Source organism: Vreelandella arctica, from assembly GCF_037070215.1.
GTDB classification, from domain to species: domain Bacteria; phylum Pseudomonadota; class Gammaproteobacteria; order Pseudomonadales; family Halomonadaceae; genus Vreelandella; species Vreelandella arctica.
Window position 1 is genome coordinate 1 of record NZ_JBANSN010000022.1, and the last position, 57671, is coordinate 57671.

Here is a 57671-nt window from a genome sequence, read left to right on the forward strand (position 1 = left end):
AAAACGGAATCGGTTGACCCATCGTGACCGCTCAGCGTACAAAACTCTCTCCAGCGTGAAGGCCGTGTGCAAATCGGTCACGATCACCGGAATGACCGGTCACGTTCGCCGGAATACGCATATCTTCGCGATCAAATCAAAGACTTAGATAGGAATACTAAATTTCAAGAAATCAGAGTTGGTGAATATTCATCAAGCTTAAGAAAGCTCGATGAAGAAATTGTCTCGCTCGAATCGAGTTTGACGAAAGAAGAAGGGGGTTCCCAAACAACATCTTTGATATCTGCAATAAGTGCCTTAACGCGATCAATTGTTGATCGACAAGGCAAAAAAGAAGTAATGGAAAGGATCGAGTCTGAGAAACAGGATTACGTTCAGCTCTTGAATAGGCGCAGGGGCCTTCAAGGCGATATCTCCTCTTTTGAAGGAGGTGCGGGTTCGAATGATATCAGAATTCTCGAATTCAGAAATTCCTATCGTAAAAAGATTATTGAATGGCTTGATGTTCTCAGTACGAAGAACGTTTCAAGAGACATTACTGTCGACGCTGATTTTAATGTTCTGTTTGGAAAGGAAAAATTATCTCAATTCAGTGGTAGTACGCTTTTGCGGTCAGTTCTTGCTCTCAGAGCTGCCTTCTTTGAACTGTTTATTTCCATGGGATGCACCTCCGTAGAATTCCTAATATTTGATACGCCACGGCAGCATGATATTGAAACTAAGGATTTTGCAGCATTTATCGCTAGGTTAAAAAATATCTGCAAAAAAAATCGTGCTCAGGTCGTTTTCTCGACCACAGAGTATCACTATAACGCAGCAGAGGATGACATAGAGTGGCAGCCGGAATTCTCTGGCTTTGAACAGCCAATGTACTTGGGGATAATTAATAATCAAGTGTCTAGCCAGGCACAATGAAAGCAAAGTATGAAATTTTAAATATAGGAATACCATAAAGAATCGAATAATTTGTATTTTCGCTTTTCCCGAATATGGAAATGGTGGTGATTGCGTATAAAAAACGCAATCACTCGGAAAAATTTTCTCTTCACTTAAAGTTTTCCGGTGTTGCGAGCATTAGCTCCAAAAAGTATCGAGAAAAGTTTTTATGTATAGAATGATTGATGGTTCTGACCATGATGGCCTTTTTGGCCAAATGACAATAGGTTGTCCGAGTAAAGAACTTTTAAATCAGGTTTTTATTAATCAAAATGTTTATGGAAAAAGGCTAGAGCTAATCCACGCAGTGTATGACAAGCACATAAAAGAAGATCATCATCAAAATGACTTAATTAATAAGCATCGCCTTTCGCCTGCAGGATGTACGTTAGACTATCAACCGATGAGTCAGGGTAACTTTTAAGCTCATGCAAGTAATACCACTTCACGGTTCAAAGCATGATCAGACAGCAGGTGGCCTGAAGGGTGCAATGACAACTATAGCGAAAGTGTTTGAAAGAAGCCATACGATCGAATGGACGTTGTCAATATTTCAGGATATCACCGATATTCATCGCCTCAAGCTCGAGCGTTACTTGAACCAAACTTAGTTGGAGGGATTAATCTCCAGCAATGTAATTGGTCAATATTCAGTCACTAGCGATGGGTACGAATATTTAGTCAATCATGCATAACAAATGCTGGCGCGCCCCCCCTTTCTATTGCGCCTTCGGCTCTACTCCAAGGAGTTGTGCTACAAGCGGTATGAGCTAGGAGCGCTAATGCTTTAACCTCAAGTGCGTCAGCCAAGCTTGGAAGAGATAGGTAGTCCTCAACTACATAAACTTACCCCTAATCATTATCGCAAATAAACTACTGCTTAAATTTAGCCGGTTTGTAATCCACCATCCTTTTCCCCAAGTCAGTACATAAAAGAGAGCAGGCACGCTATGAATCTACTCTTCCTCGGCACCTCCGCCGGTGTGCCCACCAAAAGCAGAAACGTCTCCGGGATCGCTTTACGAGAGAGCAAAGGTAAGGGCTGGTACCTGATCGATTGCGGTGAGGGCACTCAGCATCAGGTCTTACATACCAAGCTGTCGTTCCATTCATTGAAAGCCATCTTTATTACCCACGTGCACGGCGATCACTGCTATGGGCTGCCGGGCATACTGGCGAGTGCAGGAATGGGTGGCCGGAAAGCGCCGCTTACCATTGTGGCACCTGCAGGCATAAAGGAATGGCTGGAAGCTACCTGCGAGGCCACACAGTTAGGCTTGCCCTTCGCCTTGGAATTTATCGACTCGAACGAGCTGCCAAGCGTTGAGTTTGAGAGCATCGCGGTTACCACATTCAGGCTTTCACACAGGGCGCCGTCCTATGCTTATGGGTTTACGGAGACAAAAGTCGACGCCGCCTTGGACGTGGATAAATTAGCGCAGAAGGGCATTCCGAGAGGGCCGTTGTGGGGGCAGTTGAAGCAAGGGTTGGATGTTGAGTTTGCGGGTGAGCTTTTAAAAAGCCATGACTACTTGATCTTCAAACATAAGCCGAGAAAAGTGGTGATCGCTGGGGACAATGACCGGCCTGATTTGTTGTTTGATGCGTGTTCGGGCGCACAAGTACTGGTGCATGAAGCCACTTACACCGAAGAGATGGCCCAGAAGGCCGGTGATGTGGGGCATAGCTACGCCAAGCTTGTCGCCGCGTTTGCCGAATCGGTTCAACTGCCCAACCTGGTGCTGACGCACTTTAGCCCGCGTTACCAGTTCAACCCCAATGCGACGCCCTCCATCGAAGATATCCGCAAAGAGGCCGAGAACGCCTATTCAGGCTCGCTTTATTTGGCGCAGGATTTTAGCGAATACACCCTGGATAAAGCGGGCCACTTTGCTGAAGTGGCGAGTGAATAACTGCTTTCATCCCGCCGCTCCTTGAGTGCTTTCCACGTAGGTCATTCGCGCAGGTCAGTCGCGGCAATAGCCTTCACCTGTTGCGACTACCAAGCAGTCTTCCTTTTCCAATAGCCACTTCATGCCAGTGGCTTCGCCGTCGCCCGCACTAAGCAGCTGTGGGCCGTCCCCTCGGTTGAAGCGAATGCCCTCGGCGGTGGCCTGCCCTTCGAAGGTGCCGATTTGGTCGGCATCCAGGCCGTACTGCATTTCAAGCAGATAGTGGCCCGGTCCTGCAGACTCGTCCTTGCTGATTTCCAGGAATAATCCTTCAACGCCAATCCATCGGCCGACCCATTGGTCGGTCATGTGGTGGTGGGGCTGGTTTTGCTCGGTTGATGTACCTGGGTCCGGCGTGCCTGATGCGGCGGTGTTGCTGTTTTGGGCGCACCCGCTGATAAGTAATAGGGTGCTTAGAGCTAACGCTGTTTTGATCATGAGTAGTGATACCTGCTGGGGGTGAATGGCCGTCTAAATCCAATCCTCTACTCGAAGCCCTGGGACGCGACTAAACTCCCCTAGATTATTGGTTACCAGAATCAGGCCTCTTGAACGAGCATGCCCGGCAATCATCTGATCGTATGGGCCGATGGGTGTGCCCGCTTTGGCCAGCTCGCTACGCAGCTGGCCACTGTGGTAAGCGGCACTGGGGTCGTAATCGAGAACTTCCAGCCGCGCCGCAAATCCTTCTATCACACCCAAGTTTTTCTCGGGAGAAGCGGACTTCTCAGCACCATACACCAACTCCATGAGTGTCACTGTGCTGATGCAGAGCTGGTCGCTATGCTGGTTAAAGGTCTCACGAACATGGGGAGGTTTATGTTTGATGGTGAAAATGCAGATATTGGTGTCAAGCATGTACTTAAGCATCAAAGCGCCTCTCGTTCCTGTTCGTTTGGCTGCTCACGTTCACTCATAAAGTCTGCAGTGACACTTTGGCCATCAAACCAGCTGTCCCACGCCTCACCTACGGGGGTAATTAAGCGCGCGCGACCCAAGGCAATAACATCAACACGTGTAACGTTCTCAGGCAGCGCGAGGGATTTCGGCATGCGCACCGCTTGACTGCGGTTACTTTTAAACACCGCTGCTTTTTCCATGGCTGTCTCCTTTAAGTACTGCCGTTACTCAATCTATACGCGTAACATACTTTCTTTAGTTTGATCGAATTTTGGGATATGTCAAAGGGATATACAAATGCAAAAGGTAAAAATTGACCTAGTATCCGATGTAGCCTGCCCGTGGTGCGCGATTGGCTACCGGCGCTTAGAGCAGGCGTTAGAGACACTTGATGGCGAGATCGACGTCGAGCTGGTCTGGCAGCCTTTTGAGCTGAACCGCGATATGCCGCCCGAGGGCGAGCCGATCCTTGAGCACTTATGCCGCAAGTACGGTAAGGATGCTGCCAGCATGGAGCAGTCCCAGCGCGAGATCATGGCCGCCGCCGAAGAGCTTGGGCTGAATTTCCACGGTGCTCTTGAGCGTCGAGCGAACAATACTTTCGCTGCCCACCGCGTGTTGGCATGGGCCGGAACGCAAAATCAAGAGACGGCCCTGCAGTTGGCATTGTTCGAGGCTTATTTTGGTGAAGCGAAAAACCCGGCCGACCCAGAAGTACTTCGCGAGAAGGCCACTGAGGTGGGACTTGACGGCGACACCGCCGAGGCCATCGCCCGCTCTGATCAATATGCAGATGAAGTACGTGAGGCAGAACAGCGCTTTATGGACGCAGGGGTAATCGCCGTGCCAGCCATAATCCTAGATGGCCGCTACCTGATTTCTGGCGCCCAGCCCGCCAATGTGCTGGTCGATGCGCTTCGTCAGGTGGCTGAGGAAAGCGCGAACGGCTAACGTCAAGCCTTAGTGGTCACCGAGCCGACTCGTTTTTGCTGAGATCCAAAAATAGACTTTCTACACCGGATCATGTTCCGACCCATTGATCGGTAATCTTAAACAGAGATTAACCGTAAAATGAGGTAACCACTGAAACCAGAGACGCCGAGCCTACTGATTTCAATTCAACTGTGAAAAATGCCCATGACGACATCACTTCATCGCCTTTACTCTTTTCGTCGCTGTCCCTATGCCATGCGTGCCCGTCTCGGCACGTTGTTTGCTGAGTTAAAGGTGGAGCTGCGGGAGGTCATATTGAAAAACAAACCGGCCCAGATGCTAGCGATTAGCCCGAAAGGTACTGTGCCTGTTTTACAGCTTTTTGATGGTACCGTGATCGAAGAGAGCCGAGAAATAATGGTGTGGTCGCTTGAGCAACAAGATCCGCAGGGGCTGTTAGATGCGAAGGTTAGGGATCAGGCCAATGCCCTGATCGACCAAAACGATAATGAATTTAAACATTGGCTGGATCGTTATAAATATGCCGACCGACATCTCGAAATGACTCAGGCAGAATATCGGCAACGGGGTGAGACTTTTTTACAGGTTTTAGAGGAGCATCTGACTCAAAAGCCTTATCTTCTGGGGGATAACGCGACCATTGCTGATATTGGCATCATGCCTTTTATCCGCCAATTCGCCCATGTAGATCGCGATGTTTTTTATAGCCTACCTTACCCGCACCTGCAGCGGTGGTTAGAAGACTGGTTGGAGCACGCCTTCTTTCTGCAGGCCATGACCAAGTTTCAGCCATGGCAAGAGGGGGATGACGTGGTAGTTTTCCCTTCGTAAACATAGCGCTACCTATTAATTTCTAGTCGGGTTTCTTCCTTTCTGCATAAACGCCCGCAGCGTATCACTCGCTTGGTCGATGGGTAGCACGCCATCCCAGTGTCTGCGATTGCCTTACCTGTTTTGGGCATAAGCTGCATTAAGCTGTTTTATAATTCTCTTTGCGGGATGCCCGGCTTGTAGCCCTGTGGCCAAAATGCTTGACCCTTCGGCTTGAAAGTCCATGTAGCCGTTGTGGCGTGGCCGCACCCAGGCTCTTTCAAGAGTCGCTAATGTATTACGATAAAAGCCATATACCGGTTTATTAACCGCTTCATCTTCCCAGGCTGAGGCATGTCCCGGCTGCCCCCAGCTTTTACGAGAATCGTTTTCTGCACATCTTCGCCGGCCACCCAAAAGGCATAAAAGGTAAGAGTCGACCTAGTACCAATGTCGCCTGCCCGTGGTGAGCAATCGGCTACCGACGCTTGGAGCAAGCGTTAGAGACACTCAATGGCGAGATCGACGTTGAGCTGGTCTGGCAGCCTTTTGAGCTCAACCGGGATATGGCGCCCGAGGGAGAGCCAATCCTGGAGCACTTATGCCGCAAGTACGGCAAAGACGCGGCCAGCATGGAGCAGTCTCAGCGCGAGATTATGGAGGTGGCCGAAGAGCTTGGGCTGAATTTCCGTGGTGCTCTGGAGCGTCGGGCGAACAATACCTTTGCTGCTCACCGCGTGCTGGCGTGGGCCGGAACGCAACACCAAGAGACAGCCCTGCAGCTGGCACTATTCGAGGCCTACTTCGGTGAGGCGAAAAACCCCGCCGATCCAGCGGTTCTGGGGGAGAAGGCCATTGAGGTTGGGCTGGATGGCGACACCGCCGAAGCCATCGCCCGCTCCGATCAGTACGCGGACGAAGTGCGCGCGGCAGAGCAGCGATTCATGGAGGCAGGGGTAAACGCCGTTCCCGCATTTATTCTAGATGGACGCTACCTGATTTCAGGTGCCCAGCCCGCTGACGTGTTGGTCGATGCGCTTCGTCAGGTGGCCGAGGAAAACGCTAGCCGCTAACGTCCGTCGCTCTTTAGTGATCACCGAGCAGGTTAGTCGCGGCAATAGCCTTCACCTGATTTCACTACCAGGCAGTCTTGCTTGTCCATTAGCCACTAGAATAGCAAATTGCTGTGCTATAAGTATGCGCATATAGTAAGTGCATTGTTATGTGCGAGGAGTGAATCATGCAAGCCGCCGAAGTAACCAAATCCATGCGCAAGCCGACGAACCTATCGCTAGATAGTGCCCTTCTCAAAGAGGCTAAAGCGCTGGGAATCAATGTTTCACGATCAGCAGAGGCAGGGATTGTGGAGGCGGTGAAGCTGCATAAGCAGAAGCAGTGGTTGGAGGATAATGCCAACGCCCTTGCAAGCTCGAATGCATACGTTGAAGCGAATGGGTTGCCTCTTGCACGGCACCGTCAGTTCTAATGGCCCGTTTCGATATCTTTGAAAATAAGGGTGGGGATGGCTATCTGCTGGATGTTCAGACAGAGCTTCTCAGTGGCTTGAACACTCGAGTGGTCGTGCCACTGCTGCCCAAATCCTCGGCACCGTCTCCTGCACAGAGGCTAAACCCGGTGTTCAACGTTAAGGGCCAAGAGGTTGTCATGGCGACTCAGTACATGGCTGCTGTGCCTGAAAGCGAATTGCGTTTTATTGCGGGTAGTCTTGCTGAGCAGCAAGACGAAATTTCTGCGGCGTTGGATATGCTGTTTTTGGGATTTTAAGGTTGAGCTTGTCGGAAGGCTCTCGGGCGTACCCTGGAAAGCATCCAAAGCCTATTTGGGACGTTCAAAATGAGTCGATTAAATAAAGAAGAGCAGGATATTCTGGACGCATTTGATGCGGGAGAGCTGCGGCGAGCGACCGATATTGAGGACAGGAATGCAAGGCATCAGCAGTATGCTGAGGCGATGCTCAAGAAAGATGCCAGCGACCAGCGCGCTAAAGGCCCACACCCTTTAATCTGCTGCGACTGAGTGGGCTATCCGATATATTGCTAGTGTCAATGTATCGGAGGCAGACATGGTTGATTTCGCATCCCTGCTAATAGTGGCGGGCACATTCTTGATTGCGGGAAGCGTCAAGGGCGTCATTGGCCTTGGACTCCCGCCAGTTAGCTTAGCGCTGCTTACCGTCGCGCTGGATCTGCCAACGGCCATGGCGCTAATGCTTATTCCCTCATTTGTTACGAACATTTGGCAGTCAACGGTGGGCGGGAACGCAAGAGCCATCTTGGCTCGCATTTGGCCATTTCTGGCGATGGCGACTCTTACTGTCTGGATTGGTGCGGCCGCACTGACTCGCGTCAATCTCACGTATCTGACGGCGCTCCTGGGCAGTTTGCTGATTATTTACGCTGTCGTGAACCTGGCCGGGATCAAGATTGTTGTACCCAGCCGCCATGAGGTTTGGGCAGGGCCGTTAATCGGCTCGGCGAATGGTGTGCTTACCGGGATGACGGGGTCATTTGCGGTACCGGGCGTGATGTTTCTTCAGGCCATTGGCCTTCCGAAGAATATGCTGATTCAAGCGATGGGCATGCTATTTATGGTCTCCACGGTGGCTCTCGCGGCGGCGCTGCAACAGGCCAATTTTTTGACACTCCAAACGGGCGTAATGTCGGCAGTGGCGGTGTTGCCCGCGCTCGCTGGCATGGTGATTGGCCAGCGAATTAGAGAACGCTTATCCGAGCAGATGTTCCGCAAGGTATTCTTCATTTCACTTCTGATTCTGGGTGCTTACATTATTGTTAATACGCTTCAGAAGCTTTAAGTGCCTTTCAAAACCAATAGTGGGCGCACTAGGGTTTGTACGAAAAGTCGGCGAGCGATGGCTAGACAAGGCAAAAATCAACGAAAAACGGACCGGGCTCGCGTGCGAGTTTACAGGGTGTAAATGAGCATTTTGATCGGACTCGCGCACGAGATGATTTTTAACGCCGTATAGACGAGTGCAGGCAGTTTTCGTACAAAGCCTAAGTGGTTAAGACGACACCAGAATCAAGCGCTGGCTTTTACCTAAAGCCAGCGCTGAATATCACTTAACGCAAAAACGCCCGCAACGTATCACTCGCCTGGTCAATGGATAGCACGCCATCCAAGTGGCCTCGGTTGCCTTCCAGGGTTTCAATCGTCACGTCGGTGCCGTCTGCTTCAATCAGCTCGGCGGTACGGCGCACGCCTTGGGGCGCGAAGACGAGATCGTTTTCGCTATACAGCATCAGAGTCGGTGCTTCGATGGCGGCAAGTCCTGCCTCTAACGAGTCGCCGTGGCCTGCCATAAAGGTTTGGTTGGCACGCACCAGATAGAGCAGGTGATTGGCATCGGATGTGGCAGCACGGGCAGCGGCGACCTCATCCAGCGTTTGTTCAATCGCGTAGCGGGCGTTGATATCCTGCGCGGGGTCGCGCGCTTCGTCGGCCCAGTCGCGATTAAACGTCTCGTTGGCCCACTGCCAGTGGTTGGCGTTGAGGGTGACCAGTTTCAGCGCTTCTTTTAGACCGTCGGTGGGCGGCTCGCCATCGTAGTAGTCGCCTTTGTTCCAGTTGGCATCCAGTCTAATGGGCGCTGCCCAGGCGCTTAGGGTTGCCAGCAGCCATGGGTCGGCAACGCCGCCGCCAATCACAGAGATTAGTCGTTCGACTCGGTCAGGGTAGTCGCTGGCCCACTCGATGGCCTGTAGCGCGCCCATTGAGGCACCCATCACCGCATGCAGTGATTCAATCCCTTGGCTCTCTAACAGCTCGCGCTGAACCTCGACAAAGTCTCGAATGGTGACGACCGGGAAGTCCATCCCCCAGGGCTCGCCGGTATCGGGGTTGATAGAAGCGGGCCCGGTGGTGGTGACGTTGGGGTCATTGGCACCGAGGTTGACCAGGGTATCCGAGGAGATGATGTAGTACTCATCGGTATCCAGTGGTTTGCCAGGGCCAATGATGGCATCCCAGTAGCCGGTCGGCTGCCCATCTTCCTCATAGCGGCCAGCCGCATGGCTGGTGCCTGAGAAGAAGTGGGTGATTAGAATGACGTTATCGCGGGCGTCATTGAGCTCGCCGTAGGCTTCCCAGCCCACGGTGACCTCGGGAATGGTCATGCCCCCTTGGGTCGTGAAGTTTTCCATCTCGAAGGTCTGTTTTTCGACCACGCCATCCCAGGCCATTAGCGATGAAGAGGCCACTAGGCTGATACCGATCACGGCCGAGGCAGTGAGCAGAGGGTGCCGTTGTATAAGCGCCATAAGCGATCCTTAGATGAGAGGTTATTGTGGTTGTTATTGGCGACAGTGAGCCGCTGCCTTCTCAGCGTAGTCGGTTCTAGCGCATTTTAAACGGATTCGCTGCCCCCTCGTAAATGTGGTGCGATGTGATTGAGGCGCTTGCCTATAGGTATCACGTAGTGGCACCGGATTTACCCACCTTTGCCAATCTAACCAAGATGATCAATCAATTTGCGGAGCAGTTGCAGCTCGATCGCTACGCCAGTATCTAGGCAAGCGTTACCCCACCGGAGCGGTGCAAATAGACAATACTCAAGGGTTGAAGCTTTAGTGGCTAGAGGTTTTATAGTGAAGGGAATGAATAATCCGAATGAGGTTAACAGATGGGACATCATCATGATCATGCCCACATTGATCCGGCCTCTGGCGACCGGCGTGTCAGCATTTCAATTTGGGCCAATGGTCTGTTAACCATCGCCCAAATCGTCGGTGGCATTCTGTCGGGAAGCCTATCGCTTATCGCTGATGCGCTGCATAATTTTTCTGACATGGCAGCGCTCGTCATTGCCTTTGCCGCCCGCAAAATCGCAAGACGGCCCGCCGATGCGCACATGACCTTTGGCTATGGCCGCATCGAGATAGTGGCAGCACTCATTAACTACACCACGCTCATTATCGTCGGCGTCTATCTGATTTACGAAGGCGCTATGCGCATGATCCATCCCCCTGAGATACAGGGTTGGATCATCGTTATCATTGGTGGGGTCGCGCTTGTCATCGATGCACTTACCGCCATGCTCACTTGGTCGATGCAAAAAGAGAGTGTCAATATACGCGCTCTGTTTCTGCACAACTTATCGGATGCGTTTGCCTCCATCGCCGTGATTATCGGCGGTTCACTGATTTTGCTGTATGACATGCGTTGGGTAGATCCCGCCATTACGATAGGGATTGCGCTGTATATTCTTTACCTTGCCTTCTCAGAAATTGGTGGCCCTATCCGCACGCTGATGCTGGGATCTCCGCCTGACATTGACGGGCAAGGCGTCATTGAAACCGTACGAAGCATCGAGGGTGTCCAGGATATTCATCATGTGCACCTGTGGCAGATGCAGGAAAATGCGGCCGCCCTTGATTGCCACGTGGTCATGACGGAAGCAGGTTGGCAGCGGCTTGAATCAGTGAAAGCAGCGATCAAAGATCAGCTAAAAAAGCGCTTCAACATTGTCCATTCCAGCTTGGAGTTTGAGCATATTGATCACGCGCATCAGGATGCCAACCTTTATGGGCATGAGTAACAGGCCAAAGCACGCTCGTTTAGATGTCTATTTACCATTTGGCTAAATGCCGTAGCGTCCCGATCTGGCTTTTTAACTACACCTTTGAAACAGAGAGAGAAAAATGTTCAAAAAAACGTCTTTTATGCTTGCGGGTACGTTGATGCTAACGGCTGCCATCGTGATGGTATCAAAACCTGCACTCTTGGATATGCAAGCTGAGGCGGCCAGTGAGAATGGTGCCCAGGCCGAGAGTTCCTTGGTGCGTTCACACTCCCCAATCCTGGGGCAAGCAGACGCGCCAGTGACGATTGTTGAGTTTTTAGACCCGGCCTGCGAAGCCTGCCGCGCCTTCTACCCACTTACCAAACGTATTCTGGAAACCTATCCGGAAAAAGTGCGGCTAATCGTGCGCTACACGCCTTTCCACGGCGACGTATCTGATAAGGCCATTCGTGTGTTGGAAGTCGCGCGTCGTCAGGGAGTGTTCGAACCGGTACTGGAAGCACTGCTGGCTCGCCAGGAGCAGTGGGCATCTCATGGCAGTTTTGATGAATCCGCTATCCTGGAAATCGCCAGCGAAGCGGGTCTTGATCGAGCGGCTGCCGAGGAACAACTTACCTCTGCTGACGTACAGGCGGTGATCGACCAAGACATGGCGGATGTCAGGACAAACCAGATTCGCCAAACACCGACCTTTTTCATCAATGGCGAACCTTTAGACCCCTTTGGTATGCAAGCGCTGATTGATGCCGTAGAGAGACACGTACAGGCGACCTCTGAAGCAGAGGATGGCCAGTGATGCAGCGCCGGTGGCTTCGCCGTCACCCGGGCGGAGAAGCTGTGGGCCGTCCTCGCGGCTGAAGCTAATGCCATCGTCGGTTACTTGGCCTGCCGTTTTGGCAGTTTGCATGTAAAGCGGTGTCGGCCCAAACGAGACTCAGCGCATTTTAAACGGATTCAAGCCGTTGGCTTGTTGCATCATCATGCGTTTGGCGAACGGGAAGCGCTCGGCAATTTGCAGGCTTAGATCGCCTAGCTGGCGCAGCGGCTTGGCACCGGTAAACAGGTGGTGAAAGCTGTCGGTGGCAGCGATCATGGCCTGGTTGGCGACGCGGCGCTGGCACTCGAAGCGCAGTAGGTCAATCGGGTCACCTGGGTCGCGACCTTTGACGATGATCTCGGCCAGGGTGTCGGCGTCGTGAAGGCCGATATTCAACCCCTGGCCTGCCAACGGATGCACCACGTGGGCGGCATCGCCAATCAGCGCCAGGCGCTTGCCGATATAGCGCTGAGCGTGTTGGCGCTTGATGGGAAAACTAGCCCGCGCCACGATGCGAGTGATTTTGCCCAGGCGCTTGGGAAAGGCCATTTCGATGGCCGCTTTCAGTGCGTCATCGTCGAGCTGTTCGCGGGCTTTGGTGGTTTCGTCGCGGTCATACCACACCAGGGAGGCGCGCTGGCCGGGAAGCGGCAGCATGGCCAGCGGGCCGGTGGGGGTAAACACCTGCCAACTGACATCCTGCTGGGGCAGTTCGGTTTCCACGTTAATGATCATCGCCCGCTGATGGTAGTCATAGCGGGTCACGCTAATGCCGGCCAGCGAACGCAGCGTCGATGTTGCCCCGTCGGCGCCGACAATCAGGCGGGCGCTTAGGGTTTTGCCGTTATCCAGCTCCAGTAGTCGGCTGTTCGTCGCCGAGACGGTGCTTAACGGCGCGCACTGGGTGTAGCAGGTAACGCTGGGCAGCTGTTCCAGGCGTTGCCATAGCGCATACTGCAGGGTGCGATTTTCGATAAAGATGCCGAAGTCTTCCATTCCGCTATCTTCAGCGGAAAACAGAGAGTGGCCGGTGCCATCCTGGTTGGAAACATCGATATGGCGAAACGGGCAGCTACGCTCTTCCGGCAGAGTGGTGCCGCTTGCCTTGATAAATGCCAGCGAGCGCGCATTGAGCGATGAGATGCGCAGGTCATAATCGCCGCTGGGCGGAGTGGGGGCATCGCCCTGTTCCACCAGCCCTACAGAAAAGCCGGTTTGGCCCAAGCGCGCCGCCAGCGCGGCGCCGACCATGCCGCCGCCGACAATGATGACATCATGGTCGTGCTGCCCAGAACGTTGCTCAGACTGTTGCATCATATGCTCCTTAAAATAATGAGGTGCCGTTGTGCATTGCGCAGGCGTTGGTTGTCATACAGTATCGTTGAGTTTGAGCAAGATTGCCTAGAGGTGAACGATTGACGCAGGCCGTGGAAATAGTAAATAGCGTTGCCCAGGCGGGTGAGGAGCTGGCAGCGTTTATCCAGCAGCACCCCAAACTGTGGGTGATTACCGGTGCGGGCGTAAGTACCGACAGCGGCATTCCGGACTATCGGGGTGCGGATGGGCAGTGGAAGCGCCCGCCGCCGGTGCAGCATGGCGACTTTATGAGTTCTCATCATGTTCGTCAGCGCTACTGGGCGCGTGCGCTGATCGGCTTTAGCGCCTTGCGCGAAGCCCAGGCGAGTGGTGCGCACCGTGCGCTGGCCGCGCTGGAGTCGCGGGGCTACATCCAACAGCTGGTCACTCAAAACGTGGATCGCCTGCATCAACGCGCCGGTTCCCGACGGGTGATCGACCTACATGGCCGTGCGGACATGGTGAAGTGCATGGTGTGCGACTATCAAATGATGCGCCACGCCATGCATGCCGAAATGGCGCGCATGAATCCGAGCTTTACTGGTTTGCAGGCAGGCCATGCCCCGGATGGCGACGCCGACCTGGAAACCGACTTTAGCAGTTTCCGCATTTTCGACTGCCCGCGCTGTAGCGGTATCTTAAAGCCCGATGTGGTGTTCTACGGCGATGTAGTCCCTGCCGAACGGCGGCTGGCAGCCCAGGTAGCGCTAGCCGAGGCGGATGCTGTGCTGGCCGTGGGCACCTCGTTGATGGTGTTTTCCGGTTACCGCTTCTGCCGCGCCGCCCATGAACGGGGAATGCCGCTAGCGTCGCTGTCGCTTGGCGTCACAAGGGCGGACGCGCTGTTGACTCATCAGTGGCGCGCGCCGTTAACGCCGGTGCTTGAACAGGCCGTTCGCTGTTTGCAGCCCTCTTAAAGATCGCTATTAGCGTGCTTTCGATACCCATGCATTATCTTCCAACCAGAGCCGCCAGGGTGCATCACGGTGCTCGGGCTGGGCGTAATCGATGCCTACACGGGGCCCACTGACGATCGAGGCGTCGTGGGTTGCTGCGCTAATCCACAGCTTTTCACCCTGGGTCATATCATGGCCATACAGCGCTTTATCAATCGTTAAAGCGCGCGTGAGCTTGCCGGGGCCATTGCTGAGTTGTTTGCCCGTTGCCTGACGAATAGCTCGCATGGCGGCCTCGTTGGCCGTGGGCTCAACAGCACGAATCAATACCGCGCAGGGCGAGCCTTCCGGCTCGGTCACTACGTTCAGTAGCCAGTGCATGCCGTAAACCAGATACACGTAGGCGTGGCCAGCGGGGCCGAACATCGCTTCTGTGCGCGGTGAGCGGCGACGGTGAGCATGGCAGGCCGAGTCTTCCGCGCCGCAATAAGCCTCGGTTTCGACAATTCTTGCCGCCATCTGCTCGCCGTTATGCTCGCGCACCAGCCAGCAGCCGAGCATGGCTCGAGCCACTTCAAGCGTGTCGCGGTTATAAAAATCCCTTGGAAGTGGCGTCAGCTCGCTGTTTTTAACATTTGGCATGTTTGGCAACATCGTCTCGGCGTTTAGTTGAGTAGAATGCTAGGGTATTAGCTAAGGATAGACATTAGTCATTGCCACTAAAAGCGGAGCCTATCGTGCTGCCATTCGAACATCTCTACTCCACCTTACCTGAACCCCTCTGGGTCGCCACCCAAGCAACACCCGTCGCTAGCCCAGAGCTGATCGCATTCAATGCGCCGCTTGCCCATGAGCTGGGCGCTCAAGAGATACCTGATCCCGCCACGCTCGCCGAGTGGTTTAGCGGCAACCAGCCCATGCCGGATGCCAAGCCGGGCGCGTTAGGTTACGCAGGCCACCAGTTCGGCAACTTCGTGCCACAACTAGGCGATGGCCGTGCGTTGCTGCTGGGCGAAGTGATCGACCAGGTCGGCATTCGCCGCGATGTGCAGCTAAAGGGCAGCGGCCGCACGCCGTTTTCCCGCGGTGGCGATGGTCGTTCACCGCTAGGCCCGGTGCTGCGTGAGTATCTGGTGAGTGAGTTCATGGCGGCGATGGGCATTCCCACCACCCGAGCCCTTGCGGCCGTCACCAGCGGCGAGCGCGTAGTGCGGCAAATGGCCGAGCCCGGCGCCGTCTTTACCCGCGTGGCGAGCAGCCATATTCGCGTGGGCACCTTTCAGTTTGCCGCTGCACAGCGGGATGAAGCGTTGCTCAAAGCCCTGGCGGATCATGTGATTGCGCGCCACTATCCGGAAGCCGCCAATGCGGAAGACCCCTATATGGCGCTGCTGGAGGCGGTGGTCGCCCGCCAGGCCGTGCTGATTGCCCGCTGGATGAGCGTCGGCTTTATCCATGGTGTGATGAATACCGATAACTGCAGCATTGCCGGTGAAACCATCGATTACGGCCCCTGTGCCTTTATGGAGCAGTTCGACCCCCAGAAGGTGTACAGCTCCATCGATCAAGGCCGCCGCTACGCCTTTGCCAACCAGCCAGCGATTGCCCAGTGGAACCTGGCCCGCTTTGCCGAAACGTTGCTGCCGCTGATGCGTGAAGAGGGCGAGACGGTGGTAGAGCAGGCCACCAATGCCATTCGCCGCTTCGATACGCTGTTTAGTGCAGAACAACTCCGCCTGCACGCCGATAAACTCGGTTTAGCGGCGGAAAGCCCCCAAGCCGAAGCCCTAATGGAAGGCCTAGAAAGCCAGATGCACCAGGGGCGGATGGATATGACCGCCGCTTTTGATGCGCTCACGCAATACGCTTCCTCGCCGAATGATGAACACCGCGAGGCGCTACTGGCGCTAACGACTCAGCCTAATGAGCTAACCGCCTGGCTAGATACCTGGCAGCAAGCGCAGGTAGCCAGTCAGGATAGCGAGCGTTTTGCCGCCATGCGTCGGGCCAACCCGGTCATTATTCCCCGCAACCACCGGGTTCAAGAGGTCATCGATGCCGCTTACGACGGTGATTTTGTGCCTTTTCATACGCTGTTAGCGGTCGTCACCCAGCCATTCGATGACTCCGTTGAAGCGCGCCGTTTAGCAGCGCCCGCCACGGAAAATGAGCAGGTGCTAAGGACATTCTGCGGCACCTGATGCTGTGATAAACTGTGGTTTTTTACAGGTAGAAGGGTAGCCGGTGCGCAAAATCATTCACTGCGACTGTGACTGCTTTTATGCAGCAGTGGAAATGCGCGATAACCCCGCGCTGCGGGATATCCCGATTGCGATTGGTGGCAGCGTCGAGCAGCGCGGGGTGGTGGCCACCTGCAACTATCCCGCCCGCGAGTTTGGTATTCATTCGGCCATGCCCATGGGCCAGGCACTCAAGCGTTGCCCGCACCTCACCGTGATTCGCGGTGAGATGGCCAAATACAAAGAGGTCGCCCGCCAGGTCTTCGCCATTTATCGCGATGTGACTGAACTGATCGAACCCCTCTCCCTGGATGAGGCCTTTCTGGATGTCTCGGAGGTCACCCAGCACCGCGGCAGCGCGACACTTATGGCTGAAGCGATCCGGGAACGGGTTAGCCGAGAAGTGGGGATCACCGTTTCAGCGGGCGTCGCGCCCAACAAGTTTCTGGCCAAAATTGCCAGCGACTGGAACAAACCCGACGGCCTGTGTGTGATTACGCCGGATAAGGTCGATAGCTTCGTACAACAGCTGCCGGTCAAGAAAATCCATGGGGTGGGCCCGCGTACGGCTGAGAAGTTAGCGGGGCTGGATATTCATACCTGCGCTGACCTGCGCACCCGCACGCTGACCGACCTGGTCGAGCACTTTGGCCGCTTTGGGCGGCGGCTGCATGAGCTAAGCTGGGGGCGGGACGAGCGCCCGGTGAAAACCCACCGGGAGCGCAAATCGGTCAGCACCGAGCAGACCTACGCCCAGGATTTACCCAACCTCGATGCCTGTCACCGAGAACTACCCGCGCTGATCGAAGATCTGGAGCGCCGCTATGCGCGTCTAGACCCGCCACTGGCGGTGCGCGGCCTCATCGTCAAAGTAAAATTCAACGACTTTACTCAAACCACGGTCGAACACGCCGACCCAGCGCCCAATCTTGCTCAGTTTGAAACCTTACTCAATATCGGCTGGTCCCGTGGCGAGCGCCCCGTGCGCCTGCTGGGTGTGGGGTATCGGCTGGCGGAAAATACGCAGGAACACCAACTCCCGCTGTTTTAATTAGCCTGTTAACCCTTCGCCTGATTGACCCCGTGGCAGGGGCGCGCTAAAACAGACGTATGATAGTTTGAGTTGTTCATTTTTCCGTTTGGTCACCCACGAGCTCCGCCATGTCTGCTGATGCCGCTTCACGCCCCCGTTTAGTGTTTGCCCACGCCAATGGTTTTCCAGGGTTAAGCTACCGCAGCCTGCTGAACCCGCTGGCAGAGATGTTTGATCTCCACCCGCTGGATCGTCTGGGTCATCATCCGGATTATCCGGTGAATCATAACTGGGGCAATCTGGTGGATGAGCTGCTGAGCTACCTGCCGCAGAGTGATAAACCGCTGCTGGGCGTGGGACACTCGCTGGGCGGCACTTTGATGGCCATGGCCGCCGACAAGCAGCCCGAGCGCTTTTGTGGGGTGATCATGCTCGACCCACCGCTTATGCTGGGGTCGGATGCCTGGGCGATGAAAGCGGCCAAGCGGTTTGGCTTTATTGACCGAATTACACCTGCCGGTAAAACCCTGGGGCGTCGAAGTGTATGGCCCAGCCGTGAGGTAATGGCGAGTTCACTGGGACGTCGGGGACTGTTTAAGCGCTTTACCCCCCAAGCACTCAACGACTACATTGAAGCAGGGACGCGCTTGTTAGACGACGGCAGCGCTGAGCTGACCTTTGATCCTAGCATTGAGGTGGAGATTTTCCGCCATCTGCCGGATCACCTTTCGCGCTTGCCGCAGCGGCTTGGCGTGCCGCTAGAGCTGGTGGCGGGTAACGAATCCCACTTGCTGACGGCGTCGCGCATCAAACGCTTGCGGCGAAAGGGGTTATCGGTGAGCGAGGTTCCCGGTACGCACATGTTCCCGATGGAGCACCCGGATGAGACGCGTGCCGCCATTTTGACTGCCTGGCAACGTATCGCCAACGCCAGACAGACTTCTCATACAGCGTAAGGAGGCGTTATGTACCTTTCCGTACAACTTAGCTATTACCCGCTGGCCGATGACTTCAAGCCGGTAGTCAAAGAGGTGGTGAAACGCCTGGAGGCGACGGGACTGGAAGTGCACCCGAACCGCATGAGCACTCAGGTATTTGGCGAGTTCGATGAGGTAATGGCAGCATTAAGCGATGTGATGAAGTGGTCGTTTGAGACCCATGGTAAAGCGGTATTTACGGCTAACTTTTTGGAAGGTGACCGTCGGCCTCGGTAACTGAGCCGAGGTCGCTGCGACGGAAGCTCTGTGCGGGATCAGCCGTGCCCATCGCTTAAGCGCCCACAGTGGCGAAACTGTTGGGTTGCGGAAAAACCGGCCCTGGCGGAGCTTTCGCCAATGGTGGTCATAGTCGCCTGTTGCAGGTAGTCGCGCTGTCCTGCCTATCATCGCTTGAGATGACCCTTCGATTGCATACACCAACGAGACGCGTTTTTTAGGGCCTACTCGTTGGTAAGCGGGTTAGATAAGTTATCATTAAACTACATAAGTCATGGGGCGAGGATATCATCATGTTAACAGCGCTTGTTTTTTTGATGATTTTGGTGGGAGTGACGATTTCTTGGTATCAAATCTATCAAATGCATTTCAATATTAATACATATGATAGCGCCAAACTTTCGGGTAAGAAAAACAGGCAGTTCGAAAAGCTTAGCGTCCACGAAAAGAGAGCAGTTGAAAATCAAGATGCCTCCCTTCTTGATAAAGCGGCTGTTGATATATTCGGTAATGATTTTAATGTGGCAGCATTGCGGATTGCTTTTTCTAAAGAGGGGCGGGAGATTTATGGAGTGCCGCTTTTAAGGCGTAAAAATGGTTTGGTTTTAAATTCGTCGAGCAAAAAGGGGAGGGGTAGTACAAGCGCTCGCCATGCTCTTTGCTTCAAGACAGGGCTGCCTTCCATTAACCTGAGAAGCTTTTTTATAGTCGCCGTCATTGCTAACTGCGGGTTGATTCAATTATTGGCGGCCATGAGTATCTACACCATTCACTATGAAGTTAGTGTGTCGATTTTAGAGTGGATTAATCAACCTTCGATGATTATGTCTATGATATTTTTTATTGTGTTCTTGAACTACTTGATCTCTAAAGTGGATGCTTATATGCATGATCTTTATCAGGTTGGAAAGTTGAATCAGCTAGCGCCTTTATTCAAGTGATGTTGTCAGGTTTGACGTTTTTTTAAATGAGGCGATAGCCGCATAGATTAGACAAAAGCTGGCTAGACAAAAACGCCGCCCAATTGGGCGGCGTATGTTTGAATATTGATAATGCTTAGGTCAACGATTCCAGGCAGGACTCGATGATATCCAGCCCTTCGTTGAGTACGTCGTCTTGAATAGTGACGGGCATCAGGAAGCGGATGGTGTTGCCGTACATGCCGCATGACAGCAGGATCAAGCCCTCTTCACGGGCTTTCTTGCACAGCGCCGCCGCCAGCTCAGCATTAGGCGTGTGATCTGCTTTGTTCGATACCAACTCAAATGCGGCCATCGAGCCCATATTGCGCACATTATCGATGCAGTCAAACTTGCCCGCCCACTCGTTGAAGCGCTTCGCCAGCTTGTCGCCCAGCGCTTGGCTCTTCTCCAGAATATTCTCTTCTTCAAACACTTCCATCACGGCCAGCGCTGCGGCACAGGCGGTGGGGCTACCGGTGTAAGTGCCGCCCAGTGAGTTAGGGCCTGATGCGTCCATGACTTTGTCGGTACCGACAATCGCGGAGATCGGCATGCCGTCGGCCATACTCTTGGCCATGGTCATGATGTCCGGTTCAACGCCGCTGTGTTCGATGGCAAACATTTTGCCGGTACGGCCAAAGCCTGACTGCACTTCGTCGATGATCATCAGGATGCCGTGCTCATCGCAGATTTCACGGATCTTGGTCAGGAAGCTGGTAGAGGCTGGGTAGAAACCGCCTTCACCTAGTACCGGCTCAAGCACGATGGCTGCGGTATCTTTGGGGTTGGCATCGGTTTTTAGCGTCATCTTAAGGCCACGAATGGCTTCATCTTCGCTAACGCCGTGGTAGGGCACTGGGTAAGGGGCTCGGAAGACGGTGCCCGGCATCGGGCCGAAGTCGCTCTGGTAAGGCGCTACCTTGCCGTTCATGGCCATGGTGAAGAAGGTACGGCCGTGGTAGCCGCCGTCAAAGCAGATAACGTTGGAACGGCCGGTGGCTGCGCGGGCGATCTTGACGGCGTTTTCCAGCGCTTCAGCGCCCGAGTTAGCCAGCATGACCTTGGCGTGGCCACGAACAGGCACGATCTGGCTGAGTTTTTCAGCGACTTTGACATAGCCTTCATAAGGCATGACCGTCTGGCAGGTGTGCATCAGCTTATCAAGCTGGGCTTTTACCGCCGCGACTACTTTCGGGTGGCGGTGGCCCACGTTAAGTACGCCAATGCCGCCTGCAAAGTCGATGAAGCGGTTGCCGTCAACGTCCCAGATTTCAGAATTTTCAGCGCGGTCGGCGAATGCCGTTGCGGGGCTAGCAGCGCCAGCAGCGACATATTTGTGTTTCAACTCGTTCAGTTCGGCATTGCTGCTCATGGCTTACTTCCTAGATTGATGAGAGATGTTCTTTCAGCATAGTGCGTATCTGTAAGCATAGTGCCTAATAGCGTTACTTACATGGGTGACGATGCAATGACAACCTTGCTACATAGCGGTTGCGGGCTGTCCTAACGATAACGGAAGAATTAAGCCCTGTTTAGCGTTTTAACAGCTAGGCGCAACTCTTGAAGGTGCTCCGTCAAGTCGCCGCTAAGGGCGTTCACTGCGGGCCTGGCAAAATAAAAGCCCTGCTGACGGACAATACCGGCCCGGGCCAGCCACAATGCCTCGGCTCGGGTTTCTACGCCTTCGGCGATCAGTCCCATGTCGAGCTCTTGGGCGAGTAAAATGATGGCGTTCAACAGTGCTTGGCGGCGTGGGTCGCTATCGCAGTGCATCACTAATTCACGATCGATTTTGAGCGTGTCAGGGGTTAAGTCAGTGAGCAGATCCAGGTTGGCGTAACCGTTGCCAAAGTCATCGAGTGCCGTTTTGAAACCCATCGAGCGATAGGCATCAATGATATTGCATAGGTGCTGGCGGTCGCGGACACGCTCGGTTTCGGTGATTTCAAAAATGAGCCGGTTCGTTGGCCAGCCCACCCGCTTTGATACTTCTAGCGTTGCCTGTATACAGGCTTCGGGTTCGTAAACGGCGTTGGGCAAAAAGTTAATCGAAAGATTGGTTTGCATGCCCAGTGCACTGGCCATTTCGATTGCTTTCACTCGGCAGGCCTGGTCAAAGCGGTAGAGCAAATCACTCGTGACTTGCGAAATAACGCTCCCAGCAGACTCGCCTTGCATACCGCGAACCAGCGCCTCGTAAGTGACGATTTCAGCCAGTGATAAATCCACAATCGGTTGAAAAGCCATGGTGAATTCAAAAGGCAATTCGCCTTCACAGCGTTTACAGCTGCCATTAACGCGTGCGCACTGGCTCATTGCTGCTCCTGATGGTGTCAGTAACGGCGATTGCCGCTAAAGCGTTTATTAGAAAAAGCGCTTTCTTTACGCTATATGGAAGCGCTTTGCGATGCATATTTTTCTGATGCTCAGTTTTTGTAATGTCCAGTATTTGCAATGCTTAGTTTTGCAATGCTTATTTTAAATATTAATACAGTGTTGGTATAGGTTTTGTACAGAAATGTTGCCTGTATCGCGCTTTTGCTTACCGCTTTTCTTTCAGTAAAAAGGCATAAAAAAGCGCCTATTCAGGCGCTAAAGAAAGGAAGTGGTTTTGACGACAAAAAGCGGCTAAATAATGCCCGCTTCGCGAAGCGCCGTACGCTGCTCCGGAGTAATCCCAAGCTCTTCCAACACGCTTTCTGTGTGTTGGCCCAAGTGGGGCGGCGCCGTGGTGGCACTCAGTTGAGCACCATTAAAGCGGATAGGATTAGCCACTAGATCAACGTGGCCCGCTTGGTCGTGGGGCAGGGTCTGTTTGAGCCCGCGCGCTTTTACATGCGGGTCATCGAACACCCGATCGAGCGTATTGATCGGCCCGCAGGGCACGCCAACTGCTTCAAAAGCAGCCAACCATTCATCGGTGGTGCGTTGGGCCAGCGCCGCTTCCAATTGCGGTACCAGCAGTGCCCGGTGATTCACCCTGGCGCCGTTGGTGGCAAAGCGTGGGTCTTCAGCCAAGGTCGGAAGCGAAAGCACCGTGCAGAAACGTTTGAACTGCTCGTCATTGCCGACCGCCATAATCATATGGCCATCTTGGGTGGCGAACGCCTGGTAAGGCACGATGTTGGGGTGGGCGTTACCCAAGCGCTGGGGCACATTGCCGGAGGTCAGGTAATTCAACGCCTGATTGGCGAGCACACCCACCTGGACATCCATCAATGCCATATCAATATGGCAACCAACGCCGCTATCGCGGCGCTGATAAAGCGCGGCGAGTATCGCATTGGCCGCATACAGCCCGGTAAAAATATCGGTAAACGCGACGCCGCTCTTCACTGGCCCGCCGCCAGGTTCGTCATCGGGCTTGCCGGTTAGGCTCATAATCCCGCCCATGGCTTGAATCATAAAGTCGTAACCCGCCCGGTGGGCGTAAGGGCTTTCCTGGCCAAAACCGGTAATCGAGCAGTAGATCAGCTTAGGATTTAGCGCTTTCAGGCTGGCGTAATCCAAGCCGTAACGCTTGAGTCCGCCGACCTTGAAGTTCTCTATCAGCACATCCGATTGCGCGACTAACTGCTTAATGACCGCTTGGCCTTCGGGCTTGGCCATATCGACGGTCACCGAGCGTTTGCCGCGGTTAGCGCACAGGTAGTACGCCGACTCTTCAGTGCCCGCCAGCCAAGGAGGGCCCCAGTGGCGAGTGTCATCGCCGCTGCCGGGGCGTTCAACCTTAATGACATCCGCGCCCATATCCGCAAGCATTTGACCGCACCACGGCCCGGCCAGTACGCGGGAGATATCGAGTACTTTAATGCCGGCCAGTGGTTTGGTTGGCTCACTCATAGGGGGCTTGCTCATAAAGGCGGTTTCCTTGGCTGTTGGCGTTTAACGGGGCGTCATTCAGGGGTTCTTAAAAGAATGCCTGAATACCCGTTTGTGCGCGGCCCAGAATCAGCGCGTGCACATCGTGAGTGCCTTCGTAGGTATTCACCGACTCCAGATTGACCATATGGCGAATCACGCCGTACTCATCAGAAACGCCGTTGCCGCCGTGCATGTCGCGCGATTGACGGGCGATATCCAGTGCCTTGCCGCAGTTGTTGCGCTTGATCAGCGAGACCATTTCCGGCGCCCAGTTGCCGCTATCCATCAATCGGCCGACTTGCAGTGCTGCCTGCAAGCCCAGAGTGATCTCGGTTTGCATGTCGGCGAGTTTTTTCTGGATCAACTGATTGGCGGCCAGCGGGCGGCCGAACTGCTTGCGGTCGAGGGTGTACTGGCGTGCCGCGTGCCAGCAGAATTCAGAGGTACCCATGACGCCCCAGGCAATGCCGTAACGGGCTTTGTTCAGGCAGCCGAATGGGCCTTTCAAGCCGCTGACGTTGGGCAGCAGATTCTCTTCGGGAACGAAGGCGTTATCCAGCACGATCTCACCGGTAATCGATGCGCGTAGTGACACTTTGCCTTCGATTTTAGGGGTCGTGAAGCCTTCGGTGCCGCGCTCAACGATAAAGCCTTTAATCTGATTATCGTGGGCTGCTGATTTCGCCCAAACCACGGCGATATCGGCGATTGGGCTGTTGGTGATCCACATTTTGGCGCCGGTCAGGCGGTAGCCACCGTCAACTTTTTCCGCCCGGGTAATCATATTGCCGGGGTCGGAGCCGTGGTCGGGCTCGGTTAAACCAAAGCAACCCACCATCTCGCCACTGGCAAGCTTAGGCAGAAATTTTTGCTTCTGCTCTTCAGAGCCGTAAGTCTCAATGGGATACATCACCAGCGAGGACTGCACGCTCATGGCGGAACGGTAGCCGGAGTCAACGCGCTCGACTTCGCGAGCAATCAGGCCGTAGGCGACGTGATTAACGCCTGCACCGCCGTACTCGGGGGAAACGGTAGCGCCCAGCAGGCCAAGCTCGCCCATTTCGGTCATGATCTCGCGGTCAAAACGCTCTTCGCGGAAGGCGGTCAGCACGCGGGGCTGAAGGTTTTCCTGGCAGTAATCGTAGGCGGCATCGCGGATCTGGCGCTCTTCGTCGGTGAGCTGTTGTTCCAGTAGCAGCGGGTCGTCCCAGTTAAAATGTGTCATGGCGTGTTTCCTAAGTTCGTGGGCAGGAATAAATGCAAGATAGCTGACAATCAATGTATCGCCGTTTTTATAAAATATCTACATTTTTTTAAAACGCAGAATTTAACTTTTGAAAGGAAGCGATTAACGGATGCCGCGCGCCTCAAGCACCCGAGTAATAATCGGCACTGGGGTCATCAAGTGGTCCCGCATCAAGGTGTCGGCCTGGGCAGTGTCCCTGGCTAGAATGACCTCCACCAGCGCGGCGTGCTCCTGGCGCTTTAGCTCCAGCGCTTGGGGTGACATCACGGTTTCTTGAAGCCATAGATGACGGTAGCGCTCCACTTGATTAAACAGGGTGTCGCGCATCTGCAGCAGGTGAGGGGAGTTGCAGCCACTGGCGATGGCAGTATGGAATGCCTTGTGGCGTTGGTCCCAAATGTCGAGCAGCTCATCCGGGGTGCTGACATCGGTGACCTTGGCCAGCCGGTGAGCCGTGGCCAGCACCATGGCTTCCCAGTCGTCGTCGCCGCGCTCGATGGCTAGACGCAGGATTAACCCCTCAAGCTGTGCTCGGGCGTCGTAAATGTCGTTGAGTTCGGCCAGCGACATCGGGGCCACTCGGTAACCGCGCTGGCTGATCGCCACCACTAAGCGGTCTGCCACCAGCTGTGAGAGTGCTTCCCGCAGTGGCCCGGTGCTGGCGCCGTAATGCTCTTTCAGGTGGCTCATCAACAGCTTCTGTTCTGGAGCGTAGCGGCCTCGGATAATGTCATGCTTGAGTTGCTGATAAGCACTGATGGCCAGATTCTGGCGCGGTGCGCCTTTCTCAAAAACATTGAGCTCCATAGCGGTAAGGCTCCTGGGCAACTGACGAAAGGGAAAAATTATCGGCTATAATGACCAAATAATAACAATTTGGCATAGAGGAATATATTTATGCAGAATTTCATCATTTTTCTGCGTCGACCTCTGTCAAGGTCTGGTCTCAAGATCAAAGCCTAATTAAGGGTGGCGCTGAGCTGATAACCCTCATTAGCATCTAACGCATCAGCCGTGCTAACTTCTCCTCCACCGCTTCTGGTTACTTTTAGATAGTTAGCAGAAGCTGGGGCTTCAACACCTCCTTTTTCGTCAACCATACCTATAAGTCCAAGCAGGACGGAGGAAACGCTCATGCGAACTCTACGCTCTCTATACACCACAGCCGCTGCCGCTTCTATGCTCGCAGTGGCGCTTCCCGCAAGCGCTCAACAACTTTCAATCGCTACCGGCGGTACTGGCGGCGTTTATTACCCGATCGGTGGTGGTTTTGCCGAAATGATCAACAACCACATCGAAGGCGCCCAGGCGACCGCTGAAGTGACCGGTGCCTCGGTTGAGAACATGGGCCTGATCATGCGCGGCGATGCGGATCTTGCGCTGGCACTGGCTGATACTGTCTATCAGGCCTACACCGGTACCGGTGACTTCGAAGGTCGTCAGATCGAAAACACTCGTGCGCTGGCGTCGGTTTACCCTAACGCAGTACAGCTGGTCACCCTGGCCGAGTCGGATATCGAGTCGATTGCCGACCTAGAAGGCAAACGGGTTTCCGTTGGTGCGCCGGGTAGTGGCACCGAGCTGAACGCGCGTGCACTGCTCGAAGCCAACGGCGTCAGCTACGACGATTTCACTCCCCAGCGCCTCAACTTCAACGAAACGGCCGATGCGATTCGTGACGGTGATATCGATGCAGGCTTCTGGAGCGTTGGCCCGCCGACCAGCTCCATTCTTAACCTAGCCGCCACGCGTGATATTCGTCTGATCGGTCTTTCCGATGAAGAAGTGGCCAATGCCCAGGAAGAAGAGGCGGTATTTGCCCCTTACGAACTGGCAGCCGGTATGTATGACGGCATGGATGAAGCCGTACAGACCATTGGTATTCCCAATGTTCTCGTCGTCAATGCCGATATGGACGAAGAGCTGGCCTACCAGCTGACGCAACTGCTGTTCGAAAACACCGATGAGCTGATTGCCGTTCACCCGGCAGCGAACGACACCACCGTTGAGTTCACCATGGACTCTACCCCGGTGCCGCTACACCCAGGTGCACTGCGCTACTTCGAAGAAGTCGGTGCTGAAATTCCGGATCGTCTGCGTCCGTAACCGCTAAAGTGCATTGAAGGATAGTGCATTGAAGGATATTGCCATGCAGTGGCAGCAACGACTGTTGGCGCTACTGATTGCATGTTCTCCGTTCGCCGAAGTGGGGGCTTCCCCCGCTTCGGCGTCGGCGTTTATGCGCCTAGCCGTCGTGACTGAGCAAGGCGACACCCTGGTGGATGAAGCGGTGCCTGCTGGTGGTCGCTGGTGTATAAAGTGGCAACACTCCGTTGAGCATTTTACGGTGCTGGATTGCTATCGTAATGCAGCGGGCGTCATGCAATTGGAGCGTAGTCATCAACCTGATTTTGCCGCGGGGCTCGGGCATATTTTTGGCCGCGGCGAGCAGGTGTCAGACGGTGAAGGCGGTTACTGGATTAATGCGATTAACGAGCCTGTCACCAATAACCGGTATGTATTGAGAGTTGGCTCTCCTGCTGTCAACCATCGCGTAGTATGGCCTGGCGGTGAGCATGCGCCGGTGAGCCTAAGTGATCACGCTGCTGGGCAACGCGTGACCATTCAGCTAATAGCCCCTCACGCATCCCCGCGTGAATAAAAACGACATTAGTTAACGCTTCCGAGGACTTCATGAACGAATCCAAGCAACCGCCAAGCGTGATGCCGGGCGGTAATGCGATTCAACCCCGCATGGTGCTGTGGTCGATCACCATTGTGGCGGTGGGTCTTTCCCTGTTTCAGCTTTATTCAGCCGGTATTCAGCCCTTGGGGCTCTTTTATCAGCGCAGTATTCACCTGGCATTGATTATGATGCTGGCGTTTTTAATGTTTCCCGCCTTTGGCCCAACTCGCAAACGTGGAGTAGTGGGCTGGGGACTTGATCTACTGTTCTTTGCCGGTGCGGTGCTGACCGGTGGCTACCTGGTACTCAACCTGGATGAGATATTCAGCCGTGCCGGATTCTGGAACAGTACCGATATTCTGGTCGCCTGCATTGCCACGGTCACGGTACTGGAAGCCAGCCGCCGGGCGGTGGGTTTCGGGATGACCGTGATTGGCTTGCTGGCGATTGTCTATGCGTTTGCCGGGCCACGGGGCGAGCTACCATGGCTTGGTGAGTGGATGCCGGGCATTTTGGAGCACCGCGGCTATACCATTGACCGGGTCGCTGGTCAGCTCTATCTGGGGCAAGAGGGTATCTTTGGCCTGCCGTTAGGCGTTGCGGCGACCTATATCTTTATCTTTGTCCTGTTTGGTGCCTTTCTTGAGTGTACCGGGGCGGGCAAGTTCTTTATCGATATGGCCTATGCGGCCACCGGCCGCCAGCGCGGCGGGCCCGCCAAGGCAGCAGTGCTGGCCTCGGCGGGCATGGGCTCTATTTCCGGCAGTGCGATAGCCAACGTGGTCACCACCGGTGCCTTTACGATTCCGCTAATGAAGCGCCTGGGCTATAAGGCCAAGCAGGCGGGCGGTATCGAAGCGGCGGCCTCGACCGGCGGGCAGATTATGCCGCCATTGATGGGCGCCGGGGCGTTCTTGATTGCTGAGTACACCAATACGCCATACCTGGACATCGTCAAGGTCAGTATCCTGCCGGCGATTATGTATTTCGCGACGGTTTACCTGTTCGTCCATATCATCGCGCTTAAGCAGGGCATGCAGGGGCTACCCAAGGACCAACTGCCGCAGATGCGCCAGGTCATGAAGGATGGCTGGCACTTCCTGCTGCCGCTGGCAGTGCTGGTTTGGCTGCTGGCGATGAGCATGTCGCCGATGCGGGTAGGCTACTACGCCGTTGTCACCATGGTGGCCGTGGCGGTGATTCGTTATGCATTGTGGTTCTTGTTTGTCGCGCCTCGTCAGGGGCAGCCGGTAACCGCCACTGCGATTAAAGACGTCATACGTGCTGGCTTTGCCAAGCTGATCGAAGGCCTTGAGTTAGGCGCGCGCAACGCTGTAGCGGTTTCCATGGCCTGTGCGGTCGCCGGGATTATCGTGGGCGTTGTCGGGCTAACCGGCCTGGGGCTGAAGTTCTCGTCAATGATGCTGGCCTTCTCCGGCGGTAACATCCTGCTGGCGCTGTTAATGGTGCTGCTGGCCAGTCTGATTCTGGGCATGGGGCTGCCGGTTACCGCCAGTTATATCGTCTTGATCGTACTGGTGGGTCCCGCGCTTACCCAGGAGTTTGGCATTCCGCTACTGGTCGCGCACTTAGTGGTGTTCTGGTACTCCCAAGACTCCAACGTGACGCCGCCCATCGCCTTGGCAGGCTTTGCCGGGGCGGCGATTGCGGGTAGTAAGCCGATGGAGACCAGCTTCCAGGCGTGGAAGTTTGCTAAGGGGCTCTACCTGATTCCGCTGTTTATGGTCTTCAATCCAGAGATCATTATGGGCGGGCCGGTACCCGTGGTGATCTGGAATGCAGTGATCGCTATTTTGGCATTGGGTGCTTTTGCTGCCGCCTTGGAAGGGTACTTGTTTACCCGCATGTCTTGGCTGCCGCGCATCGCGATTACTGCAGCGATTATTGCCGTGTTTTACCCCAATCTGCTCAGTGAGATTGCCGGTGTCGCAGTGATGATCGTCGCCATTGGCGCCAACTGGCTGGCTAGCAAGCGCGAACCGGAGGTGACGCCCGTTAGCGGTTAACTCTTGGTGCTGGACGCTGTTTAATCACAGCGATTAGAACGCTATTCAAAGGCCCTGGGTTTATCGCCCTGGGCCTTTTGCTATTGCTACCGTTATATCTTGCTATCCATACAACCACTCTGTTTAAATATATTGCTATATTTCTATATATAAAAGGACGAAAGTGATGTTGTCTAAACAGAACCTATCGGCACCTCTCTTTGAAACGTTTACTCTGGGCAACATGACCCTAAGTAACCGTATCGTGATGGCACCCATGACACGTAACCAGTCGCCTGGCGGGGTGCCCACTGAGGACGTGGCGGCTTACTACAAAAGCCGTGCCGTAGGTGGGGTGGGATTAATTATCACCGAAGGTACCTATATTGATCACCTAGGTGCTAACGGCTACCCCGGCGTACCCGCTTTTTACGGTGAGCAGGCATTAGCAGGCTGGAAGCGCGTCGTAGAAGAGGTTCATGCCGCGGGCGGTAAGATTGCACCGCAGCTTTGGCACGTAGGCCGTGAGCGGCGCCCAGGCGTTGAGCCAGATACCAGCGTGCCCGGCTTTGGCCCGATGAGCATCGTGGAAGACGGCGTTGAAGTAGTTCGGGCCATGAGCGAAGACGACATGCACGAAGTCGCCGCCTCGTTTGCCCGCGCGGCCAGTGACGCTAAACGCATTGGCTTTGACGGCATCGAACTACACGGCGCCCATGGCTATTTGATTGACCAGTTCTTATGGGCCGAGAGTAACCAGCGCACCGATACCTTTGGCGGCAGCGCGGAAAATCGCTTGCGCTTCCCACGTATGATTGTAAGTGCAGTGCGTGAAGCAGTGGGCCCTGAGTTTCCGATTATGTTCCGTTTTTCACAGTGGAAGCTCTCCGACTACGACGCCATGATCGCTGAAACCCCTGACGCGCTTGGTGAAATACTCAAGCCGCTGGCCGATGATGGTGTGGATATTTTTCACGCCAGTACACGCCGCGTCTGGGAACCTGGTTTTGAGGGCAGTGATAAAACCTTGGCAACGTGGACTCGCGAATTAACCGGCAAGCCGGTTATCGCCGTGGGCAGCGTTGGTCTCGATAAAACGTTCCGTACCGGGCACTTTACCCGCACTGAAGACCCGACTTCCAAAAGCCGTGTCAATGTGGAAGAGCTGGCCATGTGGCGCGCACGTGATGACTTTGACTTGATTGCCATTGGTCGCGCGCTGCTTTCTGACCCGCAGTGGGCTAACAAAGTACGTGATGGTCGCCTTGACGAGCTTTCTGACTTTGACAGCAGCGCGCTCGACACCCTAGTACGTTAAGTTCAATCCTTTGATGCGAAAGGGTCAGGCTGCCTCGGCAGTCTGGCCCTTAACGCGTATAATGATCTGGCTATCAACGAACGGCTGTGATCATGGATATCAATACCGTTTTAAGCGCGCTGGCGAACCCAGCACGTCTCGACATTCTTTACTGGCTTAAAGAGCCGGAGCGTCATTTTCCGCCGCAAAAAGATACGGCGCCGAAGGGTGGTGTTTGTGTCAGCCATATTCGTGATAAAACCGCGCTATCTCAACCGACGGTCTCACTTTATCTTTCTACGCTTTATCGCGCGGGTTTGGTTTCTTCCACTCGGGTCGGCCAGTGGACGTACTACCGTTACGAGCATGATGTGGCAGAAAGCTTTTTGCACGAGCTGAGCGAGCGACTATAAAACGTCCTTTCGTTAAACGATAAAACCCCGCCAAAGCGGGGTTTTATCGTTGGTGTTGCTAGAAAATCAATACTGGGCCCGGGTTACGCCAGGCCCTTTTCAGTTGCTTCAGAAGATCGACTCGGCGGTGCCTGACCCCTGTGAACCGCTGGCTTCTTCCAGCTCACGGCTGATGCGGCGCTGCTGGTAATCCGGCAAGTGATCCTGATGGAACAGCTCAGAGATACCACCAGACTGACCGTCCGCTAAACGCTGGCCTGTGCTCGGGTCCACACGTGCCGTAACGACAGTCTCTGGGCGTTCGGGCACGGCACTCGGCGTTCCTTCCAGGGCATCACCCATAAACGCTACCCAGATAGGTAGTGCGGCCTGAGCCCCATATTCAGAAATGGTTTCGTTACTATCCTTACCCACCCATACCGTGGTCACCAAGTTGTTATTAAAGCCTGCAAACCAGGCATCACGCTGGCTGTTAGTCGTACCGGTTTTGCCGACGATATCGTCACGGTTAAGGCTCAGCGCACCGCGGCCAGTGCCCGAGGTAATAACGTCACGCAGCATATCGCGCAAGATGTACACAGCGGCCGGGTCGGCTACTCGTTTGGCGATCGGGTACTCGCGACCATCGATCTCCACCGTCTCCTGGTCTTCGGCACAGCTCGGGCAGGCGACCTGTGGAGTGGCTTCATCGATAATTTCGTTATCGTCGTCACGGGTTACACGCTCAATGAACCATGGAGCTACTTGGAAGCCGCCATTGGCGATAACGGCATAAGCATTGGTCATCTCCATGGGCGTTAAGCTCGCACTGCCTAGTGCTAATGATAAGCCGTTGGGAAGTTGGGCGGGGGAGAAGCCGAAACCTTCCAAAAAGTTAATCGTGTAATCCAGCCCCATGGTCTGCAGCACACGGATGGTCACTAGGTTGCGCGAACGGGCCAGGGCTGGGCGTAAGCGCATGGGGCCTTGGAAGTCGCGGCTAGAGTTGACCGGCCGCCACAATGAGTTACTGCCATCGTCAAGCACCACGGGGGCATCGTTAACCACGCTGGCAGCGTTCATTTCGCCATTTTCAAGGGCCGCTAAATAAATAAACGGTTTGAAGATCGAGCCCGATTGACGCCGGGCCTGCACGGCACGATTGAACTTACTCGCATTAAAGTCGAAGCCGCCCTGCAGGGCTAAAATAGCGCCTGTTTGCGGGTCTTGGACCACCAGCGAACCTTCGGCATCCGGGCGCTGAGAGAGGCGAAGCGAGCCGTCATCATTCTCAATCACGCGGATTAGATCGCCACGTACCGCAATCTCAGCCGCTGAGCTTGGCTCGGCACCACGGCTACGCGGGCTCAGATAAGGACGAGCCCAGTTCAAGCCCTCCCAGGCAATAGTTTGTAGGCCATCACGGCGGGTAAGCACCTGCATTTCGCGATCGCTGCTCTCGACCACAATGGCGGGCTGTAGAAGGCCGTAATTGGGCGTGCGCTCAAGCACCTGGACCCAGTTGCTGACGTCACCCTCGATCCCCTCGACTTCTGTTTGGCTGCGCTGGGCGGCCTGGCGGGCGGTCTGACGAATTTCCGGCGACTCGGAAAGCTCCTCTTCAAGCCCTTGGGTCGCGGTTTGCTCCTGTGCTTCCACAAGACTGGAAGCAATGTCGCTCTGCTCTGGCCCGCGCCAGCCGTGACGCAGGTCGTAGTCCGTCAAGCCATTGGCCAGTGCTTGGCGGGCATAGGGCTGCAGCTCACTATCAATGGTGGTGTAGACGCGATAGCCGCCGGTGTAAGCCTCATCGCCAAAGCGCTCTACTGCGTACTGCCGCGCCATTTCCGATACATAAGCGGCATCAACCTCGGCTTGGGTAAAGTGGCGGCGGGCGGTGACGGGATCCTGCACCGCGACTTGATAAGTCTCGTCGTCGATATAGCCCAGTTCACGCATGCGGAACAGAATCCAGTTACGACGAATCAGCGAACGCTCGGAGTTGGCCAGCGGGTTGAAGGCAGAGGGCGCCTTGGGCAAGCCAGCAATCATCGCCGTTTGTGCCAAATTCAATTCGGCGAGCGGCTTGTCATAATAGGTTTCAGCGGCGGCAGCGATACCATAAGCGCGATTGCCCAAGAAAATCTTATTGACGTAAAGCTCGAAGATCTCCTCTTTATTGAGTACCTGCTCCATTTGCAGTGCCAGCAGAATTTCGCGAATTTTACGCGTAAAGGTCTGGTCCAGCGTCAGCATGTAGTTACGCGCGACCTGCATGGTGATGGTCGAGCCACCGGATTGGATGGTGCCGCCACTCTGCGCAAGCTCCACTGCGGCCCTGGCTAAGCCGCGCGGGTCGACACCTGCGTGGTCGAAATAACTGGCATCCTCGGCGGCAATCAAGGCATTGATCATATCCTGAGGAATTTGATCAAAATTGATCGCCATGCGACGCTCTTCACCAAATTCGCCAATCAATTTACCGTCCTGGGTAAAAATACGTAGCGGCGTGTGTAGTTCGAAATCCTGCAGTTGGCGAACGTCGGGCAGCCCCGGTGCAAAGTAAATGGCGGCGCCTACTACGGCTAACGCAGTGGCACCGACTAACGATACAATCAGGAAAAAGAGCGACACAATAAGGGTTCGAAGAAACGTCATGTACGAAGGGCACCCTGGAAAGAATAAAAAGATAGGCATCTAAACGGCCGTATCATGCAATTGGCTGCCATTATAGGAACCTGAGGCGGCGGCCACCAGTGTTGATATGCCGTAAGTTGGTTCGCGTGTGACTTAACTAAAAATCATGTAACCTCAAACGACATGTGAAGACGGGCGACAAGTAGGCGGAGCCGAACCCAATATGCGCTTTCTGAAATCTGGTAAAGGGTTGATCGGCGTCGATATTACATCAGCGACCGTAAAGCTGCTTGAGCTAAAACAGTGCCACGATAACTACCAAGTAGAAAGCTACGCGGTGAGGCCGTTACGCGAAGGCGCGGTGGTCGAACGCCGTATTCGCGATATTGATGACGTTGCCAGTGTACTGAGCCGCGCCGTGGAGCATGCCAAACCTTCTACCCGCCAAGCAGCAGTGGCCGTTCCCGCCAGCGCCGCGATTACCAAAACGTTGACCTTTCCTATCGGGCTAAGCGAAGAGGAAATTGAAGAGCGCATTGTGGCTGAATCCGACCGCCATATTCCTTTTCCGTTCAATGAAGTGGCGTTCGACTTTGAGTGCCTTGGCCCCGCCCCCTTTGACGATGAGCAGCAGCAAGTCATGCTGGTGGCCTGCCGTCAGCAGGATGTTACCCAACTCACGGAAACGTTAGAGCGCGCTGGCTTAGAGCCCGCGGCAGTGGATGTGGAAACCTTTGCCATGGAGCGTTCGCTTGCCGAATTGCGCCGCCAGCTAAAGGTAGAGAATGACCCTACTGCCTGCGTTGGCTTGGTGGACATTGGCGCCAATATGAACGCCTTTCACGTTGTTCGTGGTGGTCATATCGTTTATACCCGCGACACCGTTTTCGGTGGCCGCCAGCTTACCGACTCGATTCGCGAACGCTACGATTTGAGTATGGAGGAAGCGGGCTTCGCTAAAAAACGTGGCGGACTACCTGATGATTACCATGAGCGCGTCCTCAATCCTTTCCTGGAAACCGTAGTGCAGCAGGTCGGGCGCTCCTTGCAGCTTTACTACACCGCCGGGCGTCAGCAAGAGGTGCAGCACATTGTGTTGGCAGGCGGGTCGAGCGTGATTCCCGGGCTTGCCGAACGGATTGCTGAAGACAGTGGTATGTCGGTGACCATTGCCAACCCCTTCCAGCGCATGCGGGTCAATAAGCGCTTAAACCTTCAGGCGTTGACCAATGATGCGCCAGCGATGCTCACCGCGGGTGGCTTGGCAATGCGGGTGAGCCAATGAGCATGAACATTAACCTGCTGCCCTGGCGGGAAGCGCAGCGTGAGCGAAATACCCGCAAATTTTATGTTGTCGTGGCCGGTATGCTGATACTGGGCGTCGCGCTGGGGTTGCTGATCTCCCATTATTACCAGCTTAAGTTGGCGGCCCAGCAGCAGCGCAATGCTTATGTTAGTGACCATATTGAACGCCTTAATGCGGATATCGCGGGCGTGTCACGCTACGCCAGTGATGCCGCACGCCTAGGTGAGCAGATTGCGGTGTTTCAGGCGTTACAGAGTGAGCAAGCAGACACTGTGCAACTGTTCAATGATGTGGCTAACAGCGTGGCTAACGGCGTTATTTATCAACGGTTAGCGAAAAACGGCGATCAAGTCAGTGTCACTGCGGTGGCTGGCAGTGAACGACAGGTCTCTGAGCAGCTGCGCCGTATTGCAGCGCTGCCAGGGATGGGAGTGCCTTCATTATCGGCGGTAGAGAGCGAACAGAACGGCGCTGGTCGCGTGTTTCGTTTTGACGTGGAGCAGACCACAGTAGCGGTGCCGCAAGGTGTTGCCCAAGATGTGGAAGAGCAGGGTGTGGCAGAACTGGGTGAGGAAGAAGAGGGTTCGTCATGAGCCTTAATCGCGAGCAGTGGGCTATCGAGTGGCAGCGCCTGCGTGATGTCGATTGGCGCGATCTAGATATTAAGGAAGCCGGTGGATGGCCATTGCTGCTAAAAGTGTTGAGCTGTTGTTTGGCACTGCTGGCAGCATTGAGCGTCATGCTGTGGTTCGTAGTAAGCGAGCAGCGGGAATCCTTTAGGGCGGCGCAGCGTGAAGAGGTGAGGCTGCTAAGCGAATACCGCAGTAAAGCCTCGGAAGCCGCCTTTTTACCGGAAATGCGCGAACAGCTGGCGACCCTGGAAGGGCAAATAGCGCGTTTGCGCACAATGCTGCCCACCGATGCCGAGATCCCTTCTCTGCTCGATAGCATTAGCGATGCCGCCGTTGACAACCGTCTCACCATTGAAACGATTCGGCTGCGTCCAACGCTAACCCAGCCCCATTATGTCGAGCAGCCGCTGGATATACAGGTGCGCGGTGACTATCACCAGTTGGCACGCTTTAGTGCTGATATCGCGTCGTTACCCCGCATGGTGACCCAGCACGATTTTAACTTGGAGCCGGTAGAAGAGCGTGGCGACACGCTGCGCCTTTCGCTACTGGCCCGCACTTATCGTTACCTGGAGCCGGGCGACCAGCCCCCAACTGACGGGGCGGAGCCACTATGACGCGCACAGCTAAGCTCATAGGAATAATGGTAAGTGTGGTGCTGCTCACGGCCTGTGCGGATGCCGAGTTAACTCAGTTGGAACGCACGTTGGCCAATATTCGTCAGTCGCCAGGCGGTCAGCCGCCGGTCATTGCGGTTGCGCTGCCTGAAAGTCGTACCTTGGCTTATTTATATAGCGAAGACCGCAGCCCCTTTTTACCGCCAGATGCCATTGCTCAGGATGACGCTAATCGTAGCGAGGGCGCGCTTGCGCCTGACCAGCAGCGTACCCCTGAGCCACTAGAGCGCTTTTCTCTGCAGGAGCTGCGTTTGGTCGGTACGATGCGTATGGCGGGGCGGCAAGTGGCGATGATCGCCTCTCCAGATGGCAATGTGACCAGCGTGAAAGAGGGCAACTATATGGGCACCGACTATGGACGCATTGCCCAGATAAGCGCTCAAGAAATTCGTGTTACCGAGCGTGTCTTTACCCAGCGGGAAGGTTGGCAACAGCGGCAAGTGTCGCTTGCTATCAACGAAAACAACGAGTAAGCGGATATTAGCTCATGGCAGTTACAGTTTGGCGAATCACTTTTTTAATAACCATGGCCGCCCTATTTTCACTGTTGCCTTCATTGGCAGTAGCGTCAGTGTTGACGGATGTTGACGTGCAGCCCGCCGACAGCGGTGGCGCCAACGTTGATCTTAGCTTCACTGGTGGCGTGCCCGAGCTGCGCAGCTACCGTTTGGAATCACCGCCGCGTGTCACGTTTGATTTGGCTGGCACCCAAAATGGGCTCGCCACCCGACGTTTGAGCATTAATAGCCACGGCGTCGAACAAATTACCGCCCTTGAAGGCAATGGCCGCACGCGCTTGGTGGTCAATCTCAGCGAACCGCAGGCATTTACGACCAGCGTGCAGGAAGGTCGGTTACGTATTACCTTTGCATCTGGCGCAACCCCCGCGCCGACCGCATCGCCTAACCCTTCGCCCACGCCCTCAGCCGGTGTTTCTTCGGCGGGGCTTGAAACCGACGAAGGGCCACAAATTGAAAATATCGATTTCCAGCGCGGTGCCGATGGTGCTGGTCGCTTGTTGGTTACCTTTGACCGCGAAGGGGTTGAGGCGAACGTCCGAGAAGGTGGCCCTGACCAAGTGCTGGTTGACCTGCGCGACGTGGCGATTCCGGATTCGCTTAATCAGGTCTACGATGTCACCGATTTTGCCACGCCAATCACCCGGATTACGCCCCGCGCCAACCAGGGCGACACCCAGTTAGCCATCGCCACCCAGGGCGCTTATGCGATGATCTCTTCGCAAAGTGGCCGCACGCTGACAGTGGAAGTGCAGCCCGCCAGCCAGGAGTCACAGCCCTCTCAGGCGACAGGCGAGCGCTTCAATGGCGAACGCTTGAGTCTTAATTTCCAGGATATCGAAGTGCGTTCAGTGCTAGCGACGCTGGCTGAATTTACCGGGCTGAACTTGGTTGCCAGTGACAGCGTCACCGGCCGTGTGACGCTCAATTTAAATGATGTCCCGTGGGATCAGGCGCTCGCACTGATTCTGCAAAGCCAGGGGTTATCGAGCCGTGAACAGGGCAATGTGATTGTGGTGGCGCCCGCCAGTGAGTTGGCTGAGCTAGAGCGACAAGAGCTAGAGGCGCGTAACCAGCGTGAAACCCTTTCCCCGCTGGTGACTGAGTTTATCGAGATCAAGTATGCCAGGGCTGAGGATTTGGCCCTGCTGCTGCGTGGCGGTGACGGCGATGGCTTTGGGCTGCTCACCGAGCGCGGCCGTGTCAGTATTGATAATCGCACCAATACGCTGCTGGTGCAGGATACCGCCGATCAGGTGCGCGATATTGTACGCACCATCGACCGTTTGGATGTCGCCGTTCGCCAGGTACAAATAGAAGCGCGCATTGTCATCGCCCGAGACACCGCTTCACGCGAATTGGGTATTAACTGGGGGATGTCGAGCACACGCGGTTTTCAAGAAGGTGAAGATGGCAATTTCACTCGACGTGATATCAATCCTAATGGCATCAACCGTGCCCAAGGCGGTTTGGCCGTCGATTTGGGTGCCGCTACGGGGCCAGGCACCGGTTTTAGTTTTGGCTATTTATCTGGCGATATCTTATTGGATTTGGAGTTGCGCGCGCTGGAGAGCGAAGGCAAGAGCCAGACTATCTCCCAGCCTCGCATTATTACCGCCAATCAGCGTACTGCCCGCATCAGCCAGGGTGAAGAGCGCGCCTTCCAGAGTGTTGATGGCAACGACAATCCGGATACCGAGTTCAAAGAAGCTGAGCTCTCGCTGGAAGTCACGCCGCAGATTACCCCGGATAACCGCATTATCATGGATCTGGTCATCAAAAATGATAGCTTCCGTGAATCAGAGTTTGGCGGCGAACCACCGATTGATACCAATCAGATTGAGACCCAAGTGCTGGTCGATAATGGCCAAACAGTGGTGTTAGGCGGTATTTTGACCACCGAAGAGCTGCGTCAAATCGCCAAAACACCGTTGTTGGGCGATATTCCTTTGCTAGGTAGACTGTTTCGCTATACCGAAGAGAGCAATGAGAAGGTAGAGTTGTTAGTCTTTATTACTCCACGACTCCTAGACGATGGCTTAACGGTTCGCTGATGCAGGATTTACCCAATTTATTTCTTATAGGCCCCATGGGGGCCGGCAAAAGCACCATTGGTCGCCTATTGGCGGCGGAGCTTTCGCGCCAATTTTTTGACAGTGACCACGCCATTCAAGACCGCTGCGGGGCGGATATTCCGTGGATTTTCGATGTTGAAGGCGAGCAGGGCTTTCGGCTGCGCGAAATCCATATGATTGATGAGTTAACCCGTCTCTCCCCCGTGGTTGTCGCTACCGGCGGCGGTGCGGTGCTGCGCGAAGAAAATCGCCGCGCACTGCGCGAGCGCGGCACCGTGGTGTATCTGTTGACCACCGTCGACCAGCAGCTAAAGCGGACGGCGAAAGATCGCAATCGTCCGTTGCTACAGTGCGCTAACCGCGAACAGGTACTCAATGACATGTTTGCTCAGCGCGACCCGCTCTATCGTGCCACGTCGGATATTGCTGTGCGCACCGATCGGCGTAGCCCACGGGCGGTGGTGAATGAGATCCTGCGCCGGGTGCATCGGCTGGTGGACCCGCTGGAGCCCTCCTCTTCGCCTCATTCGGCTGGGCCGCTTAACCATAATAAGGTATCGCAATGACCTCGACCGCCAGCGCGCAACGCACACTTCAGGTTGCTTTAGATGAGCGTAGCTACCCGATTCATATTGGCACCGGGCTGATCGGTCAAGCCGATACGTTGACGCCTTACCTTGCGGGCCAGCAGGTGATGGTAGTCACTAACGAGACTATCGCGCCGCTCTACCTGGAAACACTCTGCGCTAGCCTGCCGACGCATTTAGATGTGCGCACGGTTGTGTTGCCTGATGGCGAACAGTACAAAACCATTGAGCAGGTCAGCCGCATTTGGGATGCGCTGCTTGAAGCTGGTTTTAACCGCCGCTGTACCCTGATCGCCTTAGGAGGCGGGGTGATTGGCGATATGGTCGGCTATGCCGCCGCTTCCTATCAGCGCGGCGTGGCGTTTATCCAGGTGCCCACCACGCTACTTTCCCAGGTGGATTCGTCGGTAGGGGGCAAGACCGGCGTCAATCACCCGCTGGGTAAAAACATGATCGGCGCTTTCTGGCAGCCCAAAGCCGTGCTGGTGGACATCGATACCCTGAAGAGCCTGCCGCGTCGCGAGCTTTCCGCTGGCCTTGCCGAGGTTATCAAGTACGGTTTTATCCGTGATGAAGCATTTTTAAGCTGGCTGGAAGCCAATATGCCCGCGCTACTCGACGTAGAGCCGGAAGTAGTCGCCGACGCTATTGCGCGCAGTTGCCAAATCAAGGCAGATATCGTTGCCGAAGATGAAACCGAGCAGGGTGTGCGTGCACTGCTCAACCTGGGTCACACTTTTGGCCACGCCATTGAAGCCCACCAAGGTTACGGTAACTGGTTACACGGTGAAGCAGTGGGCGCGGGCATGGCCATGGCGGCAACGCTTTCAAACCGGCTAGGCTGGATCGATGAAGCAGCACTAGCGCGTAGCCTGGCGGTAATCGAGAGTGCCGAGTTGCCGTTAGTGGCACCGCTCAACATGTCGAGTGATGACTTTTTAGCCCGTATGCGGCTGGATAAGAAAAATATCGATACACGGCTGCGTCTGGTGTTACTTAACGCCCTGGGCGATGCCTGCGTTAGCGATGCCACGCCCGTTGATGTTCTCCGCACGCTGCTGGATGACTATCCGCGCCGCTAAGTGGCCTATCAATCCTTTCTATTACTTTCTTCTTCCCGGCAGAGCTGCTTCCTAGTGGGGCAGTTTTGACAGTATTTTTGCGCTGATAAAACTGTCTGTGAACTTAACCCGGTTGCTACGCTTTCAATAATCCGTATGCCTTATGCGCTATCGGCATGGGTGGTTTTCCGTGAATAAGACTAAAGTCTAATGGAAAATAAAGAGTCCTAAAGTGGCGTTTCTTTTCGTTACAAGCCTTTGAAGTATATGTATTTTTTTCTTGAATGAGAGTGCAAATACAGGATTTGAAAAGAGTTTCTCTAACGTTATAAGCACCAAGCGATTGCGCAACGTGGGCGCTAATCGCTATGCTGACCGGCCATTTTCTTGCGGCAGCGAACGTGGGAAACACCCCATTCTGGGCAGGTTATAAGCATCATAAAAAAAGCAAAACCGTCCTTTATACCATAAGCACGCTGCTAAAAAAATACGTTGACTAGTAGAGGCACGCCCATGAATAGAGGTCTTCACCAGCCTGGCGAGTTTCGCGATAACTGTGGTTTTGGCCTGATTGCCCATATGGAAGGCCAGGCTAGCCACGATTTGCTGAAAACTGCCATTGAATCACTGACCTGCATGACCCACCGGGGTGGTATCGCTGCCGACGGAAAGACCGGCGACGGTTGTGGCTTGCTACTTAAAATGCCCACTCCCTTTATGCAGGCGCTGGCCAAAGAGGCATTTGACGCTGAATTGGGCGAACGCTTTGCTGTGGGCGTGGTGTTTCTGCCCAACGATGACGCCCGTGAAGCAAATGCCCGCGATATCTTAACGCGTGAGCTTGAAGCGCGCGGCCTCAACGTATTGGGCTGGCGCGATGTGCCTACCGACCCCAGCGTTTGTGGCCCCATGGCGCTGGACTGCCTGCCGCGTATTCGTCAGCTTTTTGTACAGCCGGGTCTGGGTGAACACTTCGATGTTGACCTCTTTATGGCTCGTCGCCGCGCTGAGCAGGCGCTGCGTGACGAAGAAGACTTCTATGTCGCCTCGCTATCGTCGGAAGTCATCTCCTATAAAGGCCTGGTGATGCCGGAAGATCTGCCGGCCTTTTATCACGACTTGAATGACCCGCGTCTGGAAACTGCCATTTGCGTTTTCCACCAGCGCTTCTCGACCAATACCGCACCGCGTTGGCCGCTGGCACAGCCGTTCCGGCTGTTGGCGCACAATGGTGAAATCAACACGATTGAAGCCAACCGCGGCTGGGCAAACTCGCGTAAAGCCAACTTCGTTAACGAGCGCCTGCCGGATATCGCCGAGCTGGACGAAATCGTCAACACCACCGGTTCTGACTCCTCAAGCATGGACAACATGCTGGAAGTGCTGCTGACCGGCGGCATGGAACTGCACCGCGCGGTACGCATGATGGTGCCGCCCGCGTGGCAGAACGTTGAAACCATGGACGCCGAGCTGCGCGCCTTCTACGAATACAACTCCATGCACATGGAGCCGTGGGACGGTCCTGCGGGCGTGGTGATGACCGACGGTCGCCAAGCGGTCTGTATGCTGGACCGAAACGGCCTGCGCCCGGCGCGCTGGGTGATTACCAAAAACGGCTATATCACGCTGGCATCGGAAACGGGCACCTACGGCTATAAGCCGGAAGACGTGGTGGCCAAAGGCCGTGTTGGCCCCGGTCAAATGCTTGCCGTAGACACCCAGACCGGCGAAGTGCTGCATACCACCGATATCGATGAGCGCCTGAAGTCCGCCTACCCTTATAAGCGTTGGTTAAAGCAGGAAGCCAATTATTTAGAGTCGGCGCTAACCGAGTTGGCGCGTTTCCAGAGCATGGATACCGATTCGCTCAACGTGCAGCAGAAACTGTTCCAAGTGAGCTTTGAAGAGCGCGACCAAGTGCTGCGTCCGCTGGCGGAAAGTGGTCAGGAAGCCGTTGGCTCTATGGGCGACGATACACCGATGGCGGTGCTCTCCAGTCGTCCGCGCCTGCTGACGGATTTCTTCCGTCAGAAGTTTGCCCAGGTCACCAACCCGCCGATCGACCCACTGCGTGAAGCGATCGTGATGTCGCTGGAAACCTGCTGTGGTGCTGAGCTGAACGTCTTTAAAGCGACGCCTGAGCACGCGCATCGCTTGATCTTGACCACGCCGGTACTGTCCCCACGCAAATTTACCGCGTTGGTCAGCCAGGATGATCCGGCGTTTGCCAGCTATACATTGTCGTTGGGTTACGATCCTGAACAGCAGAGCCTGCACCAAGCGCTTAAAGCGCTATGTGAAGAAGCCGAAGCTCAAGTGCGCGCCGGTAAAGTCATTCTGGTACTCACCGATGCCGAGCTGGCGAAAGGGCTGATTCCCATACAGGCCGCCCTGGCCGTGGGTGCCGTGCACTCTCACTTAGGCCGTTTGGCGCTACGCCCCAACGCCAATATCGTGGTGGAAACCGGTTACGCACGGGATGCACACCAGATGGCGGTGCTGTTTGGCGTGGGTGCGACGGCGGTTTATCCGTGGCTCGCTTATCAGGTCATGGCGGATATGCATCGCACGGGCGAGCTAACCGGTAACCCGGCTGATGGCCGCGAGAATTACCGTAAAGGTCTGCAGAAAGGCCTGTTCAAGATCCTGTCTAAAATGGGTATCTCGACGCTGGCCTCCTACCGCGGCTCAATGCTGTTTGAAGCCGTGGGCTTGGCGGACGAAGTAATGGATCTGTGCTTTGTCGGTATGGCGTCGCGCATCCAAGGCGCCGGTTTTGCCGAGCTGCAGATGCAGCAAGCGCTGCTGGCGAAAGACGCCTGGATTCCGCGTAAAGGAATTTCTCAAGGTGGCATGTTCAAGTATGTCCACGGCCACGAGTACCACGCTTATAACCCCGATGTAGTGATGTCGCTGCAGGCGGCGGTTCAGGAAGGCAGCTACACCAAGTGGAAGAAGTTCGCCCAGTTGGTGAACGAGCGTCCGGTGGCCACCATTCGTGACTTGCTCAAGCTCAAGCCGGCAGAAACGCCGATTGCGCTGGAGGAAGTAGAGCCGGTTGAAGAGCTGCTGCCGCGCTTTGATAGCGCCGGTATGTCGTTGGGCGCGCTCTCGCCGGAAGCTCACGAAGCGCTGGCCCAGGCCATGAACGAAGCGGGCGGCCGCTCCAACTCTGGCGAAGGCGGTGAAGACCCGGCGCGCTACGGCACTATCCGTAGCTCGAAAATCAAGCAGATCGCCTCCGGCCGTTTTGGCGTGACGCCCCATTATCTGGTCAACGCAGAAGTACTGCAGATCAAGGTCGCCCAGGGCGCCAAACCCGGTGAGGGCGGGCAGCTGCCTGGCGGCAAAGTGAACGAACTGATTGCCCGGCTGCGCTACGCGGTACCCGGCGTCACGCTGATTTCACCGCCGCCGCACCACGATATTTATTCTATCGAAGATTTGGCCCAGCTGATTTTTGACCTCAAACAGGTCAATCCGGATGCCCAGGTGTCGGTGAAGCTGGTATCGGAACCGGGGATCGGCACGATCGCCACCGGTGTGGCCAAGGCCTACGCGGATTTGATTACCGTGTCCGGCTACGATGGCGGCACGGCGGCCAGCCCGCTGACCTCGATCAAACATGCCGGTTCTCCTTGGGAGCTGGGGCTTCCTGAAGTGCATCAGGCGCTGCGTATCAACGGCCTGCGCGACAAGATTCGCCTGCAGACCGATGGCGGCCTAAAAACCGGTCTCGACGTTGTTAAAGCGGCGATACTCGGTGCAGAGAGCTTCGGTTTTGGCACCGCGCCGATGGTCGCGTTGGGCTGTAAGTACCTGCGCATCTGTCACCTCAACAATTGCGCCACCGGTGTCGCCACTCAGGATGATTTCCTGCGCGGCGAGCACTTCCGTGGCACCGTGGATATGGTTAAAAACTACTTCCGCTTTATTGCCGAAGAAGTGCGTGAGCTGATGGCGGTATTGGGTGTGCGCAAGCTGACCGATCTAATCGGGCGTACCGATTTGCTTGAAGTGTTGGAAGGCAACACGGCTTCCCAGCGTAAGCTTGATCTTACGCCGCTGCTAGCGAATGATTTTGTGCCTAAAGATGCACCGCAGTTCTGTAAGGTCAGCCGTAACGTGCCGCACGATCCGGGTGCTAAAAACCAGGAAGTGCTGGCGGCGCTGAAAGACGCCATCGAAAATCGCTCGGGCGGTGAGTTCGATTTCACCATCACCAACTGCGACCGCAGTGTGGCGGCGCTAACCTCTGGCGCGATTGCCAAGCGCTATGGCGAAGAGGGCCTGGAAACGGCACCGATCACCGCTCGCTTTACTGGCGTAGCAGGCCAGAGCTTTGGGGTGTGGAATGCGCGTGGCTTGAATTTGTATCTCGAAGGCGACGCCAACGATTACGTCGGCAAGGGCATGAACGGTGGCAGTATTGTGATTGTGCCGCCCAAAGTCAGCCAGTTTGAGAGCCATAAAACGGCGATTATCGGTAATACCTGCCTGTACGGGGCCACCGGCGGTACATTGTTTGCAGCCGGTACGGCGGGTGAGCGCTTCGGGGTGCGTAATTCCGGTGCTTCTGCAGTCATTGAAGGCGCAGGCGACCACTGCTGCGAATACATGACCGGCGGTTTGGTCTGTGTGCTTGGTGAAACGGGCGTTAACTTCGGCGCAGGTATGACCGGTGGGTTTGCCTATGTGTTGGATGAAGATCGCACCTTCGTGGATAAATACAACCATGAGCTGGTTGAGATTCATCGCGTCAACACAGAGGCCATGGAGGCGTATCGTCGTCACCTGCGTGAAATGATTGAAGCCTATGTGGCCGCGACGGGTTCCGCGCGCGGGGCGGCTATTTTGGAAGACTTCAGCGACTATGCGCGCCACTTCTGGCTGGTGAAGCCAAAAGCGGCCAGCCTAGGTAGTTTGCTGGATCAGTCTCGGCGTCAGCCGCAATAACTCGCTTATGCCCCTCACGCTGACAGGAGAGAGATCATGGCTAACCGTTTAAATAACGATTTTCAGTTTGTCGATGTGGGTCGTAAGGACCCACAAAAGAAAGATGCCCGCGCCCGTGCTAAAGAGTTCGCGGAGATCTACGAACCGTTCAAGCCCACCGACGCGGCAAGCCAAGCGCACCGCTGCCTGCACTGCGGTAACCCGTACTGCGAGTGGAAGTGCCCGGTGCACAACTACATCCCCAACTGGCTGCAGCTGGTGGTGGAAGGCAACATCATTGAAGCCGCTGAGCTCTCGCACAAAACCAACTCGCTGCCCGAAGTGTGTGGCCGTGTGTGCCCGCAGGATCGTCTGTGTGAAGGCGACTGTACGCTGAACGATGGCTTTGGCGCGGTGACCATTGGTTCGGTGGAGAAGTACATCACCGATACGGCGTTTGCCATGGGCTGGCGTCCGGATATGTCCCACGTTACCTGGACCGACAAGAAGGTCGCCATTATCGGTGCAGGCCCTGCGGGCTTGGGCTGTGCCGACATTCTGGCCCGTAATGGCGTCAAGCCGGTGGTGTTCGACAAGTACCCGGAAATCGGTGGCCTGCTGACCTTTGGTATTCCCGAGTTCAAGCTGGAAAAGAGTGTGATGGAGCGCCGCCGCGCGGTGTTTGAGGAGATGGGCGTCGAGTTCCGCCTTAATACCGAAATCGGCACCGATATCGAGTTTGAAACCTTGATGCAGGAGTACGATGCGGTATTCCTGGGGATGGGCACTTATAAATACATGGAAGGCGGCTTCCCTGGCGAAGATCTGCCGGGCGTTTACAAAGCGCTGGATTTCCTGATTGCCAACGTCAACCGCTGTCTGGGTTTTGAAAAAGATCCCAACGACTATATCTCCATGGAAGGCAAGCGTGTGGTCGTTCTGGGCGGCGGCGATACGGCGATGGACTGTAACCGTACTTCCATTCGCCAGAACGCTACCAGCGTGACCTGTGCCTATCGTCGTGACGAAGGCAATATGCCGGGGTCGCGCCGTGAGGTCTCCAATGCCCGTGAAGAGGGCGTTGAGTTTCTGTTCAACCGTCAGCCGGTGGCGGTCGTCGGTGAAGAGAAGGTCGAAGGCGTGAAGGTGGTTCGCACACGCTTGGGCGAGCCGGACGAAAATGGCCGTCAGCGTCCTGAAGTGGTGCCCGGCTCTGAAGAGATCATCGCGGCGGATGCCGTGGTCATTGCTTTTGGCTTCCAGGCCAGCCCCGCGCCGTGGTTCGATAGCTCGAATATCCAAGTCGATGAGCGTGATCGCGTCACTGCACCTGAGCATGGGCAGTACGCCTTTCAAACCAGCAACGAAAAAATCTTTGCCGGTGGCGATATGGTGCGCGGCTCTGATTTGGTGGTCACGGCGATTTACGAAGGCCGCCAGGCTGCAGAAGGCATTCTGGATTACCTGGGCGTGTAATTCGTCTTTATCCAGGCTGAGCGGGGCCGAATTGGCCCCGCGACTACCCCGGCATCAGGCCAACGCGAGGGCGCTGTGAACCCATCCATGGGCGCTACTTTCGCCATCCCTGGCGAAAGACCCTCGCTTAGGCCTGATCCCGGCGTCGCTATGTGCAATGATCCATTGGCTATCTTCGGCAGTTCAAATTGAGCCTTAGGTCGTAATCTGCTAGTCTGTCGACCCATCCTGGCGTGGCTTTCTGCCGTGCCTTCTGATCACGTTTCGACAGGTTATCCATGACACGATATATCTTCGTGACCGGCGGCGTTGTGTCCTCTCTTGGCAAGGGCATCGCCTCCGCCTCGCTTGCGGCGATTTTAGAGGCCCGCGGCCTTAAGGTCACCATGCTCAAGCTCGACCCGTACATCAACGTGGATCCGGGCACCATGAGTCCCTTCCAGCACGGTGAGGTGTTCGTCACAGAAGATGGTGCCGAAACCGACCTTGATCTCGGGCATTACGAGCGCTTTATTCGCACCAAGATGACTCAGCGCAACAACTTTACGACCGGTCGTGTTTACGAGCACGTACTGCGTAAAGAGCGCCGTGGCGACTATCTAGGCGGCACCGTTCAGGTGATTCCGCATATCACCGACGAGATTAAAGAGCGCGTTTACGCGGGCGGTGAAGGCTTTGATGTGGCGCTGGTGGAAATCGGCGGCACGGTCGGTGATATCGAATCACTGCCTTTCCTTGAGTCCATTCGCCAAATCCGTAGTGAACAGGGTGCTAACCGCGCGCTGTTTATGCACCTGACCCTGGTGCCCTACATCAAAACGGCGGGTGAGACCAAAACCAAACCTACCCAGCACAGCGTCAAGGAGCTGCGCTCCATCGGTATCCAGCCGGATATTTTGATTTGCCGCAGCGAAGTTGAGCTGGAAGAGAGCGAGCGTCGCAAAATCGCTCTGTTTACCAACGTCGAAGAGCGTGCCGTAGTGCCGCTTCAGGATGCCGATACGATTTATCGTATTCCGCTGATGCTCCATGAACACGGCCTGGATGAGATCGTTTGCGATAAGCTGCGCCTGGAAGCCCCTGAAGCAGATTTATCAGAGTGGGTGAAGGTGCTCGATGCCAAGCTCAACCCGCTCAAGTCCGTCAGTATCGCCATGGTCGGTAAGTACATGGAGCTGCTGGATGCCTACAAGTCGCTCAACGAAGCGCTGATTCACGCCGGCATCCAAGGTCGCATTAAGGTCAACGTCGACTATATTGACTCCGAAGACATCGAGCGCCACGGCACCGAGCGCTTGGCGGGCAAAGACGCCATTCTAGTGCCCGGCGGTTTTGGCGAGCGTGGCGTGGAAGGCAAGATTATGACCGCCCAATTCGCGCGTGAAAATAACGTTCCCTATCTGGGTATTTGCCTGGGCATGCAGGTAGCGGTGATTGAGTTCGCTCGCAACGTGGCGGGTTGGAAAGACGCCAACTCCACCGAGTTTACCCACGATACCCAGCATCCGGTGGTGGGCCTGATTACTGAGTGGCTGAATCCGGAAGGCAAAATCGAACTACGCGATGCGGCGTCTGATTTAGGTGGCACCATGCGTTTGGGCGGTCAGGTCTGTCATCTGGCATCCGGCACCAAAGCGCGCGAAGCCTATGGGGCTGACGAGATTGTTGAGCGCCATCGTCACCGTTTCGAGGTCAATAACCAGTTTATTGATGAGCTTGAAAAGGCGGGACTGGTTATTTCGGGTAAGAGCGTCGACCAATCACTGGTTGAAGTGATTGAGCTGGCTGACCACCCTTGGTATGTGGCCTGTCAGTTCCACCCGGAATTCACCTCCACGCCGCGTGATGGTCACCCGCTCTTCTCAGGCTTTGTGAACGCCGCGTTAGAGCATAAAACAGCGCGTAATCGCGCCCATGCGCATTCTCAGGAATAAGAGGGCAACAGCATGGCTTCTCAAGAGCATCATATTAACGTAGCCGGCTTAACCGCCGGCAATTCCTTGCCGCTTATGCTGCTGGGCGGCATGAACGTGCTGGAATCTGCTGAGCTTGCCGACGAAGTTGCCCAAGCCTACGTCACGGTGACTCAAAAACTGGGTATGCCCTACGTTTTCAAGGCCAGTTTTGATAAAGCTAATCGTAGCTCGATTCACTCCTATCGCGGCCCGGGTATGGAGAAAGGGCTGCAGATATTGGCCGATATCAAAGCCCGCCACAACGTGCCGATTATCACCGATGTGCACGAACCCTGGCAGGCTGAAGCAGCGGCGGAAGTGGCCGACATTATCCAACTGCCAGCCTTTTTGGCCCGCCAAACCGATTTGGTAGTCGCTATGGCCAAAACCGGCGCGGTCATCAACATCAAGAAGCCGCAGTTTTTGGCGCCCCATGAAATGCGCCATATCATCAGCAAGTTTCAGGAAGCAGGTAACGACCAGCTGATGCTCTGCGAGCGTGGCTCAAGCTTTGGTTACAACAACCTGATTGTTGATATGCTGGGCTTTGGCGATATGAAGCAAACCGGGTATCCGGTATTTTTTGATGTGACCCACGCACTGCAACGCCCAGGTGGGCGTGCAGACAGTGCCGATGGTCGTCGGGCTCAGGTGGCTGAATTAGCGCGCGCAGGCGTGGCTGTTGGCCTTGCAGGGCTGTTTTTAGAAGCTCACCCTGACCCTGATAACGCCAAATGCGATGGTCCTTGTGCACTCCCGCTGGATCAGTTGGAGCCGTTTTTAACTCAGCTTGCCCAACTGGATGCGCTGGTAAAAGGGTTTGAGCCGCTAACCATTCGTTAGCGTGTGGCTTGATAGGCCGTGTTTTGCTGATTAGGGCGTTATATTAATAATTTTATCTGACTTACCGTTAAGGAAACTGCCATGACCAAAATTGTTGCTATCAGTGCGTTGGAAGTGCTGGATTCGCGTGGTAACCCCACCGTACAGGCGAACGTACGTCTTGCCAGCGGCGCTGTTGGTGAAGCCTGCGCGCCCAGCGGTGCTTCTACCGGCTCACGTGAAGCATTAGAGCTGCGCGACGGTGACAAGTCGCGCTATCTGGGCAAAGGCGTGCTGAAAGCAGTCGATGCGGTTAATGGCAAGATCCGTGATGCGTTGCTGGGTATGGATGCGCGTGATCAGCGCGGCTTAGACGATGCCATGCTGGCGTTGGACGGCACGGAGAATAAAGCGAACTTGGGCGCGAACGCGATTCTGGCCGTTTCCCTGGCGGCGGCTAAAGCCGCTGCTAACGCCAAAGGCGTACCGCTATATGCCCACATTGCCGAGCTTTACGGCCAGCCGGGTCAGTACAGCATGCCGGTGCCGATGATGAATATCATCAACGGTGGTGAACACGCGGATAATAACGTTGATATCCAAGAGTTTATGGTTCAACCGGTAGGTGCGCCTAACTTCCGCGAAGCGCTGCGCATGGGCGCGGAAATTTTCCATGCCCTGAAAAAAGTGCTGTCGGCGAAAGGCCTTTCCACCTCCGTTGGCGACGAGGGCGGCTTTGCGCCGAACCTGGCGTCTAACGCTGATGCGCTGGCAGTCATCAAGCAAGCCGTTGCCGATGCTGGCTACGAGCTGGGAAAAGACGTCACGCTGGCGCTGGACTGTGCTTCTTCAGAATTCTACAAAGACGGTCAGTACAACCTTTCCGGTGAAGGCAAAAGCTACGACGCCCAAGGCTTTACTGATTACCTAGCAGGCCTGTGCGCCGATTACCCAATCGTGTCCATCGAAGATGGCATGGACGAGTCCGACTGGGCAGGCTGGAAAGCGCTGACCGACAAGCTGGGCGCTAAAGTACAGCTGGTGGGTGACGATCTGTTCGTGACCAATACCAAGATTCTTAAGCGTGGTATTGATGAGCAGATCGGTAACTCTATCCTGATCAAGTTCAACCAGATCGGCTCGCTCTCCGAGACGCTGGATGCCATCAAGATGGCCCAGGATGCAGGCTTTACAGCGGTAATTTCGCACCGCTCTGGTGAAACGGAAGACACCACTATTGCCGATTTGGCGGTAGGTACCTGCGCCGGTCAGATTAAAACGGGTTCACTGTGCCGTTCTGATCGCGTTGCTAAATACAACCGTCTGTTGGTGATTGAGGCCGAGCTTGAAGATGTCACGTATCCTGGCCTGAAAGCGATCAAAGGTCAGTAAAGCGCCAATATTGAGTGAGGTTTGTAAGTAATATCTCAAGATTTTGTAAGAGATGTCTTACAAATGCCGACGAGAATCGCTTGGTTTGGGGTAAGATGAAACGAAAATTTCCACTAATTCAAATTTAAGCTTTTGTTTTTAAAGATAATTGTGGAATTAAGGCGAGTCGCTAAGACTCGCCTTTTTGCATTTTGGCTTTGTTGAGAAGCCGACGTGATCTGCCACAATACACGCAGGACAAGGGGAGGCAAGGATGCTTCAGACAGGATGCAACGGGATGTAGGACGGATGCGCCGGGCGATACAGAGAGGTGAGCCCCGGCAGGGAAGACATCTGAGGAAGTTGATACAGGGAGTGGTCAGAGGAAGTGCTTGGAGCGGGCGGCCTACGGGTCGCCTTTTTTTTGCCTCTTATTTGGCAATGCACGCTTGGCAACCCCATAAAAAACCAGCGCTTTTTTCAAAAAAAAGCGCTGGTTATAAAGTAACAGCAGAGCAGGCGTGAGTTAAGCTTAACGCTCTAACTTCTCAAGCTTACCGGGCTTGCCGTCCCACTCTTCGGCGTCAGGCAGCGGATCCTTCCTTTCGGCAATATTGGGCCATACTTCTGACATTTCAGCGTTAATCTCAATAAACGCCTCTTGCCCATCTGGCAGCTCATCCTCTGAGAATATCGCCTCAGCGGGGCATTCTGGTTCACACAGTGCGCAGTCAATACACTCGTCAGGGTGAATGACCAGGAAATTCGGGCCCTCGTAGAAACAGTCGACCGGGCAGACTTCCACACAGTCGGTGTATTTGCACTGGATGCAGTTCTCGGTAACGACAAACGTCATCTTGCTATCCCTCTTGCAGGGCCAGGTAGCTCCTGGCCATGGTCAATCGTGAATGGTTATAAATCAGCCGTTTTTTATAAGCTAAAAGTTTGAGCGACATTCTAGTGGTGCGCCTACCTGGCGGCAAGCGCCTTATGATTCCAGTTGGTAGCAATGCCAGTACAGGTTTCCGCGAGGGCGCTGTAAACCCGTCCGTGGGCGCTACTTTCGACATCTGACCGCCATGGATGGCGGAAATGCCGGAATTGTCGGGAACATTTTCCGGCCCTGTCGAAAGACCCTCGCTTCAACCTGCCCTGGCACCTGAATCTCACTTATCGCCTTTCATTCTATAAGCACCATTAGATCAGGTCTCGCCACTGATACAACAGCGATAGCGCTTCCCGCGGCGTTAAACCATCCATATCGACATTTTCCAATGCCTCCACCACCGGGTGCGGTGCGGCTGCAAACAGGTCGTTTTGCTGGGGAGCCGTTCGCGGCGCTTGCGCTGTGTTATCTACATCGCGCTGCTCCAGGCTCATCAGCTTCTCACGGGCCCGTTTAATCACATGACCAGGTACGCCCGCTAATTGAGCGACCTGCAAACCGTAACTCTGGCTAGCCGGGCCTGCTTCAATGCGGTGCATGAACACGATGCTGTCGCCATGCTCGGTCGCCGTTAGGTGAATATTGGCTACGCCCTCCATGTGTTCAGGTAGGGCGGTCATCTCAAAATAGTGGGTGGCAAACAGCGTTAGTGCACGCCCCTTGGCAAGATGTTCCGCACTCGCCCAGGCCAGCGATAACCCGTCAAAGGTGCTAGTGCCGCGGCCAATTTCATCCATCAAAATCAAGCTTTGCTGGGTGGCATTGTGCAAAATATTGGCCGTTTCGGTCATCTCGACCATAAAGGTGGAGCGTCCGCCTGCCAGATCATCCGACGAGCCAATGCGGGTAAATATCCGATCCAGCGGACCGATCTCGGCGGCATCGGCGGGCACAAAGCTGCCGCAGTGGGCGAGCAGAGCAATTAGCGCTGTTTGCCGCATATAGGTCGATTTACCACCCATATTAGGGCCAGTAATAATCAGCATATGCTGGTCGGGGTTAAGCGTAACGTCATTGGGCACAAAGGGCGTTTCGCTAACCTGTTCAACCACAGGGTGCCGCCCCGCCTCGATACGAATGCCTGTGGCCTCGCTCAGCGTCGGGCGCACCCAGCTCAACGCCTCGGCGCGTTCGGCAAAGGCGCACAGCACATCCAACTCCGCAAGCGCTTGAGAAGTGCTTTGTAGCGCGTGAAGGCTGTCATTCAGCTCGCCCAGCAGGCGGTCATAAAGCCATTTTTCACGGGTCAGTGCGCGGGATTTAGCCGACAGCGCCTTATCCTCAAACTCTTTGAGTTCAGGAATGATAAAACGCTCGGCGTTTTTCAGCGTCTGGCGGCGAATATAGTCAGCGGGTGCTTGCTGCGCCTGGGAGCGCGGCAGCTCGATAAAGTAGCCATGTACCCGGTTATAGCCGACTTTGAGATTAGCAAGTCCGGTACGCTCGCGCTCGCGGGTTTCCAGCCGAACAAGATAGTCGCCCGCGTTCTCGGCCATGCCCCGGTGCTCGTCGAGCTCGGCATCAAAGCCGTTGGCAATCACCCCGCCATCGCGGATCACCACCGGCGGATTCTCAACTAGCGCGCGGCTAAGCATGTCAGCCATTTCAGGGTAGGGGCGGATATGCGGGCGCAGGCTATCCAGCGCGCTGCCGTTCTCTACCTCGCCCAACTGCTGTTCAAGGGTAGGCAGAGTGACCAGGGCGTCACGCAGACGCGCCAAATCCCGTGGCCGGGCGCTGTACAGCGCGACCCGGGCCAGAATGCGCTCCACATCGCCCACATCGCTCAACGTCTCGCGCAGCGACATGTAGGCGGCATCTAGGCTTAGCAACGCCACGCCTGCATGGCGGTTTTGGACAATCTCTCGTTGGCGCAGCGGACGATTCAGCCAGCGTTTGAGTAGCCGCGAGCCCATGGCGGTGGTGCAGGTGTCCAGCACGCTCGCCAGGGTGTTGTCGCTATTGCCACCCAGGTTAATGTCGATTTCCAGATTACGTCGGCTGGCGGCGTCGATCACTACTGCATCGTCGCGATTCTCAACGCTAATCGCGGTCACGTGGGGCAAGCGCGAGCGCTGAGTGTCGCGGGCGTAATCAATCAGCACCCCGGCGGCAATCAGTGCAGTGGTCAAGTGCGCGCAGCCAAAGCCGCGTAAATCCTGCACTTCAAACTGATCGCACAGGCTGCGGGTGGCGCTCTCCAAATCAAACAGCCACTCGCCCTGGCGACGCAGGCTGCGCTTTTGCGACCAGGCATCGGGTAGCGTCAGGCTTTCGGGCACCAGCAACTCAGCAGGGGAGAGGCGAGTAAGCTCGGCGAGCATTTCGGCTTCGCTCTCCACTTCCAATACATTGAAGCGGCCGCTAGAGAGTTCTAGCCAGGCAAGGCCCCAGCTATCTTTACCGGGGGAGACCGATACCAGTACGTTGTCGCGGCGGGCATCGAGCAGCGCTTCATCGTGGAGCGTGCCGGGGGTAACGATACGTACTACTTGGCGGTCAACGGGCCCTTTGCTGGTCGCGGGGTCGCCTATCTGTTCGCAGATCGCTACCGATTCACCGCCAGCGACCAGACGCGCCAAATAGCCTTCAGCGCTATGGTAAGGTACACCCGCCATCGGGATCGGCTTCCCCCCCGACTGGCCGCGCTGGGTAAGGGTAATGTCCAGCAGTGCGGCGGCGCGCTTGGCGTCGTCGAAAAACAGCTCGTAAAAATCCCCCATTCGGTAAAACAGCAGAACCTCGGGGTGTTCGCGTTTGATCTTTAAATACTGCGTGATCATTGGCGTGTTAGGGGGAATGGCCTGTGACATGGGCGTCCTGATTGAGCAATTTCTTTGAGAAAGCTAAACACAGTATTCTACGCTGAACAGACGACTCACTTGAAGGAGCGACCATAGTGCCCAGCGTATCTAGCCTGAAAAATCTTGATTTGACGCTGCTAGCTCAGCGGCTAGGGCGGCTTTGTCAGCAGTTGAAGGTGGAAGTGACCGCCGCTGAATCCTGCACGGGCGGTGGTATTGCCAGTGCGATTACCAGCACGGGGGGTAGCTCTGCTTACTTTACAACGGGCTATGTGACCTATGCGAACGCGGCTAAGACCCGCCTGCTCGGCGTGCCAGACGCTATACTGGCAGAACACGGGGCGGTGAGCGAAGAAGTAGTGAAAGCGATGGTGCAAGGCGCCTGCCGGGATAGCGGTGCGGGCTTGGGCGTTGCCGTTAGTGGGGTGGCCGGGCCGGATGGTGGTAGTGCTGAAAAGCCGGTGGGTACCGTTTGGCTCGCCTGGGGTGATACCGCTGAGCAGCAAGCCGAGTGTTTCCACTTCCCTGGGGATCGCCAAGCAGTGCGCGAGCAGGCAGTGCGGCAGGCGCTGGCAGGGCTGGTGGCACGCCTGGATGCGCGGGTGAAGGCAGGCAAGCAGGGGTAGGGGTAGGAAAATAGTTAAGAGAAAGCGTGATCAAGGATTTGTTTACGGCACAATCTTTGGCATACTACTGGGTAATTATACAGCTTGTTATGAGGAATCTCTGAATGGCTCAGGATGACAACCGCACAAAAGCGCTAAACGCTGCACTCACCCAAATCGACCGTCAGTTCGGCAAGGGCACCGTCATGCGTCTAGGTGACGCACCGCGTGTGGTCATGCCGTCGGTTTCCACGGGTTCGTTGGGTCTGGATATCGCACTTGGCATCGGCGGGCTGCCGTTTGGCCGCGTAGCTGAAATTTTTGGTCCGGAGTCCTCGGGTAAGACAACGCTGACCCTTTCGGTGATTGCGCAAGCGCAAAAGCAAGGCAAAGTGTGTGCGTTCGTGGATGCCGAGCACGCTCTGGATCCAAGCTATGCCGAAAAGCTAGGCGTCAACCTGGATGATCTACTGATTTCCCAGCCGGACACTGGCGAGCAGGCGTTAGAAATTACCGATATGCTGGTGCGTTCCGGCGGTGTTGACGTGATTGTTATCGACTCTGTCGCTGCGTTGACCCCGCGCGCTGAAATCGAAGGCGAAATGGGCGATACCCATGTTGGCCTACAGGCACGTTTGATGTCTCAGGCGCTACGTAAAATTACCGGTAATATCAAAAACGCCAACTGCCTGGTGATCTTCATCAACCAGATCCGCATGAAGATCGGCGTGATGTTTGGTTCACCCGAAACCACCACCGGCGGTAACGCGCTTAAGTTCTACGCCAGTGTGCGTCTGGATATTCGCCGCACCGGCTCGGTGAAAGTAGGCGATGAAGTCACCGGTAACGAAACCCGCGTGAAAGTAGTCAAAAACAAGGTGGCACCGCCATTCCGCCAAGCTGAATTCCAGATTCTTTACGGCAAGGGTATCTACCACGCTGGCGAGGTTATTGACCTGGGCGTGCAGTGCAATCTGGTCGATAAAGCCGGTGCTTGGTACAGCTATAAAGGCAAGAAAATCGGCCAGGGTAAAGCAAACTCCGCGCTTTATCTGGAAGAGCACCCAGACATTATGCTCGAAATCGAAACGCAGATTCGTGAGCAGCTCTTGGCCAAGCCTGATCCTAAAAAGGAGAAGGAAGGTGCCCCTGCCGAAGCAGCGGCTGAAGTGGATGCCAACGATGACGATCTGCTCTAAGTCTTTTCTAACCGAGACAATCTAATGGCCTTTATGTCTCAGCGCGATGCCACTCCCCGTGACATCGCGATTGGCTTACTGGCTCGGCGCGAATACTCTCGCGCCGAACTAGCCCAGCGCTTAAAGAAAAAAGCCTTCGACGATACCGCTATTGACGAGTGTTTAGACGCTCTGGCCGAACAGGGCTTGCAATCTGATGCGCGTTTTGCAGCTAGTTTCGTACGCTCGCGCATTCTGCGCGGCCAGGGTGTTATTCGTATTAAAGGTGAATTGCGCCAACGCGGCGTCGACCAGGAAACCCTTAACGCTGCTTTTGAAGAGGTGGAGGAGGGGGAGCAGATTGACTGGTTCGAGCTAGCCCGGGAAACACTGACGCGGCGCTTTGATAGCCCCGGCGAAACACCTAAAGAGCGCGCTCGACGCGAGCGCTTTCTGGCTAGTCGTGGCTTCGATTTTGAGCAAATCCGCTATGCGCTTTCCTGTCTGTAATACATTTTCTCTATCTCTGTAATACTTTTCCCCTGCCTATAAAACGCCTGCTCTTACTTTTCTAATAGCGCTCTCATACGCTTTTCTAGCTATTTGTTTGCCTCTCTGCCACTAAGTGCGGCTTTAGTCGTTTGACAACTGCGCTATAATGGCCTCTTTGCGACCCCTGAGGGTAGCGTCGACAGCGCCCTGGGACACCACGCTTTCTTGTTACGGATACCCTATGAAAAGCGCAGAAATTAGACAGGCCTTTCTCACCTTCTTTGAAGAGCAGGGGCATACGATTGTACCCACCAGCTCTTTAGTGCCGGGCAATGACCCGACGCTGCTGTTTACCAATGCCGGCATGGTGCCTTTCAAAGATGTATTTCTGGGTCGCGACCCACGCCCCTACGTGCGTGCAACATCTGCGCAGCGCTGCGTACGCGCAGGCGGTAAGCATAATGATTTAGACA

55 protein-coding genes (1 of these 55 running past the window's edge) are annotated in these 57671 nt (G+C 55.2%); 40 read left to right on the forward strand and 15 right to left on the reverse strand.

Translation table 11 applies throughout. The features are described 5' to 3' along the window. The first annotated feature begins 66 nt into the window (after nt 1-66). From V8L70_RS16615 to V8L70_RS16625, 3 genes are all read left to right on the forward strand, one after another. The gene (locus tag V8L70_RS16615; protein ID WP_336270184.1) at nt 67-915 is read left to right on the forward strand and encodes a hypothetical protein; all 849 of its coding nucleotides are present in this window, start codon (nt 67-69) and stop codon (nt 913-915) included. 190 nt (nt 916-1105) lie between these two features. Beyond that, nucleotides 1106-1360 (forward strand): hypothetical protein, encoded by a 255-nt coding sequence (locus tag V8L70_RS16620; RefSeq protein ID WP_157826473.1) that lies wholly within the window; start codon nt 1106-1108, stop codon nt 1358-1360. Nucleotides 1361-1886: 526 nt separating this feature from the next. Continuing rightward, nucleotides 1887-2849, forward strand: coding sequence for a ribonuclease Z (locus V8L70_RS16625; RefSeq protein WP_101145767.1), 963 nt, complete (start codon nt 1887-1889; stop codon nt 2847-2849). Nucleotides 2850-2903: 54 nt separating this feature from the next. Here the strand turns inward: V8L70_RS16625 and V8L70_RS16630 are convergent, their stop codons facing one another. From V8L70_RS16630 to vapB, 3 genes are read right to left on the reverse strand one after another with little or no spacing between them, the layout of a single operon-like run. Next, nucleotides 2904-3326, reverse strand: a complete 423-nt coding sequence (locus V8L70_RS16630; RefSeq protein ID WP_101145768.1) for a hypothetical protein — start codon at nt 3324-3326, stop codon at nt 2904-2906. A 33-nt stretch (nt 3327-3359) separates the two neighbouring features. Continuing rightward, complete coding sequence (gene vapC / locus V8L70_RS16635) at nt 3360-3758, reverse strand: type II toxin-antitoxin system tRNA(fMet)-specific endonuclease VapC (protein WP_101145769.1); 399 nt, start codon at nt 3756-3758, stop codon at nt 3360-3362. Beyond that, nucleotides 3758-3988, reverse strand: coding sequence for a type II toxin-antitoxin system VapB family antitoxin (gene vapB, locus V8L70_RS16640; protein WP_008958832.1), 231 nt, complete (start codon nt 3986-3988; stop codon nt 3758-3760). The genes vapC and vapB overlap by 1 nt, the downstream gene beginning before the upstream one ends. Nucleotides 3989-4085: 97 nt before the next feature. Between vapB and V8L70_RS16645 the strand changes: the two genes are divergently transcribed. The 7 genes from V8L70_RS16645 (at nt 4086) to V8L70_RS16675 (ending at nt 8385) form a co-directional block, all read left to right on the forward strand. Then, complete coding sequence (locus V8L70_RS16645) at nt 4086-4739, forward strand: DsbA family oxidoreductase (protein WP_101145770.1); 654 nt, start codon at nt 4086-4088, stop codon at nt 4737-4739. A 186-nt stretch (nt 4740-4925) separates the two neighbouring features. Beyond that, nucleotides 4926-5573, forward strand: coding sequence for a glutathione S-transferase (locus V8L70_RS16650; RefSeq protein WP_101145771.1), 648 nt, complete (start codon nt 4926-4928; stop codon nt 5571-5573). Between the two features lie 467 nt (nt 5574-6040). Next, nucleotides 6041-6625 (forward strand): DsbA family oxidoreductase, encoded by a 585-nt coding sequence (locus tag V8L70_RS16655; protein WP_232774688.1) that lies wholly within the window; start codon nt 6041-6043, stop codon nt 6623-6625. Nucleotides 6626-6792: 167 nt separating this feature from the next. Continuing rightward, on the forward strand, nt 6793-7038 hold the full coding sequence (locus V8L70_RS16660; RefSeq protein WP_101145772.1) for a type II toxin-antitoxin system CcdA family antitoxin: 246 nt from the start codon (nt 6793-6795) through the stop codon (nt 7036-7038). Further along, complete coding sequence (locus tag V8L70_RS16665; RefSeq protein ID WP_101145773.1) at nt 7038-7337, forward strand: CcdB family protein; 300 nt, start codon at nt 7038-7040, stop codon at nt 7335-7337. Before V8L70_RS16660 ends, V8L70_RS16665 begins: the two co-directional genes overlap by 1 nt. 69 nt (nt 7338-7406) lie before the next feature. Continuing rightward, nucleotides 7407-7589 (forward strand): hypothetical protein, encoded by a 183-nt coding sequence (locus V8L70_RS16670; RefSeq protein WP_232774690.1) that lies wholly within the window; start codon nt 7407-7409, stop codon nt 7587-7589. 46 nt (nt 7590-7635) lie between these two features. Further along, nucleotides 7636-8385 carry a sulfite exporter TauE/SafE family protein gene (locus V8L70_RS16675; RefSeq protein ID WP_101145774.1) on the forward strand — a complete coding sequence of 250 codons (750 nt, stop codon included), beginning with the start codon at nt 7636-7638 and terminating at the stop codon, nt 8383-8385. A gap of 268 nt (nt 8386-8653) precedes the next feature. Here V8L70_RS16675 and V8L70_RS16680 read toward each other — a convergent pair whose 3' ends face one another. After that, a complete protein-coding gene (locus V8L70_RS16680) occupies nt 8654-9850 on the reverse strand; it encodes an E22 family MetX-like putative esterase (RefSeq protein ID WP_101145775.1) in 1197 nt (398 codons plus the stop codon). Nucleotides 9851-9975: 125 nt separating this feature from the next. On the opposite strand from V8L70_RS16680, the gene V8L70_RS16685 reads away from it, so the two are divergent. From V8L70_RS16685 to V8L70_RS16695, 3 genes are all read left to right on the forward strand, one after another. After that, entirely contained in the window at nt 9976-10101 is a 126-nt protein-coding gene (locus tag V8L70_RS16685) for a hypothetical protein (protein ID WP_269801092.1), read from the forward strand. Between the two features lie 111 nt (nt 10102-10212). Continuing rightward, nucleotides 10213-11127 (forward strand): cation diffusion facilitator family transporter, encoded by a 915-nt coding sequence (locus tag V8L70_RS16690; protein ID WP_101145776.1) that lies wholly within the window; start codon nt 10213-10215, stop codon nt 11125-11127. 103 nt (nt 11128-11230) lie between these two features. Further along, on the forward strand, nt 11231-11908 hold the full coding sequence (locus V8L70_RS16695) for a DsbA family protein (protein ID WP_198556013.1): 678 nt from the start codon (nt 11231-11233) through the stop codon (nt 11906-11908). Between the two features lie 138 nt (nt 11909-12046). Here the strand turns inward: V8L70_RS16695 and V8L70_RS16700 are convergent, their stop codons facing one another. Then, nucleotides 12047-13243, reverse strand: a complete 1197-nt coding sequence (locus tag V8L70_RS16700) for a UbiH/UbiF/VisC/COQ6 family ubiquinone biosynthesis hydroxylase (RefSeq protein WP_101145778.1) — start codon at nt 13241-13243, stop codon at nt 12047-12049. Nucleotides 13244-13344: 101 nt separating this feature from the next. Between V8L70_RS16700 and V8L70_RS16705 the strand changes: the two genes are divergently transcribed. Then, the gene (locus V8L70_RS16705; protein ID WP_101145779.1) at nt 13345-14202 is read left to right on the forward strand and encodes an NAD-dependent protein deacetylase; all 858 of its coding nucleotides are present in this window, start codon (nt 13345-13347) and stop codon (nt 14200-14202) included. Nucleotides 14203-14211: 9 nt separating this feature from the next. Here the strand turns inward: V8L70_RS16705 and V8L70_RS16710 are convergent, their stop codons facing one another. Then, nucleotides 14212-14823: a DNA-3-methyladenine glycosylase gene (locus V8L70_RS16710; protein ID WP_101145780.1), complete on the reverse strand. Its 612-nt coding sequence runs from the start codon at nt 14821-14823 to the stop codon at nt 14212-14214. 95 nt (nt 14824-14918) lie between these two features. Here V8L70_RS16710 and V8L70_RS16715 point away from each other — a divergent pair, with 95 nt between their 5' ends. From V8L70_RS16715 to V8L70_RS16735, 5 genes are all read left to right on the forward strand, one after another. Beyond that, nucleotides 14919-16382, forward strand: a complete 1464-nt coding sequence (locus V8L70_RS16715) for a protein adenylyltransferase SelO (RefSeq protein ID WP_232774692.1) — start codon at nt 14919-14921, stop codon at nt 16380-16382. Nucleotides 16383-16425: 43 nt separating this feature from the next. Further along, nucleotides 16426-17472, forward strand: a complete 1047-nt coding sequence (dinB, locus tag V8L70_RS16720; RefSeq protein ID WP_101145782.1) for a DNA polymerase IV — start codon at nt 16426-16428, stop codon at nt 17470-17472. Nucleotides 17473-17582: 110 nt separating this feature from the next. After that, nucleotides 17583-18410: an alpha/beta fold hydrolase gene (locus V8L70_RS16725; protein WP_008958844.1), complete on the forward strand. Its 828-nt coding sequence runs from the start codon at nt 17583-17585 to the stop codon at nt 18408-18410. A 9-nt stretch (nt 18411-18419) separates the two neighbouring features. Next, complete coding sequence (locus V8L70_RS16730) at nt 18420-18668, forward strand: YkoF family thiamine/hydroxymethylpyrimidine-binding protein (protein WP_008958845.1); 249 nt, start codon at nt 18420-18422, stop codon at nt 18666-18668. A gap of 293 nt (nt 18669-18961) precedes the next feature. Continuing rightward, nucleotides 18962-19609: a hypothetical protein gene (locus V8L70_RS16735; RefSeq protein WP_101145783.1), complete on the forward strand. Its 648-nt coding sequence runs from the start codon at nt 18962-18964 to the stop codon at nt 19607-19609. A 115-nt stretch (nt 19610-19724) separates the two neighbouring features. Here the strand turns inward: V8L70_RS16735 and gabT are convergent, their stop codons facing one another. From gabT to V8L70_RS16765, 6 genes are all read right to left on the reverse strand, one after another. Then, entirely contained in the window at nt 19725-21002 is a 1278-nt protein-coding gene (gene gabT, locus V8L70_RS16740) for a 4-aminobutyrate--2-oxoglutarate transaminase (protein WP_008958847.1), read from the reverse strand. A 149-nt stretch (nt 21003-21151) separates the two neighbouring features. Next, nucleotides 21152-21946 (reverse strand): EAL domain-containing protein, encoded by a 795-nt coding sequence (locus V8L70_RS16745; protein WP_101145784.1) that lies wholly within the window; start codon nt 21944-21946, stop codon nt 21152-21154. Nucleotides 21947-22258: 312 nt separating this feature from the next. Beyond that, nucleotides 22259-23473 carry a CaiB/BaiF CoA transferase family protein gene (locus V8L70_RS16750; protein WP_035587139.1) on the reverse strand — a complete coding sequence of 405 codons (1215 nt, stop codon included), beginning with the start codon at nt 23471-23473 and terminating at the stop codon, nt 22259-22261. Nucleotides 23474-23540: 67 nt separating this feature from the next. Continuing rightward, complete coding sequence (locus V8L70_RS16755) at nt 23541-24719, reverse strand: acyl-CoA dehydrogenase (protein ID WP_101145785.1); 1179 nt, start codon at nt 24717-24719, stop codon at nt 23541-23543. Between the two features lie 123 nt (nt 24720-24842). Next, nucleotides 24843-25547, reverse strand: a complete 705-nt coding sequence (gene csiR, locus V8L70_RS16760; RefSeq protein WP_008958851.1) for a DNA-binding transcriptional regulator CsiR — start codon at nt 25545-25547, stop codon at nt 24843-24845. 152 nt (nt 25548-25699) lie between these two features. Further along, complete coding sequence (locus V8L70_RS16765) at nt 25700-25876, reverse strand: hypothetical protein (RefSeq protein ID WP_008958852.1); 177 nt, start codon at nt 25874-25876, stop codon at nt 25700-25702. On the opposite strand from V8L70_RS16765, the gene V8L70_RS16770 reads away from it, so the two are divergent. From V8L70_RS16770 to V8L70_RS16790, 5 genes are all read left to right on the forward strand, one after another. After that, the gene (locus tag V8L70_RS16770) at nt 25875-26846 is read left to right on the forward strand and encodes a TAXI family TRAP transporter solute-binding subunit (RefSeq protein WP_008958853.1); all 972 of its coding nucleotides are present in this window, start codon (nt 25875-25877) and stop codon (nt 26844-26846) included. The genes V8L70_RS16765 and V8L70_RS16770 overlap by 2 nt on opposite strands. 43 nt (nt 26847-26889) lie before the next feature. After that, a complete protein-coding gene (locus V8L70_RS16775; RefSeq protein ID WP_101145786.1) occupies nt 26890-27402 on the forward strand; it encodes a DUF1850 domain-containing protein in 513 nt (170 codons plus the stop codon). A 32-nt stretch (nt 27403-27434) separates the two neighbouring features. Then, entirely contained in the window at nt 27435-29453 is a 2019-nt protein-coding gene (locus tag V8L70_RS16780; protein ID WP_101145787.1) for a TRAP transporter permease, read from the forward strand. 166 nt (nt 29454-29619) lie between these two features. Beyond that, a complete protein-coding gene (locus V8L70_RS16785) occupies nt 29620-30750 on the forward strand; it encodes an NADH:flavin oxidoreductase (RefSeq protein ID WP_101145788.1) in 1131 nt (376 codons plus the stop codon). A gap of 92 nt (nt 30751-30842) precedes the next feature. Then, nucleotides 30843-31142, forward strand: coding sequence for an ArsR/SmtB family transcription factor (locus V8L70_RS16790; RefSeq protein ID WP_198556014.1), 300 nt, complete (start codon nt 30843-30845; stop codon nt 31140-31142). 108 nt (nt 31143-31250) lie between these two features. Here the strand turns inward: V8L70_RS16790 and V8L70_RS16795 are convergent, their stop codons facing one another. Continuing rightward, a complete protein-coding gene (locus V8L70_RS16795) occupies nt 31251-33779 on the reverse strand; it encodes a penicillin-binding protein 1A (protein ID WP_101145790.1) in 2529 nt (842 codons plus the stop codon). A gap of 202 nt (nt 33780-33981) precedes the next feature. On the opposite strand from V8L70_RS16795, the gene pilM reads away from it, so the two are divergent. The 12 genes from pilM (at nt 33982) to eno (ending at nt 51194) form a co-directional block, all read left to right on the forward strand. After that, the gene (pilM, locus tag V8L70_RS16800; RefSeq protein ID WP_008958859.1) at nt 33982-35043 is read left to right on the forward strand and encodes a type IV pilus assembly protein PilM; all 1062 of its coding nucleotides are present in this window, start codon (nt 33982-33984) and stop codon (nt 35041-35043) included. After that, the gene (locus tag V8L70_RS16805) at nt 35040-35657 is read left to right on the forward strand and encodes a PilN domain-containing protein (protein WP_008958860.1); all 618 of its coding nucleotides are present in this window, start codon (nt 35040-35042) and stop codon (nt 35655-35657) included. The genes pilM and V8L70_RS16805 overlap by 4 nt, the downstream gene beginning before the upstream one ends. Then, nucleotides 35654-36313 (forward strand): type IV pilus inner membrane component PilO, encoded by a 660-nt coding sequence (locus V8L70_RS16810; protein WP_101145791.1) that lies wholly within the window; start codon nt 35654-35656, stop codon nt 36311-36313. The genes V8L70_RS16805 and V8L70_RS16810 overlap by 4 nt, the downstream gene beginning before the upstream one ends. Continuing rightward, nucleotides 36310-36846 (forward strand): pilus assembly protein PilP, encoded by a 537-nt coding sequence (locus tag V8L70_RS16815; protein WP_336270200.1) that lies wholly within the window; start codon nt 36310-36312, stop codon nt 36844-36846. Before V8L70_RS16810 ends, V8L70_RS16815 begins: the two co-directional genes overlap by 4 nt. 14 nt (nt 36847-36860) lie before the next feature. Then, nucleotides 36861-38945, forward strand: a complete 2085-nt coding sequence (locus tag V8L70_RS16820) for a type IV pilus secretin PilQ (RefSeq protein ID WP_101145793.1) — start codon at nt 36861-36863, stop codon at nt 38943-38945. Next, nucleotides 38945-39532 (forward strand): shikimate kinase AroK, encoded by a 588-nt coding sequence (gene aroK, locus V8L70_RS16825; RefSeq protein WP_008958864.1) that lies wholly within the window; start codon nt 38945-38947, stop codon nt 39530-39532. The genes V8L70_RS16820 and aroK overlap by 1 nt, the downstream gene beginning before the upstream one ends. After that, on the forward strand, nt 39529-40635 hold the full coding sequence (aroB, locus tag V8L70_RS16830) for a 3-dehydroquinate synthase (protein ID WP_101145794.1): 1107 nt from the start codon (nt 39529-39531) through the stop codon (nt 40633-40635). Before aroK ends, aroB begins: the two co-directional genes overlap by 4 nt. Before the next feature lie 492 nt (nt 40636-41127). Then, on the forward strand, nt 41128-45570 hold the full coding sequence (gltB, locus tag V8L70_RS16835; protein WP_101145795.1) for a glutamate synthase large subunit: 4443 nt from the start codon (nt 41128-41130) through the stop codon (nt 45568-45570). A 36-nt stretch (nt 45571-45606) separates the two neighbouring features. Continuing rightward, a complete protein-coding gene (locus V8L70_RS16840) occupies nt 45607-47025 on the forward strand; it encodes an FAD-dependent oxidoreductase (RefSeq protein ID WP_035564444.1) in 1419 nt (472 codons plus the stop codon). A 278-nt stretch (nt 47026-47303) separates the two neighbouring features. Further along, entirely contained in the window at nt 47304-48959 is a 1656-nt protein-coding gene (gene pyrG, locus V8L70_RS16845) for a CTP synthase (protein ID WP_101145796.1), read from the forward strand. Nucleotides 48960-48971: 12 nt separating this feature from the next. Further along, nucleotides 48972-49823 (forward strand): 3-deoxy-8-phosphooctulonate synthase, encoded by an 852-nt coding sequence (kdsA, locus tag V8L70_RS16850; RefSeq protein ID WP_101145797.1) that lies wholly within the window; start codon nt 48972-48974, stop codon nt 49821-49823. 81 nt (nt 49824-49904) lie between these two features. Then, entirely contained in the window at nt 49905-51194 is a 1290-nt protein-coding gene (gene eno / locus V8L70_RS16855) for a phosphopyruvate hydratase (protein ID WP_008957519.1), read from the forward strand. A 511-nt stretch (nt 51195-51705) separates the two neighbouring features. Here the strand turns inward: eno and fdxA are convergent. Beyond that, entirely contained in the window at nt 51706-52029 is a 324-nt protein-coding gene (gene fdxA / locus V8L70_RS16860; RefSeq protein WP_008957517.1) for a ferredoxin FdxA, read from the reverse strand. Between the two features lie 341 nt (nt 52030-52370). Continuing rightward, a complete protein-coding gene (gene mutS, locus V8L70_RS16865; RefSeq protein ID WP_101145799.1) occupies nt 52371-54932 on the reverse strand; it encodes a DNA mismatch repair protein MutS in 2562 nt (853 codons plus the stop codon). An 83-nt stretch (nt 54933-55015) separates the two neighbouring features. On the opposite strand from mutS, the gene V8L70_RS16870 reads away from it, so the two are divergent. From V8L70_RS16870 to alaS, 4 genes are all read left to right on the forward strand, one after another. Then, complete coding sequence (locus V8L70_RS16870; protein WP_101145800.1) at nt 55016-55549, forward strand: CinA family protein; 534 nt, start codon at nt 55016-55018, stop codon at nt 55547-55549. 104 nt (nt 55550-55653) lie between these two features. After that, a complete protein-coding gene (recA, locus tag V8L70_RS16875; RefSeq protein ID WP_035564432.1) occupies nt 55654-56727 on the forward strand; it encodes a recombinase RecA in 1074 nt (357 codons plus the stop codon). A 24-nt stretch (nt 56728-56751) separates the two neighbouring features. Then, complete coding sequence (locus V8L70_RS16880; RefSeq protein WP_101145801.1) at nt 56752-57216, forward strand: regulatory protein RecX; 465 nt, start codon at nt 56752-56754, stop codon at nt 57214-57216. Between the two features lie 223 nt (nt 57217-57439). After that, nucleotides 57440-57671: the 5' end (the start) of an alanine--tRNA ligase gene (alaS, locus tag V8L70_RS16885; protein ID WP_101145802.1), read on the forward strand. The gene runs 2378 nt beyond the window's last position; 232 of the gene's 2610 nt are visible here — the first part of the coding sequence; the start codon lies at nt 57440-57442; its stop codon lies off the right edge, out of view.

Coding starts and splice junctions, on each gene's coding strand:
- V8L70_RS16620 (WP_157826473.1), top strand. CDS start 1,106: ATGTATAGAATGATTGATGGTTCTGACCATGATGGCCTTTTTGGCCAA.
- V8L70_RS16625 (WP_101145767.1), top strand. CDS start 1,887: ATGAATCTACTCTTCCTCGGCACCTCCGCCGGTGTGCCCACCAAAAGC.
- V8L70_RS16630 (WP_101145768.1), bottom strand. CDS start 3,326: ATGATCAAAACAGCGTTAGCTCTAAGCACCCTATTACTTATCAGCGGG.
- vapC (WP_101145769.1), bottom strand. CDS start 3,758: ATGCTTAAGTACATGCTTGACACCAATATCTGCATTTTCACCATCAAA.
- vapB (WP_008958832.1), bottom strand. CDS start 3,988: ATGGAAAAAGCAGCGGTGTTTAAAAGTAACCGCAGTCAAGCGGTGCGC.
- V8L70_RS16645 (WP_101145770.1), top strand. CDS start 4,086: ATGCAAAAGGTAAAAATTGACCTAGTATCCGATGTAGCCTGCCCGTGG.
- V8L70_RS16650 (WP_101145771.1), top strand. CDS start 4,926: ATGACGACATCACTTCATCGCCTTTACTCTTTTCGTCGCTGTCCCTAT.
- V8L70_RS16660 (WP_101145772.1), top strand. CDS start 6,793: ATGCAAGCCGCCGAAGTAACCAAATCCATGCGCAAGCCGACGAACCTA.
- V8L70_RS16665 (WP_101145773.1), top strand. CDS start 7,038: ATGGCCCGTTTCGATATCTTTGAAAATAAGGGTGGGGATGGCTATCTG.
- V8L70_RS16670 (WP_232774690.1), top strand. CDS start 7,407: ATGAGTCGATTAAATAAAGAAGAGCAGGATATTCTGGACGCATTTGAT.
- V8L70_RS16675 (WP_101145774.1), top strand. CDS start 7,636: ATGGTTGATTTCGCATCCCTGCTAATAGTGGCGGGCACATTCTTGATT.
- V8L70_RS16680 (WP_101145775.1), bottom strand. CDS start 9,850: ATGGCGCTTATACAACGGCACCCTCTGCTCACTGCCTCGGCCGTGATC.
- V8L70_RS16690 (WP_101145776.1), top strand. CDS start 10,213: ATGGGACATCATCATGATCATGCCCACATTGATCCGGCCTCTGGCGAC.
- V8L70_RS16695 (WP_198556013.1), top strand. CDS start 11,231: ATGTTCAAAAAAACGTCTTTTATGCTTGCGGGTACGTTGATGCTAACG.
- V8L70_RS16700 (WP_101145778.1), bottom strand. CDS start 13,243: ATGCAACAGTCTGAGCAACGTTCTGGGCAGCACGACCATGATGTCATC.
- V8L70_RS16710 (WP_101145780.1), bottom strand. CDS start 14,823: ATGCCAAATGTTAAAAACAGCGAGCTGACGCCACTTCCAAGGGATTTT.
- V8L70_RS16725 (WP_008958844.1), top strand. CDS start 17,583: ATGTCTGCTGATGCCGCTTCACGCCCCCGTTTAGTGTTTGCCCACGCC.
- V8L70_RS16730 (WP_008958845.1), top strand. CDS start 18,420: ATGTACCTTTCCGTACAACTTAGCTATTACCCGCTGGCCGATGACTTC.
- V8L70_RS16735 (WP_101145783.1), top strand. CDS start 18,962: ATGTTAACAGCGCTTGTTTTTTTGATGATTTTGGTGGGAGTGACGATT.
- gabT (WP_008958847.1), bottom strand. CDS start 21,002: ATGAGCAGCAATGCCGAACTGAACGAGTTGAAACACAAATATGTCGCT.
- V8L70_RS16745 (WP_101145784.1), bottom strand. CDS start 21,946: ATGAGCCAGTGCGCACGCGTTAATGGCAGCTGTAAACGCTGTGAAGGC.
- V8L70_RS16750 (WP_035587139.1), bottom strand. CDS start 23,473: ATGAGTGAGCCAACCAAACCACTGGCCGGCATTAAAGTACTCGATATC.
- V8L70_RS16755 (WP_101145785.1), bottom strand. CDS start 24,719: ATGACACATTTTAACTGGGACGACCCGCTGCTACTGGAACAACAGCTC.
- csiR (WP_008958851.1), bottom strand. CDS start 25,547: ATGGAGCTCAATGTTTTTGAGAAAGGCGCACCGCGCCAGAATCTGGCC.
- V8L70_RS16770 (WP_008958853.1), top strand. CDS start 25,875: ATGCGAACTCTACGCTCTCTATACACCACAGCCGCTGCCGCTTCTATG.
- V8L70_RS16765 (WP_008958852.1), bottom strand. CDS start 25,876: ATGAGCGTTTCCTCCGTCCTGCTTGGACTTATAGGTATGGTTGACGAA.
- V8L70_RS16775 (WP_101145786.1), top strand. CDS start 26,890: ATGCAGTGGCAGCAACGACTGTTGGCGCTACTGATTGCATGTTCTCCG.
- V8L70_RS16780 (WP_101145787.1), top strand. CDS start 27,435: ATGAACGAATCCAAGCAACCGCCAAGCGTGATGCCGGGCGGTAATGCG.
- V8L70_RS16785 (WP_101145788.1), top strand. CDS start 29,620: ATGTTGTCTAAACAGAACCTATCGGCACCTCTCTTTGAAACGTTTACT.
- V8L70_RS16790 (WP_198556014.1), top strand. CDS start 30,843: ATGGATATCAATACCGTTTTAAGCGCGCTGGCGAACCCAGCACGTCTC.
- V8L70_RS16795 (WP_101145790.1), bottom strand. CDS start 33,779: ATGACGTTTCTTCGAACCCTTATTGTGTCGCTCTTTTTCCTGATTGTA.
- pilM (WP_008958859.1), top strand. CDS start 33,982: ATGCGCTTTCTGAAATCTGGTAAAGGGTTGATCGGCGTCGATATTACA.
- V8L70_RS16805 (WP_008958860.1), top strand. CDS start 35,040: ATGAGCATGAACATTAACCTGCTGCCCTGGCGGGAAGCGCAGCGTGAG.
- V8L70_RS16810 (WP_101145791.1), top strand. CDS start 35,654: ATGAGCCTTAATCGCGAGCAGTGGGCTATCGAGTGGCAGCGCCTGCGT.
- V8L70_RS16815 (WP_336270200.1), top strand. CDS start 36,310: ATGACGCGCACAGCTAAGCTCATAGGAATAATGGTAAGTGTGGTGCTG.
- V8L70_RS16820 (WP_101145793.1), top strand. CDS start 36,861: ATGGCAGTTACAGTTTGGCGAATCACTTTTTTAATAACCATGGCCGCC.
- aroK (WP_008958864.1), top strand. CDS start 38,945: ATGCAGGATTTACCCAATTTATTTCTTATAGGCCCCATGGGGGCCGGC.
- aroB (WP_101145794.1), top strand. CDS start 39,529: ATGACCTCGACCGCCAGCGCGCAACGCACACTTCAGGTTGCTTTAGAT.
- gltB (WP_101145795.1), top strand. CDS start 41,128: ATGAATAGAGGTCTTCACCAGCCTGGCGAGTTTCGCGATAACTGTGGT.
- V8L70_RS16840 (WP_035564444.1), top strand. CDS start 45,607: ATGGCTAACCGTTTAAATAACGATTTTCAGTTTGTCGATGTGGGTCGT.
- pyrG (WP_101145796.1), top strand. CDS start 47,304: ATGACACGATATATCTTCGTGACCGGCGGCGTTGTGTCCTCTCTTGGC.
- kdsA (WP_101145797.1), top strand. CDS start 48,972: ATGGCTTCTCAAGAGCATCATATTAACGTAGCCGGCTTAACCGCCGGC.
- eno (WP_008957519.1), top strand. CDS start 49,905: ATGACCAAAATTGTTGCTATCAGTGCGTTGGAAGTGCTGGATTCGCGT.
- fdxA (WP_008957517.1), bottom strand. CDS start 52,029: ATGACGTTTGTCGTTACCGAGAACTGCATCCAGTGCAAATACACCGAC.
- mutS (WP_101145799.1), bottom strand. CDS start 54,932: ATGTCACAGGCCATTCCCCCTAACACGCCAATGATCACGCAGTATTTA.
- recA (WP_035564432.1), top strand. CDS start 55,654: ATGGCTCAGGATGACAACCGCACAAAAGCGCTAAACGCTGCACTCACC.
- V8L70_RS16880 (WP_101145801.1), top strand. CDS start 56,752: ATGGCCTTTATGTCTCAGCGCGATGCCACTCCCCGTGACATCGCGATT.